Here is a 43,784-nt window from a genome sequence, read left to right as displayed (position 1 = left end):
GGTAAAGTTGGTTGCGGGAGTAGGATTTGAACCTACGACCTTCAGGTTATGAGCCTGACGAGCTACCGGGCTGCTCCATCCCGCGTCAACCATTGAGCTTGCCTCTTGGTGTGTCAGGTCATGGCCTGACGAGGCTGGAGCGTTTTGCCCTCTTTGGGAGAGGGTCATCGATAAGGCGGGGTGCTCCGAGCCACGCCTGCGGCCTCTTGTTTTGGTGTTAGAGGCTGCGCATTTTCATCGTAGGAGAGATACGCTTGGTTCTTACTAGGTTTGGCGGCGACCTACTCTCCCACGTCTTAAGACGCAGTACCATCGGCGCTAAGGCACTTAACGGCCGGGTTCGGAATGGAGCCGGGTGTTTTGCTCTCGCTATGACCACCAAACCGAGAAAGAACCAAGTTCCAAGTCAAGAACTCTTTATCGCTCGGGCCTCGAGGAGAGGCGTCGGGCGATATTTATGTGTGTATGCTTTTGATCTGACTGCAGAAGTCTGTCTTCTACTGGATCAAATCAAGCCTATCGGGCCATTAGTACCGGTCAACTGAACGCATTGCTGCGCTTACATCTCCGGCCTATCGACGTGGTGGTCTACCACGGCCCTCAGGGATACCTTGTTTTGAGGGGGGCTTCCCGCTTAGATGCCTTCAGCGGTTATCCTGTCCGATCATAGCTACCCTGCACTGCCGTTGGCACGACAACAGGTCCACCAGTGGATCGTTCACCCCGGTCCTCTCGTACTAGGGGCAACTCCTCTCAAGTATCCTACACCCACGGCAGATAGGGACCGAACTGTCTCACGACGTTCTAAACCCAGCTCACGTACCTCTTTAAACGGCGAACAGCCGTACCCTTGGGACCTGCTCCAGCCCCAGGATGAGATGAGCCGACATCGAGGTGCCAAACACTGCCGTCGATATGGACTCTTGGGCAGTATCAGCCTGTTATCCCCGGCGTACCTTTTATCCGTTGAGCGATGGCCCTTCCACTCGGGACCACCGGATCACTATGGCCGTCTTTCGACTCTGCTCGACTTGTCAGTCTTGCAGTCAGGCTGGCTTCTGCCATTGCACTCAACGAGCGATTTCCGACCGCTCTGAGCCAACCTTCGCGCGCCTCCGTTACGCTTTAGGAGGCGACCGCCCCAGTCAAACTACCCACCACGCAGGGTCCCGGATCCGGATAACGGACCGCGGTTAGACATCAAGAGTGCGAAGGGTGGTATCTCAAGGGAGGCTCCACAGAAACTGGCGTTCCTGATTCAAAGCCTACCACCTATCCTGCACATCACAATCCTGATGCCAGTGCGAAGCTGTAGTAAAGGTGCACGGGGTCTTTCCGTCTAACCGCGGGAAGCCTGCATCTTGACAGGCAATTCAATTTCGCTGAGTCGATGTTGGAGACAGCGGGGAAGTCGTTACGCCATTCGTGCAGGTCGGAACTTACCCGACAAGGAATTTCGCTACCTTAGGACCGTTATAGTTACGGCCGCCGTTTACCTGGGCTTCAATTCAAGGCTCTCACCTCTCCTTTTAACCTTCAGGCACCGGGCAGGCGTCAGACCCTATACGTCGTCTTGCGACTTCGCAGAGCCCTGTGTTTTTAGTAAACAGTCGCCACCCCCTGGTTTGTGCCCCCAGCTCCAAGTTGCCTTGGAACCGGGCCTCCTTCTCGCGAACTTACGGAGGTATTTTGCCGAGTTCCTTCAACATCGTTCTCTCAAGCGCCTTGGTATTCTCTACCAGTCCACCTGTGTCGGTTTGGGGTACGGTCTCATGGAGGGCTATTTCCTGGAACTGATCAGCGGCCCACCCAATCCGATAAGGGTGAACAACCTTCACAATCCGTCACATCCTCCTGGCCTAGGAATATTAACCTAGTTCCCATCGACTACGCCTTTCGGCCTCGCCTTAGGGGCCGGCTTACCCTGCTCAGATTAACTTTAAGCAGGAACCCTTGGACTTTCGGCGACAGGGTCTCTCACCCTGTTTATCGCTACTCATGTCATCATTCTCGCTAGTGATCACTCCACCGGATCCCTCACAGGCCGGCTTCACAGTAAGCCTCGCTCCTCCAACACGCCCGAAGGCGCTAAGGAGGAATGAGACTATGTCACACTACGCTCTGCTACCATGCACTACGTGCATCCTAAGCTTCGGCTCATGGCTTGAGCCCCGTTACATCTTCGCCGCAGGACAACTTATTTAGACCAGTGAGCTGTTACGCTATCTTTAAAGGATGGCTGCTTCTAAGCCAACCTCCTGGTTGTTTTGGTCGTCCCACCTGCTTTCCCACTTAGCCATGAATTGGGGGCCTTAGCTGTAGGTCAGGGTTGTTTCCCTCTCCACTACGGACGTTAGCATCCGCAGTGTGTCTGCCATCTAGTACTCCCGGGTATTCGGAGTTTGGTTAGGATCAGTAAGCCTGTGGGGCCCCATTACCCATCCAGTGCTCTACCCCCCGGGGTATTCGGATGACGCTCTACCTAAATAGATTTCGCAGAGAACCAGCTATCTCCGAGTTTGATTGGCCTTTCACCCCTAGGCACAACTCATCCCGACCTTTTTCAACAGGTGTGGGTTCGGCCCTCCAGTAAGTGTTACCTTACCTTCAGCCTGGTCATGCCTAGATCACTCGGTTTCGGGTCTGATCCATCTAACTCATGCGCCCTATTAAGACTCGCTTTCGCTGCGCCTACACCTAACGGCTTAAGCTTGCTAGATAGACCAAGTCGATGACCCATTATACAAAAGGTACGCCGTCACTTCGCAAGGAAGCTCCGACTGATTGTAGGCGTTCGGTTTCAGGTACTGTTTCACTCCCCTCGTCGGGGTGCTTTTCACCTTTCCCTCACGGTACTGGTTCGCTATCGGTCAGTAAGGAGTACTTAGCCTTCGAGGGTGGTCCCCCGATCTTCAGACAGGATTTCACGTGTCCCGCCCTACTTAATACGTACCTCAAAGCTTCCCATACGGGACTGTCACCCACTATGGTCAATCATTCCAGATTGTTCTGGTCACTTATCGGTCTCGGCTGGTCCCCGTTCGCTCGCCGCTACTAGGGGAGTATCAATTGATGTCCTTTCCTCCGGGTACTTAGATGTTTCAGTTCCCCGGGTTTGCTCTTAAAACCCTATGTATTCAGGTCTTAAGTACCTGTTCTTGCTTACTGATGATCCAACCATTCGAACCTTCGGACTGACGTCCTCAAGTAACAAAGTGGTAGGACAACAATAAACAATCAGGTGGGTTGCCCCATTCGGAAATTCATGGATCAAAGCCTATTCTCGGCTCCCCATGACTTATCGCAGAGTATCACGTCCTTCATCGCCTCTTACTGCCAAGGCATTCACCAAACGCCCTTCTCGCGCTTGATTTGATCCAGAAAAAGAAAGACTTGCGTCTTTATGGCTCAGAAGCTGGAACAACTAAGCCGCATTTTTCTGGTCAAAAGCATACTTTCCCGCGCTTTTCAGTGTCATTCCGCCCCACGGGCGACTTGAGGACATGTCGGTGTCCAAAAGACCCAAAGGGCAAACACCAAAAAGCACATTGGTTAGTGTACTTGACTTGGACAACTCTGTTCGTTTCATCAAGGCAGACGCATGGAAGGTCGAGGAAACAACCATGGCATACGCTCGCATCAGCCCGAAAGCCTCAGCACCCTGAAGAGGTTACCCGCACACTCGCAGGAACCAAACAGTGTTGTAATTTGTATCTCTCTTTACGATGTCAATCGTCCAATTGGACGGATCAGAAGTCAAACGACTGCTGATCGATCAAATCGGATCTTGGTGGAGCCTAGCGGGATCGAACCGCTGACCTCCTGAATGCAAATCAGGCGCTCTCCCAGCTGAGCTAAGGCCCCAAACCGATCCCGAAGGATAATGGTGGGTCGAGGAGGACTTGAACCTCCGACCTCACGCTTATCAGGCGTGCGCTCTAACCACCTGAGCTACCGACCCAAGATACGGGCGGTAACCCGTTTCGTCTGAAGAGATATGAGGACGGCCTGGTCCGTTGATGCGTCCGGCAAAGGTACCGGACTTTTTTGCTAAGTGATCCACGATTTAGGCAAGCCTAAATGCCAGGATCATCCTTAGAAAGGAGGTGATCCAGCCGCAGGTTCCCCTACGGCTACCTTGTTACGACTTCACCCCAGTCGCTGATCCTACCGTGGCCGCCTGCCCCCCGAAGGTTAGCGCAGCGTCGTCAGGTAGAACCAACTCCCATGGTGTGACGGGCGGTGTGTACAAGGCCCGGGAACGTATTCACCGCGTCATGCTGTTACGCGATTACTAGCGATTCCGACTTCATGCTCTCGAGTTGCAGAGAACAATCCGAACTGAGATGCCTTTTGGGGATTAACCCACTGTAGGCACCATTGTAGCACGTGTGTAGCCCAACCCGTAAGGGCCATGAGGACTTGACGTCATCCACACCTTCCTCCCGCTTATCACGGGCAGTTTCTTTAGAGTGCCCAGCCGAACTGCTGGCAACTAAAGATGTGGGTTGCGCTCGTTGCCGGACTTAACCGAACATCTCACGACACGAGCTGACGACAGCCATGCAGCACCTGTCACCGAGTCACCGAAGTGAAAGATCCATCTCTGGACCGGTCCCGGGATGTCAAGGGTTGGTAAGGTTCTGCGCGTTGCTTCGAATTAAACCACATGCTCCACCGCTTGTGCGGGCCCCCGTCAATTCCTTTGAGTTTTAATCTTGCGACCGTACTCCCCAGGCGGAATGCTTAATCCGTTAGGTGTGTCACCGAATAGCATGCTACCCGACGACTGGCATTCATCGTTTACGGTGTGGACTACCAGGGTATCTAATCCTGTTTGCTCCCCACACTTTCGCACCTCAGCGTCAGTATCGAGCCAGTGAGCCGCCTTCGCCACTGGTGTTCCTCCGAATATCTACGAATTTCACCTCTACACTCGGAATTCCACTCACCTCTCTCGAACTCAAGACTGTTAGTTTTGGAGGCAGTTCCGGGGTTGAGCCCCGGGATTTCACCCCCAACTTTCCAATCCGCCTACGCGCGCTTTACGCCCAGTAATTCCGAACAACGCTAACCCCCTCCGTATTACCGCGGCTGCTGGCACGGAGTTAGCCGGGGTTTCTTTACCAGGTACTGTCATTATCATCCCTGGCGAAAGAGCTTTACGACCCTAAGGCCTTCATCACTCACGCGGCATCGCTAGATCAGGCTTGCGCCCATTGTCTAAGATTCCCCACTGCTGCCTCCCGTAGGAGTCTGGGCCGTGTCTCAGTCCCAGTGTTGCTGATCATCCTCTCAAACCAGCTATAGATCGTAGACTTGGTAGGCCATTACCCCACCAACTATCTAATCTAACGCGGGCCGATCCTTCACCGATAAATCTTTCCCCCGAAGGGCGTATGCGGTATTACTCACCGTTTCCAGTGGCTATTCCGCAGTAAAGGGTACGTTCCCACGCGTTACTAACCCGTCCGCCGCTCACTCCGAAGAGTGCGCTCGACTTGCATGTGTTAGGCGTGCCGCCAGCGTTCGTTCTGAGCCAGGATCAAACTCTCAAGTTGAAAAGCTGTTGCCAGCTTATCCTTGACGTTCGAACCTCTGCACATTGTCCCGACCGGCTTGGCCGGGACGTTCACATCCAGGCTGTTCAAGCCCAGATGCGTCTCTGTTTGTTGTGCTTCAGGTTTCATAAGAAACCGAAAGCCGACAAACAGTGAAGCTGACTATCCATCATCGGATCATGGCCGAAACCATTCACCTAGGTAGCGAGTTATATGTGCAGTTGTTTGTCCATCGAATGAACCAAACCGCCCACATATCTCTTCAGATACTATCAATTTCAAAGAGCGTAGAGACAAAAGAAACAGTGTGCGCCTACTAACTTTCGGCGCGCCCCGCCTCGATCACCTCTGATTTTTCTCGCCGCCTCGTTGCCCTCAAGCCCGTCTGGCGCCCCGACCTGCGCCTCAGCGCCGCCGGTGAAGGGGTATTTACGGATAACTCCCAAACCCCGCAACCCCTTTCTACAAAAAATCAGAAAAAATCCGAAACTTTCCATCATCCCACTGATATTGTTGAATAATATTGAGTGACCCCAGAGTGCCTCATAGCCCTTCGGAAGTTCACGTAGGGGCAGAATTTCGTCCAAAATGCGGCGGTTTCACAACCACTGGTGTAGCACACCCGACTCTCGCGGAATCGCGGGCCTCGACTCGGGTCAAAATTCATCCTCCGAGCGCCGGACTCGGGCCGGGCTGCGAGTCGGAGTCGCGAAATCTGGTACAATTTCGTCCGGACACCGGGAATCGCCGACCTTGCGCCGACTCGGGACCGCACAAGAGGCGCGCAAGGGAGCCTTAAAGGTGCCGTCTTATTGAGCGGCGTAAGAACCATACGGCGCCCAAGCACTATCGAAGGTCCGGCGATCTGAAATCCTGAACGAAAAGGGCCCGCCCTGCGGTGCAGGACGGGCCCAAGTCGATCATGTGCCCAGCGTCAGTGTACGACGTCAGTGGACGACGGCCTCATCCGGTTTGGGCCGGTTGCTCGCCGCAATCCGATCTCCGATGATGAGCCCGTCGGGGCCGGCCGTGACCGGGACGGTGCTGTCATCCTGGATATCTCCAGACAACAGCATTTCCGCCAGGGGATCCTGCAGCGCTTTCTGGATCACGCGTTTGAGGGGGCGCGCGCCATAGACCGGATCATAGCCCTCATCCGCGAGCCAGAGCCGCGCCGCATCATCGAGCTCCAGCCGGATCTTGCGCGTCGCGAGCCGCTTGAAGAGGTTGCGCAGCTGGATCTCGACGATCCCGCCCATATCCTCACGCGCGAGCCGGTCGAAGATGATCATGTCATCGAGACGGTTCAGAAACTCCGGCCGGAAATGCGCCCGGACGGCATCCATCACGTCGCGCTTGGCCTGCGCACTGTCCGCCCCTTCCGGCAATTGGCTCAGGGCCTGGCTGCCGAGGTTGGAGGTCAGCACGATGATCGTCTGCTTGAAATCGACCCGATGCCCCTGCCCGTCGGTCAGGACCCCGTCGTCGAGCACCTGCAAGAGCACGTTAAAGACCTCCGGGTGCGCCTTCTCGACCTCGTCGAAGAGCACGACCTGATAGGGCCGGCGCCGAACCGCTTCGGTCAGCACGCCCCCCTCATCATAGCCGACATAGCCCGGAGGCGCGCCGATGAGACGGCTGACCGCGTGCTTCTCCATGAACTCCGACATGTCGATGCGCACCATCGCGCTGTCGTCGTCAAAGAGATACTCGGCCAGCGCCTTGGTCAGCTCCGTCTTGCCGACGCCGGTCGGGCCGAGGAAGAGGAACGAGCCCAGCGGGCGGTTCTCATCCTGAAGCCCGGCGCGCGCGCGGCGCACGGCGTTGGACACCGCGCTGACCGCAGTATGCTGGCCGATCACCCGGGCGTGCAGCTCATCTTCCATACGCAGCAGCTTCTCGCGCTCGCCTTCGAGCATCTTGGACATGGGGATCCCGGTCCAGCGTTCGACCACCGCAGCGATCTGCTCGGGGCGGACGGCTTCCTCGACGAGCACATCCTGCTGGTCCTGGTTTTCGGCTTCGGCGAGCGCCTTCTCCAGCTTGGGGATCACGCCATAGGAGAGCTCACCCGCCTTGGCGAGATTGCCCTCGCGCTTGGCGATATCGAGCTCGGCGCGGGCGCGGTCGAGTTCTTCCTTGACCTGACGGGCAGAGGCGAGCTTGTCGCGTTCGGCCTGCCACTTCGCGGTCAACTCGGCGCTGCGCTCCTGAAGCTCGGCCAATTCCATCTCCAGCTTTTCGAGCCGATCACGGGAGGCCGTGTCGTCTTCCTTCTTGAGCGCCTCGGCCTCGATCTGCATCTGCAGGATCTGCCGGTCGAGCTGGTCAAGCTCCTCGGGCTTGCTGTCCACTTCCATCCGCAAGCGGGAGGCCGCCTCGTCCATGAGGTCGATCGCCTTGTCCGGCAGGAACCGGTCGGTGATGTAGCGGTGGCTCAGGGTCGCGGCGGACACAAGCGCGCTGTCGGAGATGCGCACGCCGTGGTGCAGCTCGTATTTCTCCTTGATGCCGCGCAGGATCGAGATCGTGTCCTCGACCGTCGGCTCCTCGACCATGACCGGCTGGAACCGGCGGGCCAGGGCCGCATCCTTCTCGACATATTTGCGATATTCATCGAGCGTCGTCGCGCCGATACAGTGCAGCTCACCGCGCGCCAGCGAGGGCTTGATCAGGTTGGCCGCGTCCATTGCGCCATCGGTCTTGCCGGCGCCGACGAGCGTGTGCATCTCGTCGATGAAGAGGATGATCTCGCCTGCGGCAGCCTCGATCTCCTTGAGGATGGCCTTGAGCCGCTCCTCGAATTCGCCGCGATACTTCGCACCGGCGATGAGCGCGCCCATGTCGAGCGCGAGCAGGCGTTTGTTCTGGAGGCTCTCGGGCACGTCGCCGTTCACGATCCGCAGGGCCATGCCCTCGGCAATCGCCGTTTTCCCGACGCCGGGCTCCCCGATCAGGACCGGGTTGTTCTTGGTGCGGCGCGACAGGACCTGCATCGAGCGGCGGATCTCTTCATCCCGGCCGATGATCGGGTCGATCTTGCCCTGCTCGGCGGCTTCGGTGAGATCGCGCGCGTATTTCTTGAGCGCGTCATAGCCCTCTTCGGCGGTCTCGCTGTCCGCCGTCCGCCCCTTGCGGATATCGTTGATCGCCTCGTTGAGCTTTTGCGCGGACATCGCGCCCGCCTCCAGCGCCTCTTTCGCGCCGGATTTCACCATGGCCAGCGCCATGAGAATCCGCTCCACGGGGACGAAGCTGTCGCCCGCCTTCTTGGCGATTTTCTGGGCCTCATCAAGGACCTTCGCGGTCTGGGTATCGAGATAGACCTGGCCCGCGTCGCCGCCGACTTTCGGCTGTTTCGCAAGGCGCGCGTCCAGCGTCTCGACAACCCGGCCGGGCGCTCCGCCCGCGCGGGTGATCAGGTTGGCGGCAAGCCCCTGATCGTCATCCATGAGGGCTTTGAGCAAATGCTCGGGGACAAGGCGTTGGTGCCCGTCCCGAATTGCGATCGTCTGGGCGGCCTGAATGAACCCCCGCGACCGCTCCGTGAACTTCGACAAGTCCATGTGTAGGTCTCCTTTTCAAAGCGCCCGGTGCGTCCTCGCCTGCAAAGCAGCGCGCCGACTGTCGGGCCTCGGCATTGAGATGGGTGTCGGCGCGGCGGCATTCAAGGTAGGAGCATGCTACGGGTTGTCCGAACAGGCCCCTGCTTAATATAGAGAGCGCGCATGCGGGGGGCTGCCCCGCCCCGAACAAGGAAGCCACGATGTCCGATGACCGCCTGATCGTCCCGATTGACCTGCCCGACGCGCTGTCGGGCCTCAAGCTGGTGGAGCTGCTCGGCGATGCGGTCTCCTTCTACAAGATCGGGCTGGGGATGCTGACAGGCGGCGGGCTGGCGCTTGCCAATGAGCTCAAGCAGGAGCACGGGAAGCGCATCTTTCTCGACATGAAGCTCTTTGACATCGGCGCGACGGTGGAGGCCGCCGTCCGCGGGATCGCGCAGTTCGATCTGGATTTCCTGACGGTGCACGGCGATCCGCATGTGGTGCGGGCGGCACGCGAAGGCGCGGCCGCGAGCGACATGAAGATCCTCGCCGTGACGGTCCTGACCTCGCTCGACCGGGCGGATCTGGATGCGGGGCTGATGGCGCCGGGCGCCGTGTCCGACATCGCCGTGACGCGCGCGGCCCGCGCCTTCGAGGCCGGGGCCGACGGGATCATCACCTCGCCGCTCGAAGCGGCCGCGATCCGCGCGCTTCCCGAAGCCCAAGGCCGCCTGATCGTGACCCCGGGCGTCCGCCCCGCCGGCAGCGCGACCGATGACCAGAAACGCATCGCGACCCCCGCCGAAGCGATCCGCGCGGGCGCCAACCATATCGTCGTCGGCCGCCCGATCTGGAAGGCGCCGGACCCGGCACGGGCCGCGCGCGAGATCGCCGCGAGCCTGCCCGCGCTCGAGGAGACCTGAGCCCCCGCGTAGCCCACAGCCCTCCGGGTCAGGCACCGCACCTGCGGCGCAATCGCCACAACGGCGGAAAAGTATGGGTAACCTGACTTGCCGCAGCGGCAAGCGAGTGGCACTCTCTCCCTGTCTTGCGAGACGACGACGACAGGTCCGGCTCCTCCCAACCGGGCGAAACTCCCCCAGCCAAGACGGGGGAGTTTCATTGCGAGACCCTCCCCCATTCACCCCGGCCACATCCGAAAAACCGAATCGCATTTCGGGTCGGGCACCCTGCGAAAACGAAAAAAGCCGCCCCGAGGGCGGCTTCCTTCATCGCGCTCACGCAAGCGTGAGGCCGGCTTCAGCCCTGGCGAGCTTTGAAGCGGCGCTGCGTCTTGTTGATCACATAGACGCGGCCCTTGCGGCGCACAACGCGGCAATCCCGATGGCGCTGCTTGAGCGAACGGAGCGAGTTCCGGACCTTCATGGTCGTCTCCTTCATATCGCGGCGCAAGCGATGCGCCTTTGTTTCGGGGGCTTCGGCGAACCGAAGCGGTGAATTCATGGTGGGCGATACTGGGATCGAACCAGTGACCCCTTCGATGTCAACGAAGTGCTCTACCGCTGAGCTAATCGCCCGTCCCCGCATTCGTTCCGTTCCACATCCCCAAAAAAATGAGGACGCGGGCGAACCGCGTCGGGTGAGCGGTCTATAAAAGGAGTCGAAGGGGGGATCAAGGGGGTTTTGGCGTCGGAGATTATTAGGCTATGTAGGGAGCAGAAGGGGAGCCCCGTGTTGCCACAGTCTTTTGTTCTTGAACGGCCTCGTGACCGCAGCACGAGCGTGATTTTTTCCTCGCCCCATAGCGGCAGTGATTACCATTGGACGTTCCTGCAACGCACGCGGCTGAGCGAATCCCAGATCCGCTCGTCGGAGGATGCCTTCGTCGATCGGCTCATCGACATGGCCCCGAGCCTCGGGGCGCCGCTGCTGCGCGCCGTTGCGCCGCGCGCCTATATCGATCTGAACCGCGCCGCCAATGAGCTCGATCCCGCGCTGGTCGACGGGGTCCACAAGCTCGCGCACAACCCCCGCGTAGCCTCCGGCCTTGGGGTGATCCCGCGGGTGGTCTCCGGGGCGCGCTCGATCTATTCGGGCAAGATTTCCCGGACCGAGGCCGAAAGCCGGATCGAACGGTTCTGGCATCCCTACCACACCCAGCTCGCAACCCTGATCCACGAAAGCCACGCGGCGTTTGGCGGGGCGACGCTCATCGACATGCACTCGATGCCGCACGAGGCCGTCGAGAGCATGGGCCGGCCCGGGGCCGTGCGACCCGACGTTGTCATCGGCGATCGCTTCGGCGCCTCGGCGTCGGCCGAGCTTGTCGAGCGGATCGAAGCGATTTTCGTCGGCGCAGGGTTCAACGTGGCGCGCAACGCGCCCTTCGCGGGGGCCTACATCGTCCAGACCTATGGCCGCCCGGCGCGCAATCAGCATGCGGTCCAGATCGAGATCGACCGGTCGCTCTACATGAACGAAGAGACCATCACGCCCAACTCCTGTTTCGACGAGTTCCGCGCGGTGATGGCCGGTGTCGTGACCCAGCTGACCGACCTTGGCCGCGGCGCCATGCCCCTCGCGGCCGAATAGCCCGGCGCTCTACCGCAACGACCGCCCCTTGAGGATCGCATCCGGCCCGTAGCGGGCGCGGATCGCATCGGTGGCCGCCTCGGCCCGGTCGCGCCGCGCCGCATCGGGATCGAGCAGATCGGCAACCGCCGCCCCCGCCTGCTCCGCTTCGGGAGCGATCTCGCTCAGCCCCACACCCAGAAGCCGGAACGGCCCCTGCGATTCGGCCGCATCGAGCATCTCCCGCGCCACGCGGTAAATCCGGTCGGCAAATTGCACCGGCTCGCCGAGGCTCTTGCGTCGGCTGATCAGGCTGTGATCGGCGCGCTTAAGCTTGAGCGTGACCACCCGGCCCGCAAGCGATTTGGCCTTGGCCCGATCGGCCACCTTCTCGGCCATGCGCCACAGGTGCCCATCGAGCAGCGACGGATCGGCGGTATCCTCGTGAAAGGTCGTCTCGTTGGAGATCGACTTCATCGGGCGATGCGCCGCAATCTGCCGGTTGTCCTGACCGCGCGCCAGATGCCAGAGCCGATCGCCCATCGTGCCGAAGCGCGCATGCAGATCGCGCCGGTCCCAGCGGAGCAGATCGGCGAAGGTGCGGATGCCCGCCTTGTCGAGCGCCGCCTGCCCCGCCGCGCCAACGCCCCAGATCATCCGCACCGGCTTGTCGCGCAGAAAGCTCTGCGTCTCGGCCTCCCCGATGACCGCGAAGCCGTGCGGCTTGTCGAGATCGGAGGCGACCTTGGCGAGAAACTTGTTGTGGCTGAGCCCCACCGAGCCGGTCAGGCCCAGCTCATCGCGCATCCGCCGCACCAGCCGCGCGAGCATCACCGCCGGCGGCGCCCCGTGCAAACGCGCCGTGCCGCGCAGATCGAGGAAGGCTTCGTCGAGCGAGAGCGGCTCGATCGAGGGGGTCAGCTCCAGCATCATCGCCTTGATCGCGCGGGAGGCCTCGACGTAGGCCTCCATCCGCGGGCGAATGACCACCGCCTCGGGGCAGAGCTTTTTCGCCTGGAACATCGGCATCGCCGAGCGCACCCCGCGAATGCGCGCCACGTAGCAGGCGGTCGAGACCACCCCGCGCCGCCCCCCGCCAATGATCACCGGCTTGTCCGCGAGCGAGGGATCGTCACGCTTTTCCACGCTGGCGTAGAACGCATCGCAATCCATATGCGCGATCGCGAGATCAAAGAGCTCGGGGTGCGCCACCACGCGCGGCGAGCGGCACTCCGGGCAGCGGCGGCCGGCGTCAAAACAGGTCAGGCAATCGCGGCAAAGTGCGGGCATGGGCTGAGTTTACGCCCCCGGGGCAAAGATTGACAGCGACGCTACCGCGCGCGCGATCACAACAAAAAAAGGGCCGCCCGGGGCGACCCTTTTGAGACGTCGGGTGAGCCCCTCAGCCGTTGACACTGTCTTTCAGCGCCTTGGCGATGGTCATCTTGACGACCTTGTCCGCGTCTTTCTTGATCTGCTCGCCGGTGGCCGGGTTGCGGACCATGCGCTCGGGGCGCTCGCGGCAGTAGATCTTGCCGACGCCGGGCAGGGTCACGGCGCCGCCGGAGGCGACTTCGCGGGAAATGATGTTCACGATCGACTCAAGCGCGGTGCCCGCGGTTTTCTTGTCGGCGTCCATTTCCTCGGCCAGCGCGGCAACGAGTTGTGTCTTTGTCATAGGTTTCGCCATGGTGTTGTCCTCCGTCAGCCCTTACCTTGGGGCTTGTTGTCAGGTTCTTGCCGTATGTTGTTATGGTTCACAACTATTGGTGGAGATATGCAAGAGAAAAAGGCGATTTTGTGCCCTAACAAGGTGTTTTTCACAAAAACGCGGTCTCTTCAAAGCTCCTGAGCTTGCGGGAATGGATCCGCTCCAGCGGCATTTCCCGCAAAGTCTCCATCGCGCGGATGCCGATGCGCAGATGGCGCGAGACCTGGGTGCGATAGAAATCCGAGGCCATGCCGGGCAGTTTGAGCTCGCCGTGCAGCGGTTTGTCGGACACGCACAGGAGCGTGCCGTAGGGCACCCGGAAGCGGAAGCCGTTGGCGGCGATGGTGGCGCTTTCCATGTCGAGCGCGATGGCGCGGGACTGGCTCAGCCGCTGCACCGGGCCGGACTGGTCGCGCAGCTCCCAGTTTCGGTTGTCGATGGTGGCCACCGTGCCGGTGCGCATGATGCGCTTGAGCTCGTAGCCCTCCAGCTCCGTGATCTGTTCGACCGCGTCTTCCAGCGCGATCTGGATCTCCGCCAGCGCCGGGATCGGCACCCAGACGGGAAGATCATCATTAAGGACGTTGTCTTCGCGCAGATAGGCGTGGGCGAGGACGAAATCGCCGAGTTTTTGCGTGTTGCGCAACCCCGCGCAGTGGCCGACCATGAGCCAGGCATGGGGCCGCAGGACGGCGATATGATCGGTCGCGGTCTTGGCGTTGGAGGGCCCGACGCCGATGTTCACCAGCGTGATCCCGCCCCCGCCCTCGCGCTTGAGGTGGTAGGTCGGCATCTGCGGCAGTTTCGCCGGGATCGGCAGCGGCGCGTCGGCGCTGGTGATCTCCACGTTCCCGGGCCCGACGAAGCTGGTGTAGCCCGACGCCGGATCGGCCAGCATCGCGCGAGCGTAGGCCTCGAACTCCTCGACGTAGAACTGGTAGTTGGTGAAGAGCACGTGGTTCTGGAAATGCTCCGGCGTGGTGGCGGTGTAATGCGCCAGCCGGGCGAGCGAGTAATCCACGCGCTGCGCGGTGAAAGGGGCGAGCGGCCGGGTCCCGTCGGGGAACCGCAGGCCGAAGCCGTTGACGATGTCGTCATTCGTGGTCGAAAGATCCGGCACATCGAAGATATCGCGCAGGGTGAAATCCGCCGCGCCCTCTTGCGGGACGGTCAGCGACGGGTCGTTCAGGACCGCGAAATGCACCGGGATCGGCGTTGTAGAGGCGCCGATAGTGACGGGCACGCCCTGATTCTTGATCAGGATCGCGATCTGCTGGGTCAGGTAGTTCTCGAAGAGGTCAGGCCGGGTGATCGTGGCGGTGTAGCTCCCCGGTTCGGTCACGTGGCCAAAGCTGAGCCGCGAATCGACCGAGCGGTAGGAGGTCGTGGTGATCCGGATTTCGGGGTAGAAGGCGCGGAACCGCTGCGAGGTATCGCCCGAGCCGAGCACTTCGGTGAAATGCTTCGTGAGAAACCCGGTGGCCTCGGAATAGAGCTGCTTGAGCCGCGCGACCGCCTGGGCCGCATCGTGAAACGCCTCGGGCGCCGGGGCCTGCGGGGTGCGCAGGGGCAGATCGGTGGTATCTTCGAACATCAGGTCTCCTCGAAGAGCTCCGTGAGCTCGAACCGTGTGACATCAACCAGTCCCAGATCGGATATCCTGAGTTCCGGGATGACGACAAGGGCCAGCAGGGAATGTTGCATGAAGGCATTGTTGAGGGTGCAGCCGCAGGCCTCCATCGCCGCGCCAAGCGCCTCGGCCTTTGCGGCCACCTCGCGGGCGGGCGCGTCGCTCATCAATCCCGCGATCGGCAGCTCGACCAGCGCCTTTTCGGATCCATCAGCCCAGAGGGTCACACCGCCGCCCACCTCGGTCAGCCGGTTCGCGGCCGCGGCCATCATCTCGCGGTCGGTCCCGACGACGATCATGTGGTGGCTGTCATGGGCAACGGTCGAGGCCAGTGCCATGCGCCCCGCGTAGCCGAAGCCGGACACGAAGCCGTTGGTGACCCCGCCCGTGCCCCGGTGCCGTTCTACAAGCGCGATCTGGGCGACCCCGCCAGCGCCTTCCACGATCCCGCCGGAGACCGGCAATTCGGCGGTGAGCGCCTTGGTCGGGGCCTGGTTTTCGACCACGCCGATCACCTTCGCGGTCACGCTGTTCGCCCCCTCCGGCGCGGCGATCTCGAAGTCCGCCGCCCCGAGGGCCTTGCCCAGATGCACGGTCTGCCGCGCGGCGTCGGGCCAATCGTAATGCGGGCACTCGGCGAGGCAGGCGCCATCTTTGGCGACCGTCACGCCCCGCGCGATAACATGCTCGATGGGCAGGGTTTCGAGATCCGAGGTCAGGATGATATCGGCCCGCCGCCCCGGCGCGATGGAGCCCAGCTCGCGCTCCAGCCCGAAATGGGTCGCGGTGTTGATCGTCGCCATCTGCAAGGCCACCACCGGATCGCAGCCGCAGGCAATCGCATGGCGCACCACGCGGTTCATATGGCCGTCGTTCACAAGCGTGCCGGAATGGCAATCGTCGGTGCAAAGGATGAAGCCGCGCGGGTCGAGCCCCTTTTCGGTCACTGCGGTGATCTGGCTCTCGACATCGTACCACGCCGATCCAAGCCGCAGCATTGCGCGCATCCCCTGCCGGACGCGGGCGATGGCGTCCTCTTCGCGGGTCCCCTCGTGATCGTCCGCCGGGCCGCCGGCGGCATAGGCATGAAAGGCGGGGCCCAGATCTGGCGAGGCATAATGCCCCCCCACGGTCTTGCCCGCGCCCTGCGTCGCGGCGATCTCGGCCAGCATCTTGGCGTCACCGGCCACGACACCGGGGAAATTCATCATCTCGCCAAGGCCGACAATCCCGGGCCAGCCCATCGCTTCGGCCACGTCCTCGGGCGTGATTTCATGGCCGGTGGTCTCGAGCCCCGGCGCCGATGGCGCGCAGGAGGGCATCTGGGTGAAGATGTTGATGGGCTGCAAAGCGGCCTCATCATGCATCATGCGCACGCCACCGAGGCCGAGGACATTGGCGATCTCATGCGGGTCGGTGAACATCGAGGTGGTGCCATGGGGGATCACCGCGCGCGCGAATTCCGCCGGGGTGAGCATCCCGCTCTCGACATGCATATGCGCGTCGCACAGCCCAGGGATCATGTAGCGCCCACCCGCCTCGATGATCTCGGTGCCCGCGCCCACGCAATGGCCCGCATCGGGGCCCACATAGGCGATCCGCCCGGCCTTCACCGCGATGTCATGCCCCGGCAAAACCTCGCGCGTGTGCACATTGACCCAAACCCCGCCCCGGATCACCAGATCCGCGGAGGCGCGCCCCGCCGCCACGGCCACCAGATCGGCGGCCACCTCGGCCCAAGTTTTCAGTGTTGCATCGCTCATGAGAAAGCGTCGCATGAGCGCGGGCGGGTTTCAAGCGCAGCTGGCGCCGCTACAGCCGGAAAATGATCGGTCATTTTCCGGACCGTTTTCTGACCGATCAGAAAACGGATGGTGCTCGACCGGCCGCGCAAGGATGGTCTTGGATTCCTGCATGAGACCTGCCACTGACAGAGGCGTCAAACCGTTGAGCGAAAGGACCAGACCGATGCGCATGACCACCGAAGAAGCCTTCGTGAAGACGTTGCAGCGCCACGGCATTGAACACGCATTTGGTATTATCGGCTCCGCCTTCATGCCGATTTCCGATCTTTTCCCCCGCGCCGGCATCACCTTCTGGGACTGCGCCCATGAAGGTTCCGGCGGGATGATGGCCGACGGATTCACCCGCGCCTCGGGCAAGATGTCGATGATGATCGCCCAGAACGGGCCGGGCATCACCAATTTCGTCACCGCCGTGAAGACCGCCTACTGGAACCACACGCCGCTCCTGCTGGTCACGCCGCAGGCCGCCAACAAGACCATCGGTCAGGGCGGTTTTCAGGAGGTCGAGCAGATGAAGCTCTTCGAGGACATGGTCGCCTATCAGGAAGAGGTCCGCGATCCGAGCCGGATCGCCGAAGTGCTCAACCGTGTGATCCTCAACGCCCGCCGGGCATCCGCACCTGCGCAGATCAACGTGCCGCGCGATTTCTGGACGCAGGTGATCGATATCGAGCTGCCCGCCATCGTCGAGTTCGAGCGCCCCTCCGGTGGCGAAAGCGCACTTGCCGAGGCCGCAGCTCTCCTCGCGGACGCCAAATCCCCGGTGATGCTCAATGGCGCGGGCGTGGTCCTTGCCGGCGCCATCCCGGCGACCATCGCGCTGGCTGAAAAGCTCGCCGCGCCGGTCTGCGTCGGCTACCAGCACAACGACGCCTTCCCCGGCTCCCATCCGCAATTCGCGGGGCCCCTGGGCTACAACGGTTCCAAGGCCGGGATGGAGCTCATCCGCGAGGCCGATGTGGTCCTCGCCCTCGGCACCCGGCTCAACCCGTTCTCGACCCTGCCCGGCTACGGGCTCGACTACTGGCCCAAGGACGCCAGGATCATTCAGGTGGACATCAACCCCGACCGGATCGGGCTCACCAAGACGGTGAGTGTCGGGATCGTCGGGGACGCGCGGAAGGTGGCCGAGAGCCTGTGCGAGAGGATCGGCGAGGTGGAAGCCCCGGCCAAACGCGCGCGGCTCGACAAGATCGCGCAGCGCAAATCGGTCTGGGCGCAGCAGCTCGCCGCGATGGACCATGAGGATGACGATCCCGGCACCTCATGGAACGAACGCGCCCGCGCCGCCAAGCCCGAGTGGATGAGCCCGCGCATGGCTTGGCGCGCGATCCAGTCGGCCCTGCCGAAAGAGGCGATCATCAGCTCCGACATCGGCAACAACTGCGCTATCGGCAACGCCTACCCGAGCTTCGAGGCGGGGCGCAAATACCTCGCGCCCGGGCTCTTCGGCCCCTGCGGCTACGGGCTGCCCGCGATCATCGGCGCCAAGATCGGCTGCCCGGATGTGCCGGTCGTGGGCTTCGCGGGCGACGGGGCCTTCGGCATCGCCACCACCGAGCTCACCGCCATCGGCCGGCCCGAATGGCCCGCGATCACCATGGTCGTTTTCCGCAACTATCAGTGGGGCGCCGAAAAGCGCAATTCGACGCTTTGGTATGATGACAATTTCGTCGGCACCGAGCTTGATGATGACGTCTCCTACGCCGGGATCGCGCGCGCCTGCGGGCTTCAAGGCGTCGCCGCGCGGTCGATGGATGAGCTGACCGAGGCGCTCCGGACCGCGATCCGCGACCAGATGGAGCACGGCAAGACGACGCTTATCGAGGCGATGATCAACCAGGAACTGGGCGAACCCTTCCGCCGCGATGCGATGAAAAAGCCCGTCGCGGTGGCCGGGATTGACCCGGCGGACATGCGACCGCAGACCGTCTGATCCGCGATGCCGGACCGCGGCGCCATTCTCGTTCTCAATGCCGGCTCCTCTTCGCTGAAAATGGCGCTGGTGGAGGGCGGCGAGACCGGCCTTTCGGGGCAGGTGGACGGGATCGGCGGGGCGGCCCGGGTGCGCATTGGCGGCGCGGCGCGCCCGGCGGCCATCGCCGACCATGCCGCCGCGGTCGATGCCCTGCTGAACGGGCTGGAGGCGTGCGGTGTAGCGCTGGCCGATCTTCGGGCCGCGGCGCACCGGATCGTGCATGGCGGCGCGCGGCTCACCGCGCCCGTCCGCCTGACCGAGGATGCGCTGGCCGAACTGGCGCGCAACGCCCACCTCGCACCGCTCCACACGCCCCACGCCCTCGCCGCGATTCAAGCGGTCGCCCAACGCGCGCCAGACCTGCGCCAATGCGCGAGTTTCGACACCGGGTTTCACGCCACACAGCCGGAGCTTGCCACGCGCTACGCCCTGCCCGACGCGCCGGAGACGGCCGGGCTGCGGCGGTGGGGCTTTCACGGGCTGAGCTACGCCGCGCTCGTGGATGGGTTCGAGGGTGTGACCGGCCGCCCCCTGCCGCGCCGCCTTCTGGCCTGTCACCTTGGCAACGGCGCCTCGCTCTGCGCGATCCTCGAGGGGCGCTCGGTCGCCACCACGATGGGGTATGATCCGCTGTCGGGCCTCACCATGGGCACGCGGGCAGGCGAGATTGACGCGGGCGCCGTGCTGGCCCTGGCCGACCGGCTCGGAGTCGATGGCGCGCGCGAGATGCTGGGCAAGAAATCGGGGCTCAAGGCGCTCGGCGGCCAATCGGACATGCGCGCGCTGCTCGCCTCCGAGAGCCCCGCCGCGCGTTTCGCGATCGCGCATTTCACCTACTGGGCCGCCCGGGCCGCGGGCTCGATGATCGCGGCGATGGAGGGGCTCGACGCCATCGCCTTCACCGGCGGGATCGGCGAACACGCCGCCCCCATCCGCGCGGGAATTCTGGACCGCCTGGCCTGGACCGGCGCCAGCTACGAGCCCGCGTTGAACGAGGCCGCCGCCCCCGTGATCGGAGACGGCGCGATCCTCGCCGCGATCATCCCCGCAGCAGAAGAGGCGCGCATCGCCGGCGAGGCCGCGCGCCTGCTTCAGGGGTGATCCTCAGACGCTGAGGCAGACGTATTTCATCTCGAGGTAGTCCTCGATGCCGAGATGGCTGCCCTCGCGGCCCATGCCCGACTGCTTGATCCCGCCAAAGGGGCCAAGCTCGGTCGAGATGATGCCGGTGTTGACCCCGACGATCCCGTATTCGAGCGCCTCGGCGACCTTGTAGACCCGGCTGAGATCCTTGGCATAGAAATAGCTCGCGAGCCCGAAGATGGTGTCGTTGGCCATGGCGATGACCTCGTCTTCGTCCTTGAAGCGGAACAGCGGGGCGAGCGGGCCGAAGGTCTCCTCGCGGGCGACCTTCATCTCCTGCGTGACCCCGGTCACCAGCGTCGGCTCCCAGAAGGTTCCGCCAAGGTCATGGGGGTTGCCACCGACCACGACCGAGCCGCCCTTCGCTTCAGCATCGGCCAGATGCTCGCGCACCTTCTCGACCGCCTTGTCGCTGATGAGCGGGCCGGCTTCGGTGCCGTCCTCCAGCCCGTCTCCCACCTTGAGCGCGCGGACCGCTTCGGCGAGCTTGGCGGCAAAGGCGTCATAGACCCCGTCCTGCACGTAAATCCGGTTGGCGCAGACGCAGGTCTGACCGTTGTTGCGGAACTTGCACATCATCGCGCCTTCGACCGCCGCGTCGAGATCGGCGTCGTCAAAGACAATGAAGGGCGCGTTGCCGCCGAGCTCCATCGAGCATTTCATCACCTGATCCGCCGCCTGCCGCAGCAGGATGCGGCCTACTTCGGTCGAGCCGGTGAAGGTCAGCTTGCGCACCGCCGGATTCTCGCAGAACTCCTTGCCGACCTCGCTCGCGCTGGTGGAGGGAAGCACGTTGAAGACGCCCGCCGGCACGCCCGCCCGCTCGGCCAGCACGGCCATCGCCAGCGCCGAGAGCGGCGTCTCGGCGGCGGGCCGCGACAGGAAGCTGCACCCGGCGGCGAGCGCCGGGGCGACCTTGCGCGCGATCATCGCGTTGGGGAAATTCCACGGCGTGATCGCCCCCACCACGCCGATGGGCTGCTTGAGCACCATGAGGCGCGTGTTGCGCAGGTGGCCGGGGATGGTCTCGCCATAAATGCGCTTGGCCTCCTCGCCGAAAAACTCGATGTAACTCGCGCCGTAGGCGATCTCGCCCCGCGCCTCGGCCAGTGGTTTGCCCATTTCGGCGGTCAGGATCAGCGCGAGGTCCTCGGCGTTTTCGATCATCAGATCGTACCACTTGCGCATAACGCCCGCGCGCTCCTTGCCCGTCATCGCCGCCCAGCCCGGCTGCGCCGCTTCAGCCGCCGAGATGGCCTCGGCAACCTGCGCCCGGCTTACATCGGCGACCTGCGCGATCACATCGCCGCGCGCGGGGTTTGTCACGTCAAAGCGCCCGTCCGCGCCCTCGACCCAGGCACCGCCGATATAGGCCCGCTCGACCAGAAGGCCCGGATCTTTCAGGAGGCTGGCAAGGTTTGTGGTTTTGTCCAACATGGGTTCACTCCGTTTCATGACCGATCCCGGGGATCTTCCGCCCCAGCCAAATCACCTCGCCCCGTGCTTGTCCAGCGCCGGCGCGGGCGCGCGGGGCGACAGCGACAAAAGTGGGCCCTCCACCGCGCGCGCTTGCGTGCTAGGCTCGGCCCATGCGCATGTTGGCCGCCCTTTTCCTTTGCCTCTTGCCCGGGCTTTTGCGGGCCGCGGATCTGACCGTGCTGGTCGATCGGCGCGACGACGAGTTGCAGCTGTTCGTCCGGCTGCCGGCGGCGGATCTGGAGGCGGTCTTCGGCCTCTCGCCGGCCCCGCTGGCCGATGCTGAGGGGCGGGTCTCCTTCGCCCGGCTGCGCGAGGAGGGGACCTATGAGTTCACCGAAGTGCTCGCGGCAACAATCGGGCTCCGCGCCGGCGGCGCACACCATGGGTTCGAGGCGATGTCGGTGATGGTGCATCCGCCTGAGAACGCGCTGCCCTTCGCGACCCCGCTCGACGGGCTGCTTGCCATGAGCGCCTGCATCGGGACGGACACGGCCGAGCCGCCGCGCGTCGCCGAGCTTGAGCTCATCGGCGGGTTCATCACCTACCCCGTCGCCGGGCTCGCCGAGGTGATGATCAGCTTGCCCAACCGCGAGGCGCTCGAGGCCGAGGTCCTGACGTTCAAAGCGGGCGTGCCGCTCTCGCGCGAGACCGTAACTCTCCCGCCCCGCGGGACAATCACGCTGCCCGCGGCGGAAAACTGGATCCGGCGGTTGCTGCGCCGGTTGCCCGGACCGGCCTGATCCCTCAGCCCCGCGCGCCCTCGAAGCGCTCCAGCCTGACGCCGCCAGCCTCCAGCGCCCCCCGGACGCCCCGGGCCAAGCCCACCGCCTCGGCGCTGTCGCCATGGACGCAGATCGTGTCGATCCGGGCGGGGATGCGCCGGCCCGACCGCGCGATCAGCGCGCCATGGCGCAGCATCTCCAGTATGCGCGCGCCGGCCGCTTCGGCGGTGTCGATCATCGCGCCCTCTGAGCCGCGCGGCACCAGCGTACCGTCGTCCTCATACCCCCGGTCGGCAAAGATCTCCCCCGCCCAGGCGCAGCCAAGCGCCCGCGCCTCGGCCTCCAGCGCCGTCGCGGGCAGCACAACCATGATCAGGTCCGGATCCACCCGCAGCGCCGCGTCGAGACAGGCCCGGGCAAGGGCCGCATCGGTGCTCGCCATGTTGGACAGCGCGCCGTGCAGCTTGACGTGGCGCAGCGCGCCCCCCGCCGCCCGCGCCATCCCGGCGGCCGCGCCGACCTGATAGCTCACCAGATTGCCGACCTCTTCGAGCGAAAGCGCCATCCGCCGCCGCCCGAACCCCTGCAGGTCGGCAAAGCCCGGATGCGCCCCGATCCCGACACCGCGCGCCACCGCGCCCCGCATCACGCCCGCCATCACATCCGGATCGCCCGCGTGAAAGCCGCAGGCGATATTGGCCGAGCTCACCACATCGAGCAGCGCGGCGTCATCGCCCATGGTCCACGGGCCGAAGGATTCGCCCATATCCGCGTTGAGATCGATCCGGCTCTGCATTCCGCGCCTCCCTGTCCGCCCCCAGACCTGCCGCCAATCGCGGCGGTGATCAAGCGCCCTCTTGCGCGCGCGGGCCGGGGGTGGTCATCTCTGCGCCGGGGAGGACGGGCCGATGCGTTGGGCGAGTGTTGCGGGGATCATCTGCGTTGCGGGGGCGGCGATCGCCGGCGATGTGCCGGGGCGCGCCGCCTTGCCCGCGCCGGTGTCGGATGCCGATTTCATGGCCCCCGATCCCGCCTCCGTCGCGCTTGGGCACAAGCTTTTCTACGATCCGATCCTGTCGGGCAATCGCAACATCTCCTGCGCCACCTGCCATCACCCCCGCTTCGGGACGAGCGACGGCGTTTCGCTTTCGCTCGGGGAAGGCGGCATCGGGCTCGGGCCCGACCGGCGGGTGGATCCGGACAACCCGCCCGAAGAGCTGATCCCGCGCAACGCGCCCGCGCTCTTCAACCTCGGGGCACATGAGTTCACCGTGCTGTTTCACGACGGCCGGATCGAAGCCGACCCGTCCCGCGCCTCGGGCTTTCGCACGCCGATGGGCCCCGAGATGGTCGAGGGATTCGACAGCCTCCTCTCCGCCCAGACGATGTTTCCCGTCCTGAGCCAGGACGAAATGGCCGGGCATTACAGCGAAAACGAGGTGGCCCAGGCCGTCCGCCAGGGGTTCATCACCGGCCCCGATGGCGCTTGGGAGAAAATCTCGGCCCGGGTGCGCGCCATTCCAGACTATGCGGCCGGGTTCGAGGCCCTGCTCGGCCGGCCCGCCGCGACCCTCAGCTTTGCCGATATCTCCAACGCCATCGCCGATTTCATCGCCGTGGAGTGGCGCGCCGACCAGAGCCCGTTTGACGCCCACCTGCGCGGCGAGGCCTCGCTGACCGGGGCCGCCGCCGCGGGAATGGCGCTGTTTTACGGGCCAGCGCGCTGCGCCGGGTGCCACTCCGGCCCGTTCCAGACCGACCACGGGTTTCATGCGATGGGCGTGCCGCAATTCGGGCCGGGCAAGGCCGCGCGCTTCGAGAGCCACCGCCGCGACATGGGGCGAATGCGTGTGACCGGCCGCGCCGAGGACGCCTATGCCTTCCGCACGCCGAGCCTGCGCAATGTCGCCCAAACCGGGCCCTACGGCCATGTGGGAAGCCACACCGATCTGGGCGCCTTCCTGCGGTTTCACATCGATCCCGTGGGGCAGAGCGGCGGTTATGATCCCGCCGCTGCCCGGCTCCCCGAGCTGCATCCGGGGGCCTTCGATCCGCTGGCGGACAGCGCCGAGCGCGCAGCGATTGCCGCCGCCGTTACCGCGCAACCCGTTGCGCTTGAGGCCGAGGAGATCACGGCGATCCTCGCCTTTCTCGACGCGCTGACGGACACGAGCGCCATCGCGGGCCGGCTCGGCGTGCCCGAGACTGTGCCCAGCGGGCTGCCCGTCGATCAGTGACCGCGCGGCTCAGCGCGAGAGCAGGACCCGGCGGTTGACGCCGCTCTCCTGCCAGTCGCTCCAGACCCCGTCCGGCCAGCGCACCCTGAGACGCGCCTCTTCCGCCGTGCCGAGCCCGAAATGCTGCGGTCCGAGCGCCCCGCCCGCGTGGCCGCCGCCCGATGTCACCTCGCGCGTGCGGCGCTGCCCGGCGGCCTCAAGCTCGATCCGAGCGCCGATGGCGTCCCGGTTCGCGCCCGCCTGCCGCAGCGAGACCGCAAGCCACGCGCCGCCATCGCTGAGGTTGCGGTAAACCTCGGCCTCCGCGCGCCGGTTGACCACCACCAGATCGAGCCGCCCGTCGCCATCCAGATCGGCAAGCGCCGCGCCGCGCCCCCGGGCAACGCTGGCCACCCCGGCCAGATGCGCGGCCTCGGTGAAGCGCCCGTCCGCGCCCTGCAACAGCAGGTTGTTGGGATCCTCCATCGCGTTGGAGGGCATCTGGTCCACGTTGCCCTTGGCGATGAAGAGATCGTCGCGGCCGTCGTTGTTCACATCGCCAAACTCGGCGTGCCAACCTGTCGCCGGGCGGCCGTCATCGCCGATGAAGGGCCGTTGGGCATAGGTCCCGAGATCGTAAGGCGCGGCGTCATAGCCGCCATCGGGCCGGGCGATCTGCAACAGCTGGTCGCCCATCGAGGTGGACATGACCTCGGGCAGCCCGTCGCCGGTGAGATCGCGGCTGGCGATGCCCATGCCCCAGATCGACACCCGCGGCCAGCCCTCCGCCTCCCCGAGCCAGGCCAGATCAGAGAGCCGCAGGAGCTGCTCGTAGCCGCCGCGCAGGTAATAGTGGCGGTCGTTCGAGATGCGCAGATCGGCGGGCCGGTCGCGGCCCCGGTCGGAAAAGAGCATCGACAGCGGGCAATAGCTCGGCTCCAGCGCGCGTGGCGCCCCGTAGCCCTCGCCGCTCGGGCGATAGAGCATGTTGGTGTCGCAGGTGCCGAAGGGCCCCTCGGGATCGGCGCGGTCGACATAGTTGCCGATGGCCAGCGTGGGCCAGCTTTGCCCCGCCTCCCACGTCGCCGAAAACGCAGTGCTCCAGGCCGCGCGACCGTCAAAGCCCCAAGCTTCGTTGGCGCGGCTGAAGGCGCAATCGCCCTCCCCGCGCAGAAGTATGTTTTCCCCGTCGCGCAGGACGACGAGATCGGCCGCTCCGTCGCTGTCGATGTCGAGCGGGTAGGCGCCCGTTACCCCGGTGATCCGGGGCAGCTCGGCGCGCGCGAAGCGCAGCTTGCCGGCTTCGGACCGGTTGAGAAAGAGCGCCGCCGGGGACGCGCCACCGGCCATGAAGAGCTCCGGCCGATTGTCGCCGTTGCAGTCGAAGACCGCGACCCCGCCGCCAACGAAATGAGACCAGCCGCCGCTGTAAAGATGCCCGCCGGGCAGCGCCTCGGGCACCGGCTCGAACCGGACCTCCGCCGCGCCAGGCCCGGGCGCCAGAAGCGCCAGCACCAACGCCAGCGCCCTCATGCGGCGAACCCCTCTCCGGCGCTACGTCGTGCGGAGGCTTCGGCCAGAGCCATCGTCGCGGCCCCCCGCGCCCAGACCAGCCCGCCCCAGGCGTTGATCTCGATCGGCGGCGCATCCTTGCCCGTACTGACCGACAGCGCGCGGGTCTCCGTCAGGACCTCTTCGGCATAGAGATAGTCGAATTTCATCCGCCCGCCGGAAATGATGATCAGGCTGGGATCGAAGAGCGACGTGATGTTCGAGAGCCCCACCGCGAGATAGCGCCCGGCGCGGCGGAAGATCGCGCGCGCGGCCTCGTTGCCCGCCTTGGCGTGATCGTAGAGGCTCTCCAGCAGGACCTGCGAGGAGGTCGCGCCCGATAGCCCGATCCCCATCGCCACCGATGCCTCGCGCACCAGCGCATAGTCGGCGACATAGGCCTCAAGGCAGCCCCGCTGGCCGCAGCGGCACAGCGCGCCGTCGAGCTGGACCTTGGTGTGGCCGAGCTCCAGCCCGGCGCTGTGCGTCCCCCGGTAGACCCGGTTGCCGAGCACCAGCCCCATGCCGAGCCCGTTCTCGATCGTGACCACGGCGAAATTGCTGATCCGGCGGCCCGCGCCGTACCACAGCTCGGCGAGCGTCACGAGGTTGGCGTCGTTGTCGATGACCACGCGCGTGCCAAGCCGGTCGGCCAGAAGATCGGCCAGGGGCACCGCGCGCTCGCTCAGAATGGGCGACCAGTTTATGACCCCGCGCTGGTGATCGACGACGCCGGGAAGGCCGACGCCAAGCCAATCGATCTCCGCCGCGCTCATCCCGCCGTCCTTGAGCAGCGCGCGATAGACCGCCTCGGCCTCCTGGAGCAGCCCGTTCGTATCGCTCTGCCCCGCCCGCCGCGGCAGGGAGACATCGGCCACCGCCTTGCCCGCGTAGTCGAGGATGATGCCCGAATGGGTCACGTCGCTGAGCATGACGCCAGCCACGTAGCCTGCATCCGCGCGCACCTTGAGCGCCACGGGCGGGCGGCCGCGCGTCGTCTCGCGCGCAGGCGTCTCGACCTCTTCCACGAGCCCTTCGCCGAGGAGACCGGCGACGAGATTGGTCACGGTCGCGGGGCTGATGTCGAGCCGCCGCGCCACGTCGCGCCGCGAGATCTGACCCGCCGCGCGCACGCAGTCATAGACCTCGCGTCGGAGCATTGGCGCCGCCGAATCGCCTGCCTCGAGGACCGGGCCGATCCCGTCCGCAGGCAGGGTCAGCTCTTGCAAACGGTCCGCCATTCCACCTCCCAATTAATTTATTGGGCAAACTAAAGCCCTCCTCCCATGCCGATATCTGCCCAATTCGGGGCTTTTTCGCCACGCGAGCCATAGGTTGCCCGCAAGATGCGCAAAACTCCACCATTTTTTATTTTGACAAGAAAATTAAATTCGCCCATCTTTCCACCGCGCGGCAGCTTAGGTCGCGTCGCCAAAGTCTGGCGATCATATGGGAGGACAAGAATGCGTAGAGCATTTATCGCGGCGGCCATGGCGTCTGCCGCATTTACCACATCTGCATTGGCCCAGGACCTGACCGTTGGCGTCAGCTGGTCGAATTTCCAGGAAGAACGCTGGAAGACCGACGAAGCCGCCATCAAGGAAGCGCTCGACGCGGCCGGAGCATCCTACATCTCCACCGATGCGCAATCGTCTTCGGCCAAGCAGCTCTCCGACGTGGAAAGCCTGATCGCCCAGGGCGCCGACGCGCTCATCATCCTCGCGCAGGACAGCCAGGCGATCACCCCCGCCGTGCAGGCCGCCACGGATGAAGGCATCCCGATCGTCGGCTACGACCGCCTGATCGACGACAGCCGCGCCTTCTACCTGACCTTCGACAACGTCGAGGTCGGCCGGATGCAGGCCCGCGCCGTGCTCGAAGCCGCGCCCGAAGGCAACTACGTCATGATCAAGGGCTCGCCCACCGATCCCAACGCGGACTTCCTCCGCGGCGGCCAGCAGGAAGTCCTGCAGGACGCGATCGACAGCGGCGCGATCACCATCGTCGGCGAAGCCTACACCGATGGCTGGCTGCCCGCGAACGCACAGCGCAACATGGAATCGATCCTGACCGCCAATGACAACAACGTCGACGCGGTCGTTGCCTCCAACGACGGCACCGCCGGCGGCGCCGTCGCAGCCCTCGCGGCACAAGGCATGGACGGCATCCCGGTGTCCGGCCAGGACGGCGACCACGCCGCTCTGAACCGCGTCGCCAAGGGCACGCAGACCGTTTCCGTCTGGAAAGACGCACGCGATCTCGGCCGCTCGGCCGGTGAAATCGCCGTGGCTCTGGCCGGTGGCACCGCTGCTGCCGACGTGGAAGGCGCCGAGACCTGGACCTCCCCGAACGGGACCGAGCTGACCGCGATCTTCCTCAAGCCCGTGCCGGTGACCCAAGACAACCTCACCGCCGTGGTGGACGCAGGCTGGATCACCCAGGAAGCGCTTTGCCAAGGTGTCGAGAACGGCCCCGCGCCCTGTAATTGAGCACCCATGCGGTCCACCAATCGGGCCGCATACACAGCCGCCTTCACCCTCCCGGGGGTGAAGGCACAATTGGCCTCGTTCCCCGGATCCCCACATGACCGATATTCACGCCCCCGCAGGGCCCAAGAAGAAATCCGCCTTCGCGGCGCTTGAGATCGACACACGGCTGCTCGGCATGATCGGCGCCTTCGTCGTCGTCTGCCTCGTGTTCAACCTCCTCACGGAGGGCCGGTTTCTCACGCCGCGCAATGTCTTCAACCTCACGATCCAGACCGTCTCCGTGGCGCTCATGGCGACCGGAATGGTCTTTGTCATCGTGACCCGGCATATCGACCTTTCGGTCGGCTCCGTGCTCGCCACATGCTCCGCCATCATGGCGATGATGCAAACGGCCGTCGCGCCGGGCTGGCTCGGGCTGGAGCTTGGCCATCCGATGGTGGCGCCGCTCGCCATCGTGGTGGGCATCGCCGCCGGCGTGATCATCGGCGGCTTCCACGGCTGGCTCGTGGGCTACCTCACGATCCCGGCCTTCATCGTGACGCTCGGCGGGCTGCTCGTCTGGCGCAACGTCGCATGGCACCTCACCAGCGGCCAGACCATCGGCCCGCTCGACGAAACCTTCCAGCTCTTCGGCGGCATCAACGGCACGCTCGGCGAGACCTGGAGCTGGGTCTTCGGCATCATCTGCCTGATCGCAGCCTGGCTCGGGTTGCTGCAGGCCCGCCGCGCCCGCATCCGCCATGAATTCCCCGTCAAGCCAGTCTGGGCCGAGCTGACCATCGGCGGCATCGTCGCCGCTGCGATCCTCGGCTTTGTCGCCGTGCTCAATGCCTACGAGGTCCCGACCCGCCGACTTGAGCGCATGTTCGAGGCGCGCGGCGAGACCATGCCCGAGGGCTACACCGAGGCCTACGGCCTGCCGATCTCGGTGCTCCTGCTGATCATCGTCGCGATCGTCATGACCATCGTCGCGCAGCGCACCCGACTCGGCCGCTACATCTTCGCCACCGGCGGCAACCCCGACGCAGCAGAGCTCGCCGGGATCAACACCCGGATGCTCACGGTCAAGGTCTTCGCGATCATGGGCATTCTCTGCGCCATCGCCGCGGTCGTCGCCGCCTCGCGCCAGACCTTCCACTCCAACGACATCGGCACGCTCGACGAGCTGCGCGTCATCGCCGCGGCCGTCATCGGCGGTACCGCGCTCGCCGGCGGGGTCGGGACGATCTACGGCGCCATCCTCGGCGCGCTGATCATGCAGTCGCTGCAATCGGGCATGGCCATGGTCGGGGTCGACGCCCCCTATCAAAACATCGTTGTCGGCATCGTGCTCGTCGTGGCCGTGCTGGTCGACATCATCTACCGCCGCCGGACAGGAGATTGATCCATGACCACAGCAATTGACCGTTCCGGCACGCCGCTGGTCGAGATGCGCAACATCTCGATCTCCTTCGGCGGTGTTCATGCCGTTGATGACGTCTCCGTCGATCTCTATCCCGGCGAAGTCGTGGGCCTGCTGGGCCACAACGGCGCGGGCAAGTCGACGCTGATCAAGTGCCTCTCGGGGGCCTATCACCCCGACGCGGGCGAGATCTACGTCAATGGCGAAAAAGTCACGATCCGCAACCCGCGCGATGCGCGCGATCACAACATCGAGACGATCTACCAGACCCTCGCGCTGGCCGACAACCTCGATGCGGCCTCCAACCTCTTCCTCGGGCGAGAGCTGACCACGGCCACGGGCCTTGTGGATGACGCGCGCATGGAGGCCGAAACCCGCAAGATCCTGGGCCGGCTCAACCCCAATTTCCGCAAGTTCAACGCGCCGGTTTCGGCGCTTTCGGGCGGGCAGCGGCAATCGGTGGCGATCTCCCGCGCGGTCTACTTCAACGCGCGCATCCTGATCATGGATGAGCCGACCGCCGCGCTCGGCGTCGAAGAGACGCGGATGGTGGCCGAGTTGATCGACGAGCTCAAGAAACAGGGCATCGGGATCTTCCTGATTGACCACGACATTCATCAGGTCAAGGCGCTCTGCGACCGCGCCTCGGTGATGAAGAACGGCAAGCTCGTGGGCACCGTCGAGGTCGACAAGGTCAGCGAGGATGACATCCTCGGCATGATCATCCTTGGCAAACAGCCGCAACAGGCCGCCTGAGCCATGTATCTCGGTCTTGATCTGGGCACCTCGGGGCTCAAGGGCCTCCTGCTTGATGCCGACCAGACTGTGCTGGGCGAAGCCACCGCGCCGCTCTCGGTCTCGCGCCCGCAGGACGGATGGTCCGAACAGCTCCCCGCCGACTGGCTCTCCGCCGCAAGCGCCGTGATCGACGCGCTGGCGGCCGAGCATGACATGAGCGCCGTGCGCGCGATCGGGCTTTCGGGCCAGATGCACGGCGCGACGCTTCTGGATGCCAAAGGTAACGTGCTGCGCCCCTGCATCCTGTGGAATGACACCCGCTCGCACGTCGAAGCCGCCGAAATGGATGCCGATCCGCGCTGGCGCGAGATCTCGGGCAACATCGTCTTTCCCGGCTTCACCGCCCCGAAAATCGCCTGGGTCCGGACCCATGAGCCGGAGATTTTCGCCAAGATCGACACGGTGCTGCTGCCCAAGGATTACCTCCGGCTCTGGCTCACTGGCGAGGCCGTCTCGGAGATGTCGGATTCCGCCGGGACAAGCTGGCTCGACACCGGCCGGCGCGACTGGTCGGACGAACTTCTGGCGCTCAGCGGGCTCAGCCGCGCGGCCATGCCGCGGCTGATCGAAGGTTCGGCGCCGTCGGGCGTGGTGCGCCCCGAGTTGCAGAGCCGCTGGGGGTTCGGGCCCGAGGTGGTCGTGGCTGGCGGCGGCGGCGACAATGCCGCCTCGGCGGTGGGGATGGGCGTGGTGCGCCCGGGCGCGGCCTTCGTCTCGCTCGGCACCTCTGGCGTGCTCTTTGCCGCCTGCGAGAGCTACAGCCCCGATGCCGCCAGCGCCGTCCACAGCTTCTGCCACGCCCTGCCCGACACCTGGCACCAGATGGGCGTCATCCTGTCGGCCACGGATTCGCTGAACTGGTATGCCGGCCTCACCGGCGCCGCCCCGGCCGCGCTCGATGCCGAACTGGGCGAGGCGCTCCAGGCGCCGGGCGATACGGTCTTCCTGCCCTATCTCGGCGGCGAGCGGACCCCGCATAACGATGCGCGCATCCGCGGCGCTCTCACCGGGCTCTCGCACGGCACCGACCGCGCCGCCGGTACGCGCGCGGTGATGGAGGGCGTCGGTTTTGCGGTGCGCGACTGTCTCGACGCGCTCACCAGCACAGGCACCAGCATTGACAGCCTCGTCGCCGTGGGCGGCGGGAGCCGGTCGGACTACTGGCTCAAACTGCTCGCCACGTTGCTCGACATGCCCGTGGCCCGCCCCGCCGAGGGCGATTTCGGTGCGGCATTCGGCGCCGCCCGGCTGGCGATGCTGGCCGATGGCGCGCCGCTCGACGCCATCGCCACGCCGCCCCCCATCGCCGCGACCTTCGCGCCCGACACCTCGCTGCAGCCGGACTTCGCCGCCGCGCATGCCCGCTATCGCGCCACCTACCGCGCCTTGAAGGAGATCTGACATGACCGCGTTTTTCGAGGGGATCGCCCCGCTTGCCTACGCCCCCGACGCCGGGGACGATCTGGCCTTCCGCCACTACAACCCCGATGAAATCGTGCTCGGCAAACGCATGGAGGATCACCTCCGCTTCGCCGTGGCATGGTGGCACAGCTTTGCCTGGGAGGGGGGCGACCCCTTCGGCGGGCGCACTTTCGAGCGGCCATGGTTCGGCAGCACGATGGACCTCGCCAAGCTGAAAGCCGACGTGGCCTTCGAGATGTTCGCCATCCTCGGCCAGCCGTTCTTCTGCTTCCACGATGTGGACATCCGCCCCGAGGGCGCGGATTTCGCCGAGAACACGCGCAATCTCGAAGAGATCGTCGATTATATCGGCGAGAAGATGGCCGCGGGCGGGCCCAAGCTCCTGTGGGGGACGGCCAACCTCTTCAGCCACCGCCGCTTCATGTCCGGCGCGGCCACCAACCCCGATCCGGATGTCTTTGCCTTCGGCGCGGCCACGGTGAAGACCTGCATGGATGCGACCCACAAGCTCGGTGGCGCGAACTACGTCCTCTGGGGCGGGCGCGAGGGCTACGAGACGCTGCTCAACACCGACCTTGGGCGCGAAAGCGAGCAGATGGGGCGGTTCCTCTCCATGGTGGTCGAGTACAAGCACAAGATCGGCTTTGACGGCACGATCCTGATCGAGCCCAAGCCGCAGGAGCCGACCAAGCACCAGTACGACTACGACGTCTCGACCGTCTACGGGACGCTGAAGCGCTTCGGGCTGGAGAATGAGGTCAAGGTCAACATCGAGCAGGGCCACGCGATCCTCGCCGGGCACAGCTTCGAGCACGAGATCGCCACGGCGGCGGCGCTCGGGATCTTCGGCTCGATCGACATGAACCGCAACGACTACCAATCCGGCTGGGACACCGACCAGTTCCCCAACAACGTACCGGAAGTGGCGTTGGCCTATTACGAGATCCTCCGCGCGGGCGGCTACACCACCGGCGGGACCAACTTCGACTCCAAGCTGCGGCGCCAATCGCTCGATCCGGCAGACCTCATCGCCGCCCATGCGGGCGCGATGGATGTCTGCGCGCGCGGGCTAAAGGCGGCGGCGGCGATGCTGGAGGACGGCGGGCTCGAGACGCGCCGGGCTGCGCGCTACGCCGGGTGGGACAGCGTCGAGGCGCAGGAGATGCTCACCTCCGGCACGCTGGAGAGCATTGCCGAGCGGGTGACCCGCGAGGCGATCAACCCCGCGCCCGTCTCCGGCCAGCAGGAGCGGCTGGAGAACTGGGTCAACCGCTTCGTCTGAGCCCTCCCGAGCGGGGCTCCCGAGATCACGCAAGGGCGGGCCTTCGGGCCCGCTTTTCGTATGCGGCGCGCCCCGCCGGGGTTGCGCGCCGCGCGTGCAGGTTCTACCCCAAAGCGAGGACATCAGGGAGCTTTCATGCGCGACGATCTCGAAACGGTCACCCAACGCTTGCTCGACACCGCGCGCGCCGCGGGCGCGGACACCGCCGATGCGCTCGCCATCGCCGGCACGTCGGTCAATGTGGACATGCGCGGCGGCGCGCTCGAACTCGCCGAACGCTCGGAGAGCACGGATATCGGTCTTCGCGTCTTTGTCGGGCAGCGGCAGGCGACGGTCTCGGCCTCCGATCTTTCCGACCGCACCATGCAGGAGATGGCCGAACGCGCCGTCGCCATGGCGCGCGAGGCGCCCGAAGATCCCTACGCGGGGCTCGCCGATCCCGAGCAGCTGAGCGCGGCGCGCGATACCTCCGCGCTTGAGCTTGCCGACCCGGCCCCCGAGCCGGACCCCGCCGAGATGGAGGCCGAGGCGCGGGCCGCCGAAGCCGCCGCGCTGGCCCACAGCGGCATCACGCAGGTCGAGCGCGCGAGCTCCGGCTACGGCAAGCGCCGGGTCTGGATTGCCGGGACCAACGGGTTTTCGGCCGGCTACGCGCGGACCGACCGCGGCATCTCCTGCATCGCCATCACCGGCGAGGGCACCGGGATGGAGCGCGACTACGACAGCGACGTGCGCGTCTTTGCCGAAGACCTGCGCAGCCCCGAAGAGATCGGCGCGCTGGCCGCCGAACGCACCCTCGCCCGCGCGGGCGCCCGGCGCGCCAAGACCGGGGCCTGCCCGGTGCTCTTCGACGAACGCATCGCGCGCAGCCTGATCAGCCACCTGCTCTCGGCCGCCAACGGCGCGGCGGTCGCGCGCGGCGCGTCCTGGCTCCGCGAGGCGCTCGGCGAGGACGTCTTGCCCGCCGGGATCTCGCTCACCGAGGCGCCCCACCGCCCGCGCACCGCCGCCTCCCGCCTCTTTGACGCCGAGGGCCTGCCGACCGCGCAGCGCGAGATTGTTCGCGACGGGGTGCTGCAAAGCTACACGCTCGATCTGGCCAATGCCCGCAAGCTCGGGATGCAGAGCACCGCGAGCGCGAGCCGGGGCGTGTCGTCTCCGCCCTCGCCGGGCATCACCAACGTGGCGCTGACCCAGGGCGACAAGAGCCGCGACGCACTAATGGCCGAGATGGGCACCGGGCTGCTTGTGACCGGCCTCATCGGCTCGACGATCAACCCCAACACCGGCGATTATTCCCGCGGCGCCTCCGGGCTCTGGATCGAGAACGGCGCGCCCGCCTATCCGGTCAACGAGATCACCATCGCCGGCAACCTGCGCGACATGCTGCGCAGCATCGTGCCCGCCAACGACGCGCGGGAGTGGACGAGCTGGGTCGTTCCGTCGCTGTTGGTGGAGGGGATGACGCTGGCCGGTGACTGATCTGGAGCTTCTCACCCGGGCGGCCGAAGCGGCGGGCGAGATCGCGCGCGGCTACTTCGGCGGCCGCTATGACGTGGTCGAGAAAGCCGGCGGAGCGGGGCCAGTGAGCGCGGCGGACCTGGCCGTCAACGCCGCCTTGCAAGAGATTCTGCGCGATGCGCGCCCCGATTACGGCTGGCTCTCGGAAGAGAGCGAGGATGATCCCGAGCGGCTCACCCGGACGCGCTGCTTCATCGTCGATCCCATCGATGGGACGCGCAGTTTCATCGCCAACAAGAAGACCTGGGGCCATGCGCTGGCCGTTGTCGAGGACGGCAGGGTGACCGACGCCGTGGCCTATTTCCCGATCCGCGAAGAGCTTTTTGCCGCCACGCGCGGCGCGGGCGCGACGCTCAACGGCGCGCCGATTGCGGTCAGCGCGGCGACCGAGCCGGACGGCGCGACCATCCTCGCGGCAAAGCCCAACCTTTTGCCCGAACACTGGACCGGCCCGGTGCCCGCCTTTGACATGACGCTCCGCCCCTCGCTGGCCTACCGGCTCTGCGCCGTGGCCCAGGGGCGGTTCGATGCGAGCTTCACCTTTCGCCCCACCTGGGAATGGGACGTGGCCGCCGGCGCGCTCATCGTCGAGGAGGCGGGCGGCGCGGCGAGCGACCGCGCAGGGCGCGCGCTTGTCTTCAACCGCCCCTCGCCGCTGCTCGACGGGCTCGTCGTCGCGCCGCGCCTTCTGCACAGCCGTTTGCACGATCGGCTGGCCTACTCCGCCGGCCCCTGACCCGCGCCCCGCTTGACGCTCCGCCGCCCCCCTGTAGGCTGCGGCGGCAGCCCCGTTTCGGACAAAAGCCAGTCACAAGGATGACCCCCATGCCCCAGCGTTTGCACCTCGTGTTCGGCGGCGAGCTCGTCGACCCGACGAAGACCGCCTTCAAGAACGTCGATGACATCGACATCGTGGGGATCTTTCCCGACTATGCCAGTGCCTATGACGCCTGGAAGGCCATCGCCCAGAAGACCGTCGACAACGCCCATATGCGCTATTTCATCGCCCATCTTCACCGGCTGCGCGATGAGGAGCTCGCGGCGTCGCCGACCGCCGAGCTGGATTGATCCGGGTCGCCGGTGGCACAGCGCCGTCCGGGCGATGACGGCCCGCTTGTCTGGGCGCATGGGGCGGAGGCGGGGTTGCTGCTGGCGCTCTCGCGCCTTGGCTGGCGGCTGGAGGGGATCGATCCGTCGATCCGCCTGCTCCTCACCCATCCCGGGGATGTAACCATGCCCGCCGCGCGCCTGCACCCCGCAAGCCGCGCCCAGCCCCTGCCCTCCGGCGGCGGGCTCGCGGCGATGCTCGCCGAGGAGGCGCCGGCGGTCGCGGTCTGGTCCGAGGGGGGCGAGCGGCTGCGCTGCCTCTCGGAGATCCACGCGCAGGGCATCCCTATCCTGCTCGCCGGGCTGGACGCGGTGGACCTGCCCACCGAGCGGCGACCCTGGCTGCGCGCACCGGCCCATGCGGCGCTGCGCTTCGCCGCCCGCGCGCTGGTGCCGAGCACGGAAGCGCGGGGCCGGCTGATCCGGCTCGGGATGGCGGGCGCCGATGTCGAGGTGACCGGCCCGCTCGGCGAGGGCGGCATCGCGCTGCCCGTGGCGGAACATGCGCTGGACGAGATGACCGCCGAGATCGGCTCGCGCCCCGTGTGGCTCGCGGCGATGGTGACCCGCGCCGAGGCCTCCGCCGTCATGGCCGCCCATCGCGGCGCGCTGCGCTCTGCCCACCGGCTGCTGCTCATCCTCGTGCCCGCCGAACCCGACACGGACGACGCGCTCGCCGAGCAGCTGCGCCGCGAGGGGTGGAAGGTGGCCCAGCACGGGCGCGGCGAGGCGATTGACGGCCAGACGGAGGTCTACGTCGTCGACGGGCCTTTCGAGATGGGCCTGTGGTATCGGCTCGCGCCGGTCTCCTTCCTTGGCTCGTCGCTGGTGGCGGGGGGCGGCGGGTGCGATCCGTTCGAGGCGGCGGCGCTCGGCTCCGCGATCCTCTATGGCCCCAACGTCGGGCCTTTCGTCGCGAGCTACAGCCGGCTGGCCAGCGCGGGGGCGGCGCGGATCGTCAATGATTCCGGCTCACTGGCGCAGGGGTTGCAGCGGCTGCTCGCCCCCGATCAAGCCGCGGCACAGGCCCATGCCGCCTGGGTCGTGGCGAGCGACGGGGCGGCGGCGAGCGACCGGCTGATCGCGGCCATCACCGAACGTCTCGAAGAGGGAGGGGCGATCTGATGCGCGCGCCGCCGTTCTGGCAAAACCCACCCTCCGCGCCCGGCTGGCAAGCGCGGCTGCTTTCCCCACTCGGCCGGCTCTATGGCGCGGCAACCGCGCGCCGGATCGCGCGCGCGCAGCCCGCGCGCCCGGGCATCCCGGTGATCTGCGTCGGCAATCTCAGCGCGGGAGGCACCGGCAAGACGCCCACCGTCATCGCGTTGCAGCAGATGCTCCAGGAGACCGGCCATCGCCCGCACGTGGTCTCGCGCGGGTTCGGCGGCTCGATCGAAGGGCCGATTCAAGTCGATCCGCGGCGACACAGCGCGGGTGAGACGGGCGACGAGCCTCTGCTCATCGCGGCTTTCTGTCCTGTCTGGGTCGCGCGGGACCGCGCGGCGGGGGCAGCGGCGGCGGAGGCGGCGGGCGCGGATGTGATCCTGCTCGATGACGGGTTCCAAAGCCCCGCCCTCGCCAAGGACCTCTCTGTTCTGGTGGTCGATGCCGCCCGGGGCTTCGGCAACGGGCGCTGCATTCCGGCCGGCCCGTTACGCGAGCCCGTCGCCGTGGGGATGCGGCGCGCCGATCTGGTGCTGTCGATCGGGCCGGAGGCGGCGCAGACGGCCTTTGCCTCGGACTGGGGCGCGGCGATCACGGTCCCGCGCATCGCCGCCGCGCTGGAGCCGCTCCAGACCGGGATGGACTGGGCCGGCCTGCGCGCGCTCGCCTTCGCCGGGATCGCCTACCCCGAGAAATTTTTCACTACCCTGCGCGGGCTCGGCGCCGAGTTGGTGGGCGAGGTCCCGCTGAGCGATCACCAGCGCCTGAGCCCCGCGCTTCTGTCGCGGCTGGAGCGCGATGCCGCATCCGCGGGCGCGCAGCTTGTCACCACCGAGAAAGACGCCGTCCGCCTGCCGGCCGAGATGCGCGCGCGCGTGCTGACCCTGCCGGTGCGGTTGCGGCTGGAGGACGCGGTCGAGATGCGCCGCGCCCTCGACGCGCTGTTCTGAAAGGCCGTTAGCCGCCGATCTTGTCGTCGAGCACCGACGAGAATTCATCCCACGCCATGTTGGAATAGAGCTGCCCGTCAATCACGAAGGACGGGGTCGAGTTGATGCCCTCCTTCTCGGCGTTCTGCTGGTACCAGGCCACGAGCTGACGCGCCTTGGCCTCATCGGTCATGCAGCTTGCGAGCTCATCCTCGCCCAGACCCGCGAGCTTGCCGATCTTGCGCAGCTCCTGCTCGATCTCGGCGCGGTCGCCGGAGCCGAGCCAGTCTTTCTGGCGCTCATAGATCATGTCGGCGATCCCGAAGAACCGCATGTCGCCACCACAGCGCGCCACCATCGACGCCCAGAGTCCGGGCAGATCGAAATAGACCTCGCGGTAGATGAAATGCACCTTGCCGGTGTCGATGTACTCGGCCTTGAGCTTCTCGTAGTTCACCGCGTGGAAATTCGCGCAGTGGGGGCAGGTAAAGGAGGCGTATTCCACCACCGTCACCGGCGCATCCGGATCGCCGAGCGTCATCTCCACCACGTCCGCGGGATCCAGAGCGCCGTCCTGCGCGTGCGCGGCGCCGGGGTAATAGGCTTCGATCCCGGCGGTCTCCGACGGGGTGTTGGCGATACGGAAAGCGCCGAAGGCGGCAACACCGGCGAGCGCCGCTGCGAGCATGAGGGTCCGCGACATGTAGATCGCTCCTTTGATCAGGGTTTTTGCTTGGACAAGACGTTTCGGGCGAGAAGCTCCAGCGCCTGGCGCAGCCCGTCATCGCCGACGGGATGGGCCATCTCGGTCGCAGCCTTGCAGACTGCCGGGTCCGCGATGGCCTCGGCGCGCCGTTTCGCCCGGCCATGGGCGAATGAGACCTCACCCTCGGCAAAACCGGTGGCGGCGGTCTGGGTGATTCGAATGCGGGCGATGGCGTTGTAGCCGTAGCAGGCGTTGACCTTGCGGCGGATCGCCTCCTTCTGCATCTCAAGTAGCGGGGCACTGGCGCCGGTGGTCAGCAGGGTGAGCGTCGCGCCGAAGCCCTTGCGCCCGTAGGACACCTCGACCGGGCGCGACATCGCCGCCGTCTCGGCGCCGGCGATCTCTTCCCAATGGGTCAACAGCCGCGTTTGCGCAAAGCCGCGCGATTCCGACGCGCGCCGAATCCGCCCCTCAAGGAGCGTCGCGGTGCGTTTGAAACCACGCGTGGTGCTTTGCCGGTAGGCCATCAATTGTTTCCTTCTCGCGCGCCCTATTTTAGAGACGCGGCCAAAGGGCGCCAGCGAATTGCGGCGAAGGAGGAGATAAAGATTGCGTGACGGGCAGGGTGAGGGACGCGACACCGGGCTGAGCCGTGAGCTGCTTGGCTGGTACGATGCGCATGCCCGCGCGCTCCCGTGGCGCGTGGGCCCGGCGGCGCGGGCGGCGGGCGAGGCGCCCGATCCCTATCGCGTCTGGCTGTCGGAGATCATGCTGCAACAGACAACCGTCGCGGCCGTCAAAGCCTATTTCGACCGGTTCACCGCGCTCTGGCCCACTGTCGGGGAACTCGCCGCGGCGGAGGACGCGCGCGTCATGGGCGAATGGGCCGGGCTCGGCTACTACGCCCGGGCGCGCAACCTGCTGAAATGCGCGCGGATCGTGGCGGGCGAGCACGGCGGCGCCTTTCCGCGGACGATCGAGGGGCTGCGCGCCCTGCCTGGTATCGGCCCCTATACGGCGGCGGCCATCGGCGCGATCGCCTTCGATCTGCCGGCCACGGTGGTGGATGGCAATGTCGAGCGGGTCATGGCCCGGCTGCACAATGACCCCACGCCCCTGCCCGCCGCCAAGCCCCGCCTCACCGCCTATGCCGCGGCGCTCACGCCCAAGGCCCGGCCGGGCGATTATGCCCAGGCGGTGATGGATCTCGGGGCGACGGTCTGCACCCCGCGCAACCCGGCGTGTGGGATCTGCCCGTGGCGCGCCCCCTGCGCCGCGCAGGCAGCGGGAACGGCGGCGGAACTGCCGAAGAAGACGCCGAAACAGCCCAAGCCCGTTCGGCTGGGCATCGCCTATGTCGCCCTGCGCGAGGATGGCGCCTGGCTGCTGGAGCGGCGGCCGGACACGGGCCTGCTCGGGGGGATGCTCGGCTGGCCCGGCTCCGACTGGGGCGACGCGCCGCAGGAGACCCCGCCGCTGGAGGCGGACTGGATCGCCCTGAGCACCGAGGCCCGCCACACCTTCACCCATTTCCACCTGCGCCTCTCGCTGCGCGTTGCCCACGTGCCGTTGAGCGCCGCGCCGTCGCGCGGGCAATTCCTGCCGCCCGAGGCGTTTCGCCCCTCCGACCTGCCCACCGTGATGCGGAAGGTGTTCGACCTCGCGGCGACGCAACGTCCTGATTGAGGGATGCTCTGCCCGCGACTAACCTCGCGCTACGTCAATCCAGGATAGTAGACATGGTCCCCGCACAACAGCTTCGACGGTTCCGCAACGCGCTGCCTTTCTGGATGTCCTTCGCGCTGGTGCCGCTCGCGTTGATCGAGGCGCGCTATGGCGGCTGGACACTGGTGCTGCTGCCGCTGATGACGTGGTATCTCTTCACCCTGCTCGACATGCTGACCGGCCAGAACCTCGAAAACGCCGACCCCCAGACCGGCGATGACGATCTGCTCTGGTATCGCCGCATCACCGCGTGGTGGACGCCGGTGCAGGTCCTGCTGCTGTTCATCCTCATCTGGTACGCGAGTGGAGCGGCGCATCTCAGCGGCTGGGAAAAGCTCGGGCTGTTCTTCGGTGTCGGGGTGATCACCGGAACGGTCGGGATCACCTATTCCCATGAGCTGATGCACCAGCGGAACCGGCTCGAACGCTGGATGGCCGATATCCTGTTGGCCTGTGTGCTCTATTCGCACTTCCGCTCCGAACACCTGCTCGTGCACCACCGCTACGTCGGCACCCCGCGCGATCCGGTGACCGCGCGCTACAACGAAGGGTTTCACCGCTATTTCTTCCGCGTTGTCGTGCAATGCTGGCGCTCCGCCTTCCGGGCCGAGGCCGCGTTGCTCGCCCGCAAGGACCGTCCGTGGTACGACCGCGCCAACCCCTTCCTGCGCTACTGGGCGCTGCAGCTGGGTGCGCTGACGCTCGCGGGCCTGCTTGGCGGCTGGACAGGTGTGGGGCTATTTCTCTTTCAGGCCGTGGTCGCGATCTGGCAGCTTGAGCTTGTCAACTACGTCGAGCACTATGGGCTCACCCGGCGGCATCTGGGCGCGGGGCGCTACGAGCATGTGTTGCCCCGGCACTCGTGGAACTCGGCGCAAAGGGCCTCGAACTGGCTGCTGATCAACCTCCAGCGCCACTCGGATCACCACGCCCGACCGGACCGCCGCTTCCCGCTCCTGCAGACCCACGACGCCGAAGCTGCCCCGCAACTCCCGGCGGGCTATGCGCTCATGACCATGGCGGCGATGGTCCCGCCGGTCTGGCGCCGGGTGATGAACCCCCGCGTGCGCGCCTGGCGGCGCCAGCATTACCCGGATATCACCGACTGGCTCCCCTACAACACCGCTGCGAACCCGCTGCCAAGGTGAGCTGTGGCGGCTGCTTCCGGCGATTCGGAAGGGCGCCACGCGCAGGTGCGTCGTGGGCGTGATACCACCTCCGCGCCCAAGCTCGGCTTCGGCGTACTCAGGCCGATAGCCGTTCACGTCTACCGGCCAACGCCCCCACCAAATGAAAACCGCCCGCCGGAAGGGCGAGCGGTTTGAGTCTTTGTACCAAGGCGGCGCTGGCCGCATCAGGCCGAGGGTTCGGGCTCCAGCCCACCCTCTTCGCGCGGTTTGCGAGGCTTGGTTTTCGGAATGGCCGTCACGCTCGCCGGGGTGCCCGCGTCGGGCTTGTCGTCCTCGCCCGGGCCGGCCTGCGGCGGATCGCCCTTGATGACGCGCGCGATTTCCTCGCCGGTGAGCGTTTCATATTCCAGCAGGCCCTGCGCCAGCCGTTCCCACTCCGCTTCCTTCTCCCGCAGGAGCCGCGCGGCCGTGTCATAGGCCTCCTGGATCAGGCGTTTGACCTCTTCCTCGATCAGCTCCTTGGTATGGGCCGAGACCGAGAAACCGGGCGTCTGGCCGGAATAGCCCTCATGCGCCTCGGCATAGTCGATGTTGCCGACCTTGTCGGACATGCCCCAGCGAAGCACCATGGCGCGGGCGAGTTGACTGGCCTGCTGGATATCGCCGGCCGGGCCGTTCGACACCTCGTCGGGCCCGTATTTCAGGATCTCCGCCGCCTTGCCCGCCATGGTCATGGCCAACTTCTGCTCGCATTCGGACTTGTGCCAGTTGAGCCGGTCGATCTCGGGCAGCGAGACCACCATGCCAAGCGCGCCGCCGCGCGGGATGATCGTCGCCTTGTAGACCGGATCACATTTCGGCAGCGACAGGCCAACGATGGCGTGCCCGGCCTCGTGATAGGCGGTCTTTTCCTTCTGGTCGGGCGTGAGCACCATCGAGCGACGCTCGGCCCCCATCATGACCTTGTCCTTGGCGTTCTCGAAATCCTCCATGGTGACCGAGCGGCGGCCAATACGGGCGGCCATGAGCGCGGCCTCGTTCACGAGGTTGGCGAGATCGGCGCCGGAGAAGCCCGGCGTGCCGCGCGCGATGATGCGCAGGTCAACATCCGGCCCCAGCGGGGTCTTGCGGGCGTGGACGCCGAGGATCTTCTCGCGGCCCTTGATGTCGGGATTCGGCACAGTGACCTGACGATCGAACCGGCCGGGGCGCAGCAGCGCGGGGTCCAGCACGTCGCGGCGGTTGGTCGCCGCGAGGATGATGACGCCCTCATTGGCCTCGAACCCGTCCATCTCGACCAGAAGCTGGTTGAGCGTCTGCTCGCGCTCGTCGTTGCCGCCGCCATAGCCCGCGCCACGGTGGCGACCCACTGCGTCGATCTCGTCGATAAAGACGATACAGGGCGCATTTTTCTTGGCCTGCTCGAACATGTCGCGGACGCGGGACGCGCCGACGCCGACGAACATCTCGACGAAGTCGGAGCCCGAAATGGTGAAGAACGGAACCCCGGCCTCGCCCGCAATGGCGCGCGCCAGAAGCGTCTTCCCGGTCCCCGGAGGGCCCACGAGCAGCGCGCCCTTGGGGATCTTGCCGCCGAGGCGCGAGAATTTCTGTGGGTTGCGCAGGAACTCGACGATTTCCTCGAGCTCCTCCTTGGCCTCGTCGATGCCCGCCACGTCGTCGAAGGTCACGCGCCCGTGCTTCTCGGTGAGCATCTTGGCCTTGGACTTTCCAAAGCCCATCGCACCGCCGCCGCCGCGCCCCTGCATCCGGTTCATGAAGTAGATCCAGACGCCGATCAGAAGCAGGAAGGGCAGGAGCGAGATCAGGAAGGTCTGCAACCCCGATTGCTCCTGGCTCTCGGCCGTGACGGGGACGTTGTTGTCCATGAGCAGGTCGGTGACCTGCGCGTCATCGGGCTTGATGGTGACGTAGTCGTTGCCGTCCGCGCCGCGGAACCTGACCTTCTCGCCGTCCAGCGTGACCGAGCTGACCCCGTTGGATTCGACCGAGCGGACGAAGTCGGAATAGCTGACCGACTGGCTTTGCATGGCGGTGCCGCCGCCGTTGAACAAGTTGAAAAGCGCAAGGATCAATAGAAACAACACGACCCAGAAGGCGATATTTCTGGCATTTCCCAAGGAGGTTCTCCCATAGCGCCGGGGCGCGCGCGCCGGCATTCCAGTTCACGACAAGATAAAGATTTCGGCGGCGGCTTCAATGCGTGGCGAGA

33 protein-coding genes, 4 tRNA genes and 3 rRNA genes (1 of these 40 cut by a window edge) are annotated in these 43,784 nt (G+C 65.7%); 18 read left to right on the top strand and 22 right to left on the bottom strand.

What is annotated here, in order from left to right; all coding sequences use genetic code 11:
• Positions 1-8: 8 nt before the first annotated feature.
• The 7 genes from BM353_RS13930 to clpB all read right to left on the bottom strand — a co-directional run bounded on the left by BM353_RS13930 (position 9) and on the right by clpB (position 9,127).
• Positions 9-85: transfer RNA gene (locus BM353_RS13930), tRNA-Met, on the bottom strand.
• A 183-nt stretch (positions 86-268) separates the two neighbouring features.
• Positions 269-383: ribosomal RNA gene (gene rrf / locus BM353_RS13925) — 5S ribosomal RNA — on the bottom strand.
• A 123-nt stretch (positions 384-506) separates the two neighbouring features.
• Positions 507-3,373: ribosomal RNA gene (locus BM353_RS13920) — 23S ribosomal RNA — on the bottom strand.
• Positions 3,374-3,788: 415 nt separating this feature from the next.
• Positions 3,789-3,864: transfer RNA gene (locus BM353_RS13915), tRNA-Ala, on the bottom strand.
• A gap of 20 nt (positions 3,865-3,884) precedes the next feature.
• Positions 3,885-3,961, bottom strand: a tRNA-Ile gene (locus BM353_RS13910).
• Positions 3,962-4,099: 138 nt separating this feature from the next.
• Positions 4,100-5,561: ribosomal RNA gene (locus BM353_RS13905) — 16S ribosomal RNA — on the bottom strand.
• The 16S, 23S and 5S rRNA genes sit together here with 3 tRNA genes alongside, the layout of an rRNA operon.
• Positions 5,562-6,508: 947 nt before the next feature.
• A complete protein-coding gene (gene clpB, locus BM353_RS13900) occupies positions 6,509-9,127 on the bottom strand; it encodes an ATP-dependent chaperone ClpB (protein WP_092081889.1) in 2,619 nt (872 codons plus the stop codon).
• A 200-nt stretch (positions 9,128-9,327) separates the two neighbouring features.
• Between clpB and pyrF the strand changes: the two genes are divergently transcribed.
• Entirely contained in the window at positions 9,328-10,032 is a 705-nt protein-coding gene (gene pyrF / locus BM353_RS13895) for an orotidine-5'-phosphate decarboxylase (RefSeq protein WP_092081887.1), read from the top strand.
• Positions 10,033-10,369: 337 nt separating this feature from the next.
• Here pyrF and ykgO read toward each other — a convergent pair whose 3' ends face one another.
• Together ykgO and BM353_RS13885 are read right to left on the bottom strand one after the other, a co-directional pair.
• The gene (gene ykgO, locus BM353_RS16975; protein WP_010141322.1) at positions 10,370-10,495 is read right to left on the bottom strand and encodes a type B 50S ribosomal protein L36; all 126 of its coding nucleotides are present in this window, start codon (positions 10,493-10,495) and stop codon (positions 10,370-10,372) included.
• A 77-nt stretch (positions 10,496-10,572) separates the two neighbouring features.
• Positions 10,573-10,647 (bottom strand) — tRNA-Val (locus BM353_RS13885).
• Positions 10,648-10,801: 154 nt separating this feature from the next.
• Between BM353_RS13885 and BM353_RS13880 the strand changes: the two genes are divergently transcribed.
• Positions 10,802-11,662, top strand: a complete 861-nt coding sequence (locus BM353_RS13880) for an N-formylglutamate amidohydrolase (protein WP_092081885.1) — start codon at positions 10,802-10,804, stop codon at positions 11,660-11,662.
• 9 nt (positions 11,663-11,671) lie between these two features.
• Here BM353_RS13880 and BM353_RS13875 read toward each other — a convergent pair whose 3' ends face one another.
• From BM353_RS13875 to ade, 4 genes are all read right to left on the bottom strand, one after another.
• A complete protein-coding gene (locus BM353_RS13875) occupies positions 11,672-12,931 on the bottom strand; it encodes a DNA polymerase IV (RefSeq protein WP_092081884.1) in 1,260 nt (419 codons plus the stop codon).
• 112 nt (positions 12,932-13,043) lie between these two features.
• Complete coding sequence (locus tag BM353_RS13870) at positions 13,044-13,331, bottom strand: HU family DNA-binding protein (RefSeq protein ID WP_092081883.1); 288 nt, start codon at positions 13,329-13,331, stop codon at positions 13,044-13,046.
• Positions 13,332-13,461: 130 nt separating this feature from the next.
• A complete protein-coding gene (locus BM353_RS13865) occupies positions 13,462-14,946 on the bottom strand; it encodes an AMP nucleosidase (RefSeq protein ID WP_092081882.1) in 1,485 nt (494 codons plus the stop codon).
• Positions 14,946-16,745 carry an adenine deaminase gene (gene ade / locus BM353_RS13860; protein ID WP_092081911.1) on the bottom strand — a complete coding sequence of 600 codons (1,800 nt, stop codon included), beginning with the start codon at positions 16,743-16,745 and terminating at the stop codon, positions 14,946-14,948. Before ade ends, BM353_RS13865 begins: the two co-directional genes overlap by 1 nt.
• Before the next feature lie 205 nt (positions 16,746-16,950).
• On the opposite strand from ade, the gene xsc reads away from it, so the two are divergent.
• Together xsc and BM353_RS13850 are read left to right on the top strand one after the other, a co-directional pair.
• Positions 16,951-18,723, top strand: a complete 1,773-nt coding sequence (xsc, locus tag BM353_RS13855; RefSeq protein WP_092081881.1) for a sulfoacetaldehyde acetyltransferase — start codon at positions 16,951-16,953, stop codon at positions 18,721-18,723.
• A 6-nt stretch (positions 18,724-18,729) separates the two neighbouring features.
• A complete protein-coding gene (locus BM353_RS13850) occupies positions 18,730-19,866 on the top strand; it encodes an acetate/propionate family kinase (protein WP_092081880.1) in 1,137 nt (378 codons plus the stop codon).
• 3 nt (positions 19,867-19,869) lie between these two features.
• Here BM353_RS13850 and BM353_RS13845 read toward each other — a convergent pair whose 3' ends face one another.
• Positions 19,870-21,345 (bottom strand): NAD-dependent succinate-semialdehyde dehydrogenase, encoded by a 1,476-nt coding sequence (locus tag BM353_RS13845; RefSeq protein WP_092081879.1) that lies wholly within the window; start codon positions 21,343-21,345, stop codon positions 19,870-19,872.
• A gap of 152 nt (positions 21,346-21,497) precedes the next feature.
• On the opposite strand from BM353_RS13845, the gene BM353_RS13840 reads away from it, so the two are divergent.
• Positions 21,498-22,127: a hypothetical protein gene (locus BM353_RS13840; protein ID WP_092081878.1), complete on the top strand. Its 630-nt coding sequence runs from the start codon at positions 21,498-21,500 to the stop codon at positions 22,125-22,127.
• Positions 22,128-22,131: 4 nt separating this feature from the next.
• On the opposite strand, the gene BM353_RS13835 is transcribed toward BM353_RS13840, so the two are convergent.
• Positions 22,132-22,905 (bottom strand): LamB/YcsF family protein, encoded by a 774-nt coding sequence (locus BM353_RS13835; RefSeq protein WP_092081877.1) that lies wholly within the window; start codon positions 22,903-22,905, stop codon positions 22,132-22,134.
• A gap of 112 nt (positions 22,906-23,017) precedes the next feature.
• On the opposite strand from BM353_RS13835, the gene BM353_RS13830 reads away from it, so the two are divergent.
• A complete protein-coding gene (locus tag BM353_RS13830; protein WP_092081875.1) occupies positions 23,018-24,346 on the top strand; it encodes a cytochrome-c peroxidase in 1,329 nt (442 codons plus the stop codon).
• A gap of 9 nt (positions 24,347-24,355) precedes the next feature.
• On the opposite strand, the gene BM353_RS13825 is transcribed toward BM353_RS13830, so the two are convergent.
• Genes BM353_RS13825 through BM353_RS17180 form a run of 3 tightly spaced genes read right to left on the bottom strand, consistent with a single transcriptional unit; the run spans position 24,356 to position 27,275 of the window.
• The gene (locus BM353_RS13825) at positions 24,356-25,858 is read right to left on the bottom strand and encodes a CRTAC1 family protein (RefSeq protein WP_092081873.1); all 1,503 of its coding nucleotides are present in this window, start codon (positions 25,856-25,858) and stop codon (positions 24,356-24,358) included.
• A complete protein-coding gene (locus tag BM353_RS13820; protein ID WP_092081872.1) occupies positions 25,855-27,117 on the bottom strand; it encodes an ROK family transcriptional regulator in 1,263 nt (420 codons plus the stop codon). Before BM353_RS13820 ends, BM353_RS13825 begins: the two co-directional genes overlap by 4 nt.
• A gap of 29 nt (positions 27,118-27,146) precedes the next feature.
• Positions 27,147-27,275 (bottom strand): hypothetical protein, encoded by a 129-nt coding sequence (locus BM353_RS17180; RefSeq protein ID WP_281248126.1) that lies wholly within the window; start codon positions 27,273-27,275, stop codon positions 27,147-27,149.
• 64 nt (positions 27,276-27,339) lie between these two features.
• Here BM353_RS17180 and xylF point away from each other — a divergent pair, with 64 nt between their 5' ends.
• The 10 genes from xylF to lpxK all read left to right on the top strand — a co-directional run bounded on the left by xylF (position 27,340) and on the right by lpxK (position 38,011).
• Positions 27,340-28,365 carry a D-xylose ABC transporter substrate-binding protein gene (gene xylF, locus BM353_RS13815; protein ID WP_092081870.1) on the top strand — a complete coding sequence of 342 codons (1,026 nt, stop codon included), beginning with the start codon at positions 27,340-27,342 and terminating at the stop codon, positions 28,363-28,365.
• Between the two features lie 94 nt (positions 28,366-28,459).
• Positions 28,460-29,749: a sugar ABC transporter permease gene (locus BM353_RS13810; protein ID WP_092081868.1), complete on the top strand. Its 1,290-nt coding sequence runs from the start codon at positions 28,460-28,462 to the stop codon at positions 29,747-29,749.
• Between the two features lie 3 nt (positions 29,750-29,752).
• A complete protein-coding gene (locus BM353_RS13805; protein ID WP_092081866.1) occupies positions 29,753-30,523 on the top strand; it encodes an ATP-binding cassette domain-containing protein in 771 nt (256 codons plus the stop codon).
• 3 nt (positions 30,524-30,526) lie between these two features.
• A complete protein-coding gene (gene xylB, locus BM353_RS13800) occupies positions 30,527-31,966 on the top strand; it encodes a xylulokinase (RefSeq protein ID WP_092081864.1) in 1,440 nt (479 codons plus the stop codon).
• A gap of 1 nt (position 31,967) precedes the next feature.
• A complete protein-coding gene (gene xylA / locus BM353_RS13795) occupies positions 31,968-33,269 on the top strand; it encodes a xylose isomerase (protein ID WP_092081862.1) in 1,302 nt (433 codons plus the stop codon).
• A gap of 135 nt (positions 33,270-33,404) precedes the next feature.
• Complete coding sequence (locus BM353_RS13790; protein ID WP_092081861.1) at positions 33,405-34,751, top strand: TldD/PmbA family protein; 1,347 nt, start codon at positions 33,405-33,407, stop codon at positions 34,749-34,751.
• Positions 34,744-35,526 (top strand): 3'(2'),5'-bisphosphate nucleotidase CysQ, encoded by a 783-nt coding sequence (locus BM353_RS13785; protein ID WP_092081859.1) that lies wholly within the window; start codon positions 34,744-34,746, stop codon positions 35,524-35,526. The genes BM353_RS13790 and BM353_RS13785 overlap by 8 nt, the downstream gene beginning before the upstream one ends.
• An 89-nt stretch (positions 35,527-35,615) precedes the next feature.
• Positions 35,616-35,858, top strand: coding sequence for a DUF4170 domain-containing protein (locus tag BM353_RS13780; protein WP_092081909.1), 243 nt, complete (start codon positions 35,616-35,618; stop codon positions 35,856-35,858).
• A 12-nt stretch (positions 35,859-35,870) separates the two neighbouring features.
• Positions 35,871-37,022, top strand: a complete 1,152-nt coding sequence (locus tag BM353_RS13775; protein WP_092081858.1) for a 3-deoxy-D-manno-octulosonic acid transferase — start codon at positions 35,871-35,873, stop codon at positions 37,020-37,022.
• Positions 37,022-38,011 carry a tetraacyldisaccharide 4'-kinase gene (gene lpxK, locus BM353_RS13770; protein ID WP_092081856.1) on the top strand — a complete coding sequence of 330 codons (990 nt, stop codon included), beginning with the start codon at positions 37,022-37,024 and terminating at the stop codon, positions 38,009-38,011. The genes BM353_RS13775 and lpxK overlap by 1 nt, the downstream gene beginning before the upstream one ends.
• Positions 38,012-38,018: 7 nt before the next feature.
• Here lpxK and BM353_RS13765 read toward each other — a convergent pair whose 3' ends face one another.
• Entirely contained in the window at positions 38,019-38,693 is a 675-nt protein-coding gene (locus BM353_RS13765) for a DsbA family protein (RefSeq protein ID WP_092081854.1), read from the bottom strand.
• 17 nt (positions 38,694-38,710) lie between these two features.
• Positions 38,711-39,223, bottom strand: coding sequence for a DUF721 domain-containing protein (locus BM353_RS13760; RefSeq protein ID WP_092081852.1), 513 nt, complete (start codon positions 39,221-39,223; stop codon positions 38,711-38,713).
• Positions 39,224-39,305: 82 nt separating this feature from the next.
• On the opposite strand from BM353_RS13760, the gene BM353_RS13755 reads away from it, so the two are divergent.
• Both BM353_RS13755 and BM353_RS13750 read left to right on the top strand, forming a co-directional pair.
• A complete protein-coding gene (locus BM353_RS13755; RefSeq protein ID WP_245759659.1) occupies positions 39,306-40,382 on the top strand; it encodes an A/G-specific adenine glycosylase in 1,077 nt (358 codons plus the stop codon).
• 53 nt (positions 40,383-40,435) lie between these two features.
• Positions 40,436-41,569 (top strand): alkane 1-monooxygenase, encoded by a 1,134-nt coding sequence (locus tag BM353_RS13750; RefSeq protein WP_092081850.1) that lies wholly within the window; start codon positions 40,436-40,438, stop codon positions 41,567-41,569.
• Positions 41,570-41,775: 206 nt separating this feature from the next.
• Here BM353_RS13750 and ftsH read toward each other — a convergent pair whose 3' ends face one another.
• Positions 41,776-43,692, bottom strand: a complete 1,917-nt coding sequence (ftsH, locus tag BM353_RS13745) for an ATP-dependent zinc metalloprotease FtsH (RefSeq protein ID WP_092081905.1) — start codon at positions 43,690-43,692, stop codon at positions 41,776-41,778.
• 76 nt (positions 43,693-43,768) lie between these two features.
• Positions 43,769-43,784, bottom strand: the final stretch of a protein-coding gene (gene tilS / locus BM353_RS13740) for a tRNA lysidine(34) synthetase TilS (protein WP_245759658.1). The gene runs 1,232 nt beyond the window's last position; only the last 16 of its 1,248 coding nucleotides appear in the window; its start codon lies off the right edge, out of view; it ends in the stop codon at positions 43,769-43,771.

It is taken from the genome of Poseidonocella sedimentorum (assembly GCF_900116005.1).
Classification (GTDB): Bacteria; Pseudomonadota; Alphaproteobacteria; order Rhodobacterales; family Rhodobacteraceae; genus Poseidonocella; species Poseidonocella sedimentorum.
Note: the sequence above shows the minus strand (reverse complement) of the source record. Positions and strands in the feature narration are given on the sequence as shown.

Excerpts from the sequence above, each read along its gene's own strand:
- BM353_RS13780 (WP_092081909.1), top strand. The coding sequence starts at position 35,616 with ATGCCCCAGCGTTTGCACCTCGTGTTCGGCGGCGAGCTCGTCGACCCG.
- xylB (WP_092081864.1), top strand. The coding sequence starts at position 30,527 with ATGTATCTCGGTCTTGATCTGGGCACCTCGGGGCTCAAGGGCCTCCTG.
- BM353_RS13790 (WP_092081861.1), top strand. The coding sequence starts at position 33,405 with ATGCGCGACGATCTCGAAACGGTCACCCAACGCTTGCTCGACACCGCG.
- BM353_RS13840 (WP_092081878.1), top strand. The coding sequence starts at position 21,498 with ATGCGCATGTTGGCCGCCCTTTTCCTTTGCCTCTTGCCCGGGCTTTTG.
- BM353_RS13820 (WP_092081872.1), bottom strand. The coding sequence starts at position 27,117 with ATGGCGGACCGTTTGCAAGAGCTGACCCTGCCTGCGGACGGGATCGGC.
- clpB (WP_092081889.1), bottom strand. The coding sequence starts at position 9,127 with ATGGACTTGTCGAAGTTCACGGAGCGGTCGCGGGGGTTCATTCAGGCC.
- ade (WP_092081911.1), bottom strand. The coding sequence starts at position 16,745 with ATGAGCGATGCAACACTGAAAACTTGGGCCGAGGTGGCCGCCGATCTG.
- BM353_RS13875 (WP_092081884.1), bottom strand. The coding sequence starts at position 12,931 with ATGCCCGCACTTTGCCGCGATTGCCTGACCTGTTTTGACGCCGGCCGC.
- BM353_RS13850 (WP_092081880.1), top strand. The coding sequence starts at position 18,730 with ATGCCGGACCGCGGCGCCATTCTCGTTCTCAATGCCGGCTCCTCTTCG.
- BM353_RS13750 (WP_092081850.1), top strand. The coding sequence starts at position 40,436 with ATGGTCCCCGCACAACAGCTTCGACGGTTCCGCAACGCGCTGCCTTTC.
- xylA (WP_092081862.1), top strand. The coding sequence starts at position 31,968 with ATGACCGCGTTTTTCGAGGGGATCGCCCCGCTTGCCTACGCCCCCGAC.
- ykgO (WP_010141322.1), bottom strand. The coding sequence starts at position 10,495 with ATGAAGGTCCGGAACTCGCTCCGTTCGCTCAAGCAGCGCCATCGGGAT.
- xsc (WP_092081881.1), top strand. The coding sequence starts at position 16,951 with ATGCGCATGACCACCGAAGAAGCCTTCGTGAAGACGTTGCAGCGCCAC.
- BM353_RS13825 (WP_092081873.1), bottom strand. The coding sequence starts at position 25,858 with ATGAGGGCGCTGGCGTTGGTGCTGGCGCTTCTGGCGCCCGGGCCTGGC.
- BM353_RS13870 (WP_092081883.1), bottom strand. The coding sequence starts at position 13,331 with ATGGCGAAACCTATGACAAAGACACAACTCGTTGCCGCGCTGGCCGAG.
- BM353_RS17180 (WP_281248126.1), bottom strand. The coding sequence starts at position 27,275 with ATGGGCGAATTTAATTTTCTTGTCAAAATAAAAAATGGTGGAGTTTTG.
- BM353_RS13865 (WP_092081882.1), bottom strand. The coding sequence starts at position 14,946 with ATGTTCGAAGATACCACCGATCTGCCCCTGCGCACCCCGCAGGCCCCG.
- BM353_RS13830 (WP_092081875.1), top strand. The coding sequence starts at position 23,018 with ATGCGTTGGGCGAGTGTTGCGGGGATCATCTGCGTTGCGGGGGCGGCG.
- BM353_RS13760 (WP_092081852.1), bottom strand. The coding sequence starts at position 39,223 with ATGGCCTACCGGCAAAGCACCACGCGTGGTTTCAAACGCACCGCGACG.
- BM353_RS13835 (WP_092081877.1), bottom strand. The coding sequence starts at position 22,905 with ATGCAGAGCCGGATCGATCTCAACGCGGATATGGGCGAATCCTTCGGC.
- pyrF (WP_092081887.1), top strand. The coding sequence starts at position 9,328 with ATGTCCGATGACCGCCTGATCGTCCCGATTGACCTGCCCGACGCGCTG.
- BM353_RS13845 (WP_092081879.1), bottom strand. The coding sequence starts at position 21,345 with ATGTTGGACAAAACCACAAACCTTGCCAGCCTCCTGAAAGATCCGGGC.
- xylF (WP_092081870.1), top strand. The coding sequence starts at position 27,340 with ATGCGTAGAGCATTTATCGCGGCGGCCATGGCGTCTGCCGCATTTACC.
- BM353_RS13805 (WP_092081866.1), top strand. The coding sequence starts at position 29,753 with ATGACCACAGCAATTGACCGTTCCGGCACGCCGCTGGTCGAGATGCGC.
- BM353_RS13810 (WP_092081868.1), top strand. The coding sequence starts at position 28,460 with ATGACCGATATTCACGCCCCCGCAGGGCCCAAGAAGAAATCCGCCTTC.
- BM353_RS13765 (WP_092081854.1), bottom strand. The coding sequence starts at position 38,693 with ATGTCGCGGACCCTCATGCTCGCAGCGGCGCTCGCCGGTGTTGCCGCC.
- lpxK (WP_092081856.1), top strand. The coding sequence starts at position 37,022 with ATGCGCGCGCCGCCGTTCTGGCAAAACCCACCCTCCGCGCCCGGCTGG.